52 protein-coding genes, 1 tRNA gene and 2 pseudogenes (2 of these 55 only partly in view) are annotated in these 55,366 nt (G+C 66.1%); 19 read left to right on the top strand and 36 right to left on the bottom strand.

Translation table 11 applies throughout. The annotated features are described in order from the left end of the window. The 6 genes from AC5RUO_RS17100 to AC5RUO_RS17125 all read right to left on the bottom strand — a co-directional run. Positions 1-1,368, bottom strand: partial view of a glycosyltransferase gene (locus AC5RUO_RS17100; RefSeq protein ID WP_494011645.1) — the 5' portion only. The gene continues 414 nt to the left of window position 1, outside the view; 1,368 of the gene's 1,782 nt are visible here — the first part of the coding sequence; its start codon is at positions 1,366-1,368; the stop codon falls past the left edge of the window. Next, positions 1,365-2,648 (bottom strand): lipopolysaccharide biosynthesis protein, encoded by a 1,284-nt coding sequence (locus AC5RUO_RS17105; RefSeq protein ID WP_494011646.1) that lies wholly within the window; start codon positions 2,646-2,648, stop codon positions 1,365-1,367. Before AC5RUO_RS17105 ends, AC5RUO_RS17100 begins: the two co-directional genes overlap by 4 nt. Then, positions 2,645-3,457 carry a glycosyltransferase family 2 protein gene (locus AC5RUO_RS17110; RefSeq protein ID WP_494011647.1) on the bottom strand — a complete coding sequence of 271 codons (813 nt, stop codon included), beginning with the start codon at positions 3,455-3,457 and terminating at the stop codon, positions 2,645-2,647. Before AC5RUO_RS17110 ends, AC5RUO_RS17105 begins: the two co-directional genes overlap by 4 nt. A gap of 12 nt (positions 3,458-3,469) precedes the next feature. Further along, a complete protein-coding gene (locus tag AC5RUO_RS17115) occupies positions 3,470-4,561 on the bottom strand; it encodes a hypothetical protein (RefSeq protein WP_494011648.1) in 1,092 nt (363 codons plus the stop codon). 84 nt (positions 4,562-4,645) lie between these two features. Further along, positions 4,646-5,641, bottom strand: coding sequence for a glycosyltransferase family 2 protein (locus tag AC5RUO_RS17120; protein WP_494011649.1), 996 nt, complete (start codon positions 5,639-5,641; stop codon positions 4,646-4,648). Between the two features lies 1 nt (position 5,642). Continuing rightward, positions 5,643-6,494 carry a glycosyltransferase family 2 protein gene (locus AC5RUO_RS17125; RefSeq protein ID WP_494011650.1) on the bottom strand — a complete coding sequence of 284 codons (852 nt, stop codon included), beginning with the start codon at positions 6,492-6,494 and terminating at the stop codon, positions 5,643-5,645. Between the two features lie 460 nt (positions 6,495-6,954). Here AC5RUO_RS17125 and AC5RUO_RS17130 point away from each other — a divergent pair, with 460 nt between their 5' ends. Beyond that, positions 6,955-7,278, top strand: a complete 324-nt coding sequence (locus tag AC5RUO_RS17130; protein WP_494104176.1) for a DUF2071 domain-containing protein — start codon at positions 6,955-6,957, stop codon at positions 7,276-7,278. Between the two features lie 36 nt (positions 7,279-7,314). Here AC5RUO_RS17130 and AC5RUO_RS17135 read toward each other — a convergent pair whose 3' ends face one another. Next, positions 7,315-7,638 carry a hypothetical protein gene (locus AC5RUO_RS17135; RefSeq protein WP_494104129.1) on the bottom strand — a complete coding sequence of 108 codons (324 nt, stop codon included), beginning with the start codon at positions 7,636-7,638 and terminating at the stop codon, positions 7,315-7,317. A gap of 99 nt (positions 7,639-7,737) precedes the next feature. Between AC5RUO_RS17135 and AC5RUO_RS17140 the strand changes: the two genes are divergently transcribed. Further along, positions 7,738-8,535: a ZIP family metal transporter gene (locus AC5RUO_RS17140; protein ID WP_494104130.1), complete on the top strand. Its 798-nt coding sequence runs from the start codon at positions 7,738-7,740 to the stop codon at positions 8,533-8,535. 12 nt (positions 8,536-8,547) lie between these two features. Here the strand turns inward: AC5RUO_RS17140 and AC5RUO_RS17145 are convergent, their stop codons facing one another. Next, positions 8,548-11,010, bottom strand: coding sequence for a Tex family protein (locus AC5RUO_RS17145; RefSeq protein WP_494104131.1), 2,463 nt, complete (start codon positions 11,008-11,010; stop codon positions 8,548-8,550). Positions 11,011-11,165: 155 nt separating this feature from the next. Between AC5RUO_RS17145 and AC5RUO_RS17150 the strand changes: the two genes are divergently transcribed. Continuing rightward, entirely contained in the window at positions 11,166-11,462 is a 297-nt protein-coding gene (locus AC5RUO_RS17150) for a hypothetical protein (protein ID WP_494011654.1), read from the top strand. 232 nt (positions 11,463-11,694) lie between these two features. Here the strand turns inward: AC5RUO_RS17150 and AC5RUO_RS17155 are convergent, their stop codons facing one another. The 4 genes and pseudogenes from AC5RUO_RS17155 to AC5RUO_RS17170 form a co-directional block, all read right to left on the bottom strand. Next, entirely contained in the window at positions 11,695-12,765 is a 1,071-nt protein-coding gene (locus tag AC5RUO_RS17155) for an alkene reductase (protein WP_494104132.1), read from the bottom strand. A 110-nt stretch (positions 12,766-12,875) separates the two neighbouring features. Then, positions 12,876-13,682 carry a hypothetical protein gene (locus AC5RUO_RS17160; protein WP_494104133.1) on the bottom strand — a complete coding sequence of 269 codons (807 nt, stop codon included), beginning with the start codon at positions 13,680-13,682 and terminating at the stop codon, positions 12,876-12,878. 143 nt (positions 13,683-13,825) lie between these two features. Next, on the bottom strand, positions 13,826-14,482 hold the full coding sequence (locus AC5RUO_RS17165) for a DUF6318 family protein (RefSeq protein WP_494104134.1): 657 nt from the start codon (positions 14,480-14,482) through the stop codon (positions 13,826-13,828). Between the two features lie 169 nt (positions 14,483-14,651). Continuing rightward, positions 14,652-14,885: pseudogene (locus tag AC5RUO_RS17170) on the bottom strand (hypothetical protein); the annotation flags it as partial. Between the two features lie 213 nt (positions 14,886-15,098). On the opposite strand from AC5RUO_RS17170, the gene bioB reads away from it, so the two are divergent. The 4 genes from bioB to AC5RUO_RS17190 are packed head-to-tail and all read left to right on the top strand — an operon-like array spanning position 15,099 to position 17,337. Beyond that, positions 15,099-16,118, top strand: a complete 1,020-nt coding sequence (gene bioB, locus AC5RUO_RS17175) for a biotin synthase BioB (RefSeq protein ID WP_494104135.1) — start codon at positions 15,099-15,101, stop codon at positions 16,116-16,118. Continuing rightward, positions 16,115-16,384, top strand: a complete 270-nt coding sequence (gene bsaP / locus AC5RUO_RS17180) for a biotin synthase auxiliary protein BsaP (RefSeq protein WP_494104136.1) — start codon at positions 16,115-16,117, stop codon at positions 16,382-16,384. Before bioB ends, bsaP begins: the two co-directional genes overlap by 4 nt. Before the next feature lie 55 nt (positions 16,385-16,439). Beyond that, positions 16,440-16,874, top strand: a complete 435-nt coding sequence (locus AC5RUO_RS17185) for a pyridoxamine 5'-phosphate oxidase family protein (protein WP_494052849.1) — start codon at positions 16,440-16,442, stop codon at positions 16,872-16,874. Between the two features lie 19 nt (positions 16,875-16,893). After that, positions 16,894-17,337 (top strand): very short patch repair endonuclease, encoded by a 444-nt coding sequence (locus tag AC5RUO_RS17190; protein ID WP_494011661.1) that lies wholly within the window; start codon positions 16,894-16,896, stop codon positions 17,335-17,337. Between the two features lie 6 nt (positions 17,338-17,343). Here AC5RUO_RS17190 and AC5RUO_RS17195 read toward each other — a convergent pair whose 3' ends face one another. Continuing rightward, entirely contained in the window at positions 17,344-18,567 is a 1,224-nt protein-coding gene (locus AC5RUO_RS17195) for a glycosyl hydrolase (RefSeq protein WP_494104137.1), read from the bottom strand. 232 nt (positions 18,568-18,799) lie between these two features. Between AC5RUO_RS17195 and AC5RUO_RS17200 the strand changes: the two genes are divergently transcribed. Continuing rightward, complete coding sequence (locus AC5RUO_RS17200) at positions 18,800-19,210, top strand: Hpt domain-containing protein (RefSeq protein ID WP_494104138.1); 411 nt, start codon at positions 18,800-18,802, stop codon at positions 19,208-19,210. Here the strand turns inward: AC5RUO_RS17200 and AC5RUO_RS17205 are convergent. Then, positions 19,183-19,944, bottom strand: coding sequence for a response regulator transcription factor (locus AC5RUO_RS17205; protein WP_494104139.1), 762 nt, complete (start codon positions 19,942-19,944; stop codon positions 19,183-19,185). The genes AC5RUO_RS17200 and AC5RUO_RS17205 overlap by 28 nt on opposite strands. Positions 19,945-20,038: 94 nt before the next feature. Between AC5RUO_RS17205 and AC5RUO_RS17210 the strand changes: the two genes are divergently transcribed. Next, complete coding sequence (locus AC5RUO_RS17210; RefSeq protein WP_494104140.1) at positions 20,039-21,694, top strand: sensor histidine kinase; 1,656 nt, start codon at positions 20,039-20,041, stop codon at positions 21,692-21,694. 19 nt (positions 21,695-21,713) lie between these two features. Here AC5RUO_RS17210 and AC5RUO_RS17215 read toward each other — a convergent pair whose 3' ends face one another. The 11 genes and pseudogenes from AC5RUO_RS17215 to AC5RUO_RS17265 all read right to left on the bottom strand — a co-directional run bounded on the left by AC5RUO_RS17215 (position 21,714) and on the right by AC5RUO_RS17265 (position 35,692). After that, a complete protein-coding gene (locus AC5RUO_RS17215; RefSeq protein WP_494104141.1) occupies positions 21,714-22,919 on the bottom strand; it encodes a 5-methylcytosine restriction system specificity protein McrC in 1,206 nt (401 codons plus the stop codon). A gap of 13 nt (positions 22,920-22,932) precedes the next feature. After that, on the bottom strand, positions 22,933-25,164 hold the full coding sequence (locus AC5RUO_RS17220; RefSeq protein WP_494104142.1) for an McrB family protein: 2,232 nt from the start codon (positions 25,162-25,164) through the stop codon (positions 22,933-22,935). 90 nt (positions 25,165-25,254) lie between these two features. Continuing rightward, positions 25,255-25,512 (bottom strand): hypothetical protein, encoded by a 258-nt coding sequence (locus AC5RUO_RS17225; protein WP_494011667.1) that lies wholly within the window; start codon positions 25,510-25,512, stop codon positions 25,255-25,257. A 75-nt stretch (positions 25,513-25,587) separates the two neighbouring features. Continuing rightward, positions 25,588-26,016, bottom strand: a complete 429-nt coding sequence (locus tag AC5RUO_RS17230; RefSeq protein ID WP_494011727.1) for an acyl-CoA thioesterase — start codon at positions 26,014-26,016, stop codon at positions 25,588-25,590. Positions 26,017-26,108: 92 nt separating this feature from the next. Then, complete coding sequence (locus AC5RUO_RS17235) at positions 26,109-28,178, bottom strand: ABC transporter ATP-binding protein (RefSeq protein ID WP_494104143.1); 2,070 nt, start codon at positions 28,176-28,178, stop codon at positions 26,109-26,111. Beyond that, positions 28,175-29,908 (bottom strand): ABC transporter ATP-binding protein, encoded by a 1,734-nt coding sequence (locus tag AC5RUO_RS17240; protein ID WP_494104144.1) that lies wholly within the window; start codon positions 29,906-29,908, stop codon positions 28,175-28,177. Before AC5RUO_RS17240 ends, AC5RUO_RS17235 begins: the two co-directional genes overlap by 4 nt. A gap of 157 nt (positions 29,909-30,065) precedes the next feature. After that, a pseudogene (locus AC5RUO_RS17245) lies at positions 30,066-31,604 on the bottom strand (MFS transporter); the annotation flags it as partial. A gap of 55 nt (positions 31,605-31,659) precedes the next feature. Further along, on the bottom strand, positions 31,660-32,148 hold the full coding sequence (locus AC5RUO_RS17250; protein WP_494052840.1) for a MarR family winged helix-turn-helix transcriptional regulator: 489 nt from the start codon (positions 32,146-32,148) through the stop codon (positions 31,660-31,662). Between the two features lie 136 nt (positions 32,149-32,284). Continuing rightward, complete coding sequence (locus AC5RUO_RS17255) at positions 32,285-33,979, bottom strand: thiamine pyrophosphate-binding protein (protein ID WP_494011671.1); 1,695 nt, start codon at positions 33,977-33,979, stop codon at positions 32,285-32,287. Between the two features lie 4 nt (positions 33,980-33,983). After that, a complete protein-coding gene (gene speB, locus AC5RUO_RS17260) occupies positions 33,984-35,048 on the bottom strand; it encodes an agmatinase (protein ID WP_494104145.1) in 1,065 nt (354 codons plus the stop codon). A 503-nt stretch (positions 35,049-35,551) separates the two neighbouring features. Further along, positions 35,552-35,692, bottom strand: a complete 141-nt coding sequence (locus AC5RUO_RS17265; protein ID WP_494104146.1) for a hypothetical protein — start codon at positions 35,690-35,692, stop codon at positions 35,552-35,554. 272 nt (positions 35,693-35,964) lie between these two features. Here AC5RUO_RS17265 and AC5RUO_RS17270 point away from each other — a divergent pair, with 272 nt between their 5' ends. Next, positions 35,965-36,159, top strand: coding sequence for a DUF559 domain-containing protein (locus AC5RUO_RS17270; RefSeq protein WP_494104147.1), 195 nt, complete (start codon positions 35,965-35,967; stop codon positions 36,157-36,159). Positions 36,160-36,256: 97 nt separating this feature from the next. Here the strand turns inward: AC5RUO_RS17270 and AC5RUO_RS17275 are convergent, their stop codons facing one another. Then, positions 36,257-36,832, bottom strand: a complete 576-nt coding sequence (locus AC5RUO_RS17275; RefSeq protein WP_494011675.1) for a helix-turn-helix domain-containing protein — start codon at positions 36,830-36,832, stop codon at positions 36,257-36,259. Positions 36,833-37,091: 259 nt separating this feature from the next. On the opposite strand from AC5RUO_RS17275, the gene AC5RUO_RS17280 reads away from it, so the two are divergent. Beyond that, a complete protein-coding gene (locus AC5RUO_RS17280; protein ID WP_494104148.1) occupies positions 37,092-38,612 on the top strand; it encodes a sodium:solute symporter family protein in 1,521 nt (506 codons plus the stop codon). Positions 38,613-38,681: 69 nt separating this feature from the next. Here AC5RUO_RS17280 and AC5RUO_RS17285 read toward each other — a convergent pair whose 3' ends face one another. Beyond that, a complete protein-coding gene (locus AC5RUO_RS17285) occupies positions 38,682-38,912 on the bottom strand; it encodes a hypothetical protein (protein ID WP_494011677.1) in 231 nt (76 codons plus the stop codon). 255 nt (positions 38,913-39,167) lie between these two features. Between AC5RUO_RS17285 and AC5RUO_RS17290 the strand changes: the two genes are divergently transcribed. Both AC5RUO_RS17290 and AC5RUO_RS17295 read left to right on the top strand, forming a co-directional pair. After that, the gene (locus AC5RUO_RS17290; protein WP_494052835.1) at positions 39,168-40,364 is read left to right on the top strand and encodes a VIT1/CCC1 transporter family protein; all 1,197 of its coding nucleotides are present in this window, start codon (positions 39,168-39,170) and stop codon (positions 40,362-40,364) included. A 31-nt stretch (positions 40,365-40,395) separates the two neighbouring features. Continuing rightward, positions 40,396-41,310 carry a matrixin family metalloprotease gene (locus tag AC5RUO_RS17295; RefSeq protein WP_494104149.1) on the top strand — a complete coding sequence of 305 codons (915 nt, stop codon included), beginning with the start codon at positions 40,396-40,398 and terminating at the stop codon, positions 41,308-41,310. 19 nt (positions 41,311-41,329) lie between these two features. On the opposite strand, the gene AC5RUO_RS17300 is transcribed toward AC5RUO_RS17295, so the two are convergent. Beyond that, positions 41,330-42,463 carry an LOG family protein gene (locus AC5RUO_RS17300; RefSeq protein WP_494104150.1) on the bottom strand — a complete coding sequence of 378 codons (1,134 nt, stop codon included), beginning with the start codon at positions 42,461-42,463 and terminating at the stop codon, positions 41,330-41,332. Positions 42,464-42,844: 381 nt separating this feature from the next. On the opposite strand from AC5RUO_RS17300, the gene AC5RUO_RS17305 reads away from it, so the two are divergent. Together AC5RUO_RS17305 and AC5RUO_RS17310 are read left to right on the top strand one after the other, a co-directional pair. Further along, positions 42,845-43,204 carry an ArsR/SmtB family transcription factor gene (locus AC5RUO_RS17305; RefSeq protein ID WP_494011681.1) on the top strand — a complete coding sequence of 120 codons (360 nt, stop codon included), beginning with the start codon at positions 42,845-42,847 and terminating at the stop codon, positions 43,202-43,204. After that, positions 43,201-43,683: an SRPBCC family protein gene (locus tag AC5RUO_RS17310; RefSeq protein ID WP_494011682.1), complete on the top strand. Its 483-nt coding sequence runs from the start codon at positions 43,201-43,203 to the stop codon at positions 43,681-43,683. Before AC5RUO_RS17305 ends, AC5RUO_RS17310 begins: the two co-directional genes overlap by 4 nt. A 147-nt stretch (positions 43,684-43,830) precedes the next feature. Here the strand turns inward: AC5RUO_RS17310 and sucD are convergent, their stop codons facing one another. From sucD to AC5RUO_RS17340, 6 genes are all read right to left on the bottom strand, one after another. Next, entirely contained in the window at positions 43,831-44,733 is a 903-nt protein-coding gene (sucD, locus tag AC5RUO_RS17315; protein ID WP_494011683.1) for a succinate--CoA ligase subunit alpha, read from the bottom strand. 11 nt (positions 44,734-44,744) lie between these two features. After that, a complete protein-coding gene (gene sucC / locus AC5RUO_RS17320; protein ID WP_494104151.1) occupies positions 44,745-45,914 on the bottom strand; it encodes an ADP-forming succinate--CoA ligase subunit beta in 1,170 nt (389 codons plus the stop codon). A 223-nt stretch (positions 45,915-46,137) separates the two neighbouring features. Continuing rightward, complete coding sequence (locus tag AC5RUO_RS17325; RefSeq protein ID WP_494104152.1) at positions 46,138-46,845, bottom strand: hypothetical protein; 708 nt, start codon at positions 46,843-46,845, stop codon at positions 46,138-46,140. Positions 46,846-46,930: 85 nt separating this feature from the next. Further along, entirely contained in the window at positions 46,931-47,911 is a 981-nt protein-coding gene (locus AC5RUO_RS17330) for a glycosyltransferase family protein (RefSeq protein ID WP_494104153.1), read from the bottom strand. 106 nt (positions 47,912-48,017) lie between these two features. Then, on the bottom strand, positions 48,018-50,540 hold the full coding sequence (pcrA, locus tag AC5RUO_RS17335; RefSeq protein ID WP_494104177.1) for a DNA helicase PcrA: 2,523 nt from the start codon (positions 50,538-50,540) through the stop codon (positions 48,018-48,020). Between the two features lie 96 nt (positions 50,541-50,636). Then, a complete protein-coding gene (locus tag AC5RUO_RS17340; RefSeq protein WP_494104154.1) occupies positions 50,637-51,467 on the bottom strand; it encodes an inositol monophosphatase family protein in 831 nt (276 codons plus the stop codon). Positions 51,468-51,499: 32 nt separating this feature from the next. On the opposite strand from AC5RUO_RS17340, the gene AC5RUO_RS17345 reads away from it, so the two are divergent. Beyond that, positions 51,500-52,129 (top strand): hypothetical protein, encoded by a 630-nt coding sequence (locus tag AC5RUO_RS17345; protein ID WP_494104155.1) that lies wholly within the window; start codon positions 51,500-51,502, stop codon positions 52,127-52,129. Here AC5RUO_RS17345 and AC5RUO_RS17350 read toward each other — a convergent pair. Next, positions 52,122-52,880: a DUF998 domain-containing protein gene (locus AC5RUO_RS17350; protein ID WP_494104156.1), complete on the bottom strand. Its 759-nt coding sequence runs from the start codon at positions 52,878-52,880 to the stop codon at positions 52,122-52,124. The two genes, AC5RUO_RS17345 and AC5RUO_RS17350, sit on opposite strands and share 8 nt — an antisense overlap. A gap of 77 nt (positions 52,881-52,957) precedes the next feature. Between AC5RUO_RS17350 and AC5RUO_RS17355 the strand changes: the two genes are divergently transcribed. The 3 genes from AC5RUO_RS17355 (at position 52,958) to AC5RUO_RS17365 (ending at position 53,948) form a co-directional block, all read left to right on the top strand. Then, positions 52,958-53,030 (top strand) — tRNA-Arg (locus AC5RUO_RS17355). Position 53,031: 1 nt separating this feature from the next. Next, positions 53,032-53,523, top strand: coding sequence for a DUF6314 family protein (locus AC5RUO_RS17360; RefSeq protein WP_494104157.1), 492 nt, complete (start codon positions 53,032-53,034; stop codon positions 53,521-53,523). Beyond that, on the top strand, positions 53,520-53,948 hold the full coding sequence (locus tag AC5RUO_RS17365; RefSeq protein WP_494104158.1) for an NUDIX hydrolase: 429 nt from the start codon (positions 53,520-53,522) through the stop codon (positions 53,946-53,948). Before AC5RUO_RS17360 ends, AC5RUO_RS17365 begins: the two co-directional genes overlap by 4 nt. A gap of 19 nt (positions 53,949-53,967) precedes the next feature. On the opposite strand, the gene AC5RUO_RS17370 is transcribed toward AC5RUO_RS17365, so the two are convergent. Further along, positions 53,968-55,366, bottom strand: the 3' portion of a protein-coding gene (locus AC5RUO_RS17370) for an ABC transporter ATP-binding protein (RefSeq protein ID WP_494104159.1). 515 nt of this gene lie beyond the right edge of the window; only the last 1,399 of its 1,914 coding nucleotides appear in the window; the start codon falls outside the window, past its right edge; the stop codon is at positions 53,968-53,970.

Consider the following 55,366-nt stretch of genomic DNA (forward strand, 5'->3'; position numbering starts at 1 on the left):
CATCGCGGCCAACAGGCAGAAGGTGACGACAAGGACCCCAACCATCCGGAAAGAGGGGCGCATGTTGCTGCTCTCTTGGGGAAGCAGGGCTGAACAGACCAGCAGGGCAACGAAGGGCAGCGCGAACAGGGAGACGCGGATGAGCATCTCCCCTCCGTACATCTGCGCCGGAAAGAGCAGCAGGGGGCCTGCGGCGAAGAGGACGACCCTGATATCTAGCCGCCGTCTACGCCAGTCGCGCAGGGCGCCCACCGCTGCGAGGACCCACAGCAGGACGGTGAGCACTACCCGAACCTGCACCACAAACACGTGGCCGGGAGTTCCGCTCACGCGCTCAGCGACGTTCGATTCCACCGCGGCGGACAGTCCTGCGTCCTCCATTGGGGGGTGCCCAATGAGGTAGGTGCTGGCGGGATAGACCAGCCAGAGCACCAGCACAATAGCGGCAATAAGGGGCAGCCGGCCGGGCCACACATGTCCGCTCAGGGTAAGAACGGCGATGACCAGGAGCAGCATAAAGGGCGTCAGCTGGTGACTGGCACAAATAACTGTGATGAGCAGGAGTGCTACCGCGAGAGCACCCACCCGGAACCCCCGGCGGGGGTCGACAGGCGAGCGCTCCCGCCACCACACCGCAAGGTTGGCCGGCCGAAAACCCCGGAACCGTGAAGGACGCGCGCCCAACGGGCCGATCAGCAGCACAGCCAAGACGAGGTACAGGAAGAAGCCGAAGGCCTGGGGCGACAGGTAGTCCTGGTCCTGCCAGTTTCCGAGGCAGAAGATCCAGAGCGCGAGCCACCGCCGTCGCGGGTCCTGGGTCAGATGGCGCAACAACACGGCCACGGCAAGGAGCCACAGCCCCACGTTGAACACGGGTGCCCAGAGGGCGACAGTCACCGGATCAAGACCGCTTGCCTCAAGTATCGTGGCCAGGAGGGCGAAGAACCCGGGCCAGTTGAAGTAGGCGTCGATGTTCGGATCCACCGCCTGCATGTCCGCGAGTGCATCGGTTATCCCGAGGTGACGGAACGCGACCTCACCACGCGGAACGTCGGTCACGAACGCTGCGGCCCCAAACAGCACGAGCACTTGCACCGCGAGGAGCCACATCATGACCAAGCGGCCCGCCGGGCCCGTGGCATCCCCGCGCAGCGCCACCACGAAGGTGACGTTCAGAAGCAGGACCCCAATCCAGTACGGGTACGGGAGTTCGGCGGCGAGCCCCAGGTCGCTCTCCACTGGCAGGACCACAGCGGAGGCCGCCCCTAAGGCAAGCGCCAGTGACGCGAGGCCGGCCAGTGCACACCAGACGTCACGTGGCTTCCAGCGTCCTTCAGTACGGCTGGTCGCTTCGATCGTGCTCGTCATGCCACTTCCTTCTTAACGCGCCGGAGGATGGCGAGGAGCCTGATACCCACTGCCGCGGCCCCGGTGGAGAGCACCACCAGCCAGGCAAGGGCCATCGCGCTGGAGCCCCTGTCGGCAGCCAAGAGCGCAGCGGTGCAGAGTGCGACTGCGAGCGTTACGCCGACTGCGATGGCCTCCACGTAGCGGCCGCGGGCCCGGCACACGGCGTTGTATGCCTGTAGCACTGCGTACGCGACCACGCCGGCCGCCAGCAGCCGAAGAGCACCGGCAGACGCGTCGGCGTATTGCTCCCCCAGCAGATGGAGCAGCGGGCGGGCGAAGACAACAAGGACTACGGCGGCCAGTCCGCCCACGGCGAGCGACCACCGGAGGGTGGCCCAGGTTGTCGCGACCAGGCGTTCAGGCTCCCGCACGCCCTCCGCAAACTGGACGATGCCCATCAGCATCGGGGCTGTGTAGGCGGCCCATGCCATCATCCAAGCCGGATACCAGTAGGCGGCGGCCTCCGGTGCCACCATATGCGCTAAAAGAAGCGGCAGCAGCAGTCCGGGGGCGCGCTCGCTGAGGGTCAGGAGCTGGTTCGGAATGCCCAGCATGAGCACGGCACGGCCATGTGCCGGACGCAGCGTGGGCCGCGGCCGATAACCGATAAGCCTTCGCAGCTGGACCGCACCGATGACGGCTGTCACGGCAGTCCCCAGGGTCCAGCAGGCCATCAGCAGGTCCACCGGGGCGGGATGCGCCTGCCAGGCCACAACGGCCACAGCCGCGAGCGAGACCACGCCGCCCACGGTGTACCTCAGGGTGGCGCTGGCACCTCGTCCCAATGCAACGAGCGCCTGGTCCAGCACCGTGCCCATTGTCCCTGTCACGGCGGCCAGGAGGAACATGAGCCAGAAGAGAGCAGATACCGACGCCGTTTCCGGTGCAACGGTCAGCTCCAGCACGAGGTAGCCGAGGGCCAGCACAGTACTGGCCAGCGCCACGATGCCGAATGCGGCGTCCAGTACCCGGGCCGGCGGCTCTCCCCGACCCACGGAGACAATCACGGCCGACCCGGCACCCAGCACGGCCAACTGCGCACAGATCAGCACCGCCGAAACTGCTGCCGTGGTGAGCCCCACCTCCCGCGCTGCTGCCGCGTGGGCGGCCACGATCCAGAAAGCGAAACCTGAGCCGGTCTGGGCGGCCTTGGCCAGGATGAGGCCGAGCGAGCTGCGCAGCGCGGAGTGCCGGACGACTGTTGAGACGTCCGTTGCAGCACCCCGCTGATCGCTCACGATGCGAAACCCTTCACCAATCCCGCGTAGTTGTACCAGCAGAAGGCGGCGTAGTACCGCAGCCACCGGGGCTGGCCGGAGGCGAGGCTCAGGGCGCTGCCGCGAACCGCGGCGGCGGCGGGCAGCAGAGCCAGCCTGACCCCGCGCCAGCCATGCTTGCGGATCATCTTTCCCAGCCCAGTTCCGTCCATGAGGAACTGGTCCAGCGCGAAGTCGAAGTCGTCGGCGGCAAAACGGTGCTCGACGAAGACTTTGCGCGATACACCCGTCCGCAGCCCCGACTGCCGCATCCGCCAGCGCAGTTCGATGTCCTCACCCGACTTGAACGAGTCGTCGAAGCCCACGCCCATCATCAGTTCCCGGTCGACGATCGTCGCGACGAGCCCGAACCAGTTGCGGCTGCGGCCAGTGCGGTGGTGGTGTGCCAGTGCCTGCCCCCAGTAGCCAGGTCCGGCGACGCTTTCCAGGCCTGCCTGGAGGGCGTCGTAGCCGTCCTCCACCAGTTCCTGGAGCAGGTCGGCCACCCCCGACGGGCCGAAGACGACGTCGGCGTCGACAAGCAGGACCCAAGGCGTGTTGCTGCTCCGGACCCCAAGCGTTCGGGCCCAGGGCAGGCCGCGCCCCTCGTCGCTCACCACCCGGGCTCCTGCTGCCCGGGCGATCTCGACGGTGCGGTCGGTGGAGAGTCCATCCACCACGATGATCTCGGCGACACCGGACTTGCGCAGGGCTTCCAGGCAGCGCGGGAGCAGGTGCTCCGCGTTGCGCGCCGGAACAACAGCGGTGACGTCGGCAGTGCTGTGACCCACGTCCGCCACCCCTTATGCCTGCTCGTCGAGGACCGCGGGCAGCAGCTCCTCGAGATGGCGGACAATGTCATCGGATGCCTGGTCCGCCGACCACGCGGCCGGCACCTGCAGCAGATGGCAGGGGCGGCCGTCGAGGGCCTTGTTAAGCACGAGGCCCTTGGCCGCAAAGTGCTCGCGCCAGGGGACGACGGACGTGGCCGCCAGGCCGGTCACGACCCGCTGGGAGAAGCCGGCCATCTCGATGTGGAAGTTGCCCATCATCCGGTCGACCATCCAGTCGGTGGTCTTCTCGAGGATCCGCGTATGGCTGCCTTCGTACCGCTCGATGTAGATGGAGGCCGCGAGTGGTGCCGATGTGGTCACTTCCCGTCCGGGAAATGCCGCTCCTGCGTCAACCATCCGGTGCTCGGGCGACCACTTGCGGGAGAAGTCCGCGAGCCTCGGATAACGGATGACGTACGGGTGTACCAGTGTTGTGAGGCGGCCTACGCTCTGCGAGAGCGACGACGGGACGAGGGGTTTCCGGACACCTTCAAACAGGTGCGGATAAATGTTCCGGTGGTGTGGCTTGATGAACATCGGCTTCGCGTAACCGAGCAGGGTGGAGTCCTCGGCGAGGAAGGCCCAGTCGTCGCCCATGAACGACCATCCTTCGCGCCGCATCAGCTTTGCAGCGGTGCTCGTCTTGCCGGTCCCACCGGCCGCGGGAAGTGCAATCGCGTGACCCCGGTAGGCCATCGTTGCCGCGTGGATCATCGCGGCTCCCCGGTCCACCATCGCAGCGTCGAGGACAGGCACTACCGACGTCAGCAGTTCACCCGCACCGTGAATGCGCCACTGCTCGGCGTCCCGGACCACCTGGACCCGGTCGGCATTGAAGCGCACGCTGTTGTCCGTGTACGCGAGCTCGTGCTCAAGGTGGCCTGCATCCGGCATCGGCTCCGGCCGGCCATCCACGACGATGTGGGCTGGCCGTTCGGCGTCGGTGGCGAAACACGCCAACATGGTCTTGAGCTGGTGGGCTGCCGGTGCCTGTGCATCAACGCTGATGTTGATGCGGCCATGGATGTCAAAGTTGAGTGCTTTGTTCTGTCTAGTACGCATGTTCGTCCCCTGTCTGGATGGTGTTTTGGTCGGATCGTGTTGCTGGACTGGACGGTGTCGGCCCCCGAGCCTTGCCGACGACGTTCACTGCACGTCCCGCCATGGACTCACTCCGGCCAGGACCGGCCGGTTCAGGGGGCGACCAGGCACATGGGCAAGCTGGCGTCCGCGGAGGTAGCCTGCCGATGTGTAGGCCACGACCGCCACGAAGGCAGCCGCGCGGCCAAGTCCGGAACGATCTCCGCGGGTCCAGTCATAGATCCCTGAGAAGAAGGCCTTGGGCAGGACGCTGCGGACGTACCGGCGTTCCGGGCCGAGGGCCCGCTTGTGCCCAACGACGTGGCTGACCTGGGCCTTCGAAATTCCCTCCGACCAGGACCTTGAAAGCATGTAGCGGACGGTTCCCCGGCTTGCAGGCACGTGGTGGCGCACCAGCGCTGCCGGCTCGTAGACGATACGGCTCCCGGGGGAGCCCATCGTGGACCGGATGCAGATCTCCGTCTCCTCGCACCCCAATGGAGTGGAGCCGCGCCGGCCCAGGGAGTGGTTGAAACCGCCCACCGTTCTGATGACATCAAGCCGGAAGGACATGTTGGCACCGATGACGTTCCTGACCTCGGATGCCACCCGTGGCAAGCCACGGTGGCTGCAGCCGACAATCCAGTCGAGTTCTTCTCCAAAGAAGCCGGGCCGTCCCGCTTCCCAGAGAGGCTCCACGCGGCCGCCCACGCCCAGCACCTCGGGATCGTCATAAAGGGCCATCAGGCGTTCTAGCCAGTCCGGTGCCGCCACAGCGTCATCATCGAGGAAGGCGACCACGTCCGAGTCTGCCAGGCCCACGCCGGTGTTACGGGCACCGGAGAGCCCTCGCGGGCCGGTGTTCCTTGCGACAGTGACGTCGTCAACAGTCTTGGCCAGCCGCTCGTAAAGTTCCTCGTTGTGGTCGATGACCACCAGGACTTCCTTCGGTGCGAAGGTCTGCGCCCGAAGGGACTCGATGACATCCAGCAGCCAGTCCCAGCGCTCAGCAGTGTAGGCGCAGATGATCACTGAGACAGTCGGGGAAGGTATGTACTCCATGTCAGGCCACGCTCACCACGGGAAGAACACTCAGCGGATCGGTGGGTGTCCGCGGGAAGCTCACGCTGGTGTAGGCGTACTTCACCCGGCGCAGCGCCTCGGGCCGTGCGCCGGCGGTGGGGGAATCCCACAGGAGGCACTCATGCGCCATTGTCCCCAGGACCCGCCAGCCGTCCCGGAAGGTCTGGAGGTTCGACACCCCGGAGATGCGGTCCAGCTCGAAGCTGGGAACCTCGGCGATTCGAAGGCCGGCCCTGGCGGCCCGGACGATCAGCTCGGTCTCGATTTCGAAGCCGTCGGATTCCAGCTGCAGGACATCCAGGCACTCCCGCCGGAAGGCGATGTAGCCGTAGCAAAGGTCGGAATAGTTGCTGTGCAGAACCGCGTTGGCCAGCCCGGTCAGCGCACGGTTTCCTGTGCGCCGCAGCCACGTCAGGTCCTCCGATCCCCCGCCCGTGACGTAGCGGGAACCTTTGACGAAGTCATAGTCATGCTGCAGTGGGGAAACGAACCAGCCGATTTCCTGTGGATCCATGCTTCCGTCGGCGTCCAGCATGACGATGATGTCACCGGTTGCGGCCGCAAATCCTGACCTTAGCGCCACGCCTTTGCCCTTGCGCTTCTCGTCCACCACAACGATGTCCTGGCGCACTGCCCGCGCCACTCCGACGGTGTTGTCCGTTGACCGGCCGTCGACGATTACCACCTCATCGACGTACAGCGGCATACGCCGAAGGACCCAGGGAATGTTCTGGGCCTCGTTCAAGGTCGGGATGACCACGCTGATCGATGCCCGCACCGGCGCTGCTGCGAGCTTGGAGAGCGAAATGGGTGGCTGGGTGGAGATAGACATATGCCTCACCTCTTCATGGCGTGTGGAGAACTCTGGCCAACGGGGAAGCACTGCTGAGTCAGCGCTTGTTGGGCCTTGGTCAGTTCCTTGGCCCGGGGTAGGTTGAGCTTATGGTTGCCCCGGCGGCTAATCACCAGTAATGAGTACTCGCCTTTTTAGTCGCGTTCTACTGGAGGGAATTGCCTGCTCCGGGAGCTAGGAGGGCAGGGGCCGGGCCCAGCAATCCGTGCTGTACATTGGGGGACTTGTCCCATGCGCAAGTTAGGTAGGGTGGGTACCCCGCCATGAAGAGGTAGGTTGCGGCCGCCCAAACCGCCGCGGAACGGCCGTTGCGTCCACCAACGCCCAAACGGGGCGGTGTGGCCCGAAAATGGGGCGGGGTGAAGGGATCTTGCTGGATCAGCACTTGGATGCCGGGTCGCTCTGGCCCAATCCGCCTGAGCTGCCACTGCCCGCCATTATGGGCCAGCGCTGGAGTAACGCAATCTTTCTCGACTGGCGAATCCCGGAACAAGAGGCTGCCCGCTTCATGCCGGCGGGAATCCAACCGGACGTGTTCGACGGTAGGTCATGGGTGGGCCTCATCGGATTCTGGTCGCGGATACAACACCACCATTGGAGCGCTCCGGGGACCACGGGCAACGGCGCCCGCGGCTACACGCTGCGCGATGGCCTCGTGGAAGCCGCCGGGATCAGAGTGAGCGGCCCGCCGGGGTCGGTCCTCTATTCTCCGGGGGTGCGCAGCCGGTTCGGGCGGCCGCGCGTAGTCACGGACCGGCGGTAGTCACCGGCAGGCGTTGTCCTCCAGCCCGCGGGAGGTTCAGGCGACGTCGCGCCAGCCCTGCCCCTCGCTGAAGGTGGCCACCAGCGTGCCAACGCCCGGCTGCAGTGAATTGGAGGGATCGAAGTACAGGCTCGCCTCTGAGGCCCGGCTGTGCGTGATCAGCTGTTCAGCTTCAAGCTTGGCCTCCGGCACAGTGGCGCCCATGATGCCGGTACGGGCGGGAAGCTCGGTGGTGTGTACCACCTCGGCGCCGGTCTGGGTCAGAGGAACGGTGGTGCCGGTATTGATCTCATCGTAGGGGAACGCAAACTCGGCATCGTCGGAGGCGGCAGGGATGGTGTACTCCAGGAAATAGGTCATGGATCCACCTTTGCAGATAGGCCCACGCTGCCGAAAGTCCGCGCACGCCCTCTCGCACAACGTCTTCCCACGTCAACACGGCCCTCCTATACTTACCGCATGTTGATGTCGCTGTGGTTCGGCGTCATAGCATCCAGTGCACTGATTCTGGGTGCCTTTATTGGTGTCCGGTTTGAGCTGCCCAAGCGCCTCCTGGCTATGCTGCTGGCCTTCGCCGCCGGTGCACTGATGACCGCCCTGGCTTTCGAACTGTTCGAGGATGCCTATGAACATGGCGGGATCGTCCGCGCAGCCATCGGGCTGATAGGTGGCGCAGTGGTGTTCACGGTCCTCAGCGCTCTGTTGGACCGGTGGGCGCAGCCCGGAAAGCAGGAGCAGGCGACACCTGCGGACGAGTTCGAAGGGAGCGCCAAGCTCGATACGGATGCCGCCGCGTCAGATAAACATGCCACTTCTGCCTCAACACGGGGAGCGGCAGGGCTGGCTTTGTTGGCCGCGGTCACCTTGGATGGCGTCCCGGAGAACGTTGCCCTGGGAATCGCGCTGGGAGAAGGCACCGGTGGGCTGGCCCTGCTCGCGGCAATTTTTGTCTCCAACTTCCCCGAGGCCCTGGTTGGCTCAGCATCCATGCGAAGCCAAGGACGCTCAACGGGCACCATCCTGGGTCTTTGGCTGGGGTGCGCGGCCCTGCTGGTCATCGCAGTTGTTGTCGGTGCGGGGCCGCTGTCCGGGACGGACCCCGAGGCCATCTCCATACCGTTGGCCTTCGCCGCCGGCGCCGTCATCGCATCCCTCGCGGACACCCTGATGCCGGAAGCCTATGAACACGGCGGCCCGGCGGTGGCCCTCAGCACGGCGGGCGGATTCGTCCTGGCCTTCGTCCTGTCCCTGGCCTAAGCCGATACCGGCCTATTTCCCCAGCCCTGCCCTGCGGAGCGCTTCTGCCATGGCTGTGTTCACGGGTTCCGGCTTCGACGACGATCCACGGCCGCCCGCGCCGCCGGAGGTGTTCCGGCCGGCGTTCTTTTCCGGGTCCTGGCGCCTGCGCCCGGGGTCCTGCTGTGCCCCGCGCCCGGCAGGCTGGCGCCGTCCGTCCGACTTCTCCGCAGCAGGCTTGCCCGCACCGGCACCCCGGGCGACCCTCCCACCTCCGGTGGGTTCGTCGTCGAGCCTTAAGGTCAGGGAGATCCGCTTACGCTCCGGATCAGCCTCCAGAACCTTCACCCGGACCACCTGGCCGGACTTGACTACCTCCCGGGGATCTGACACGAACCGGTTGGCCAGGGCGGACACGTGGACCAGCCCGTCCTGGTGGACGCCAACGTCCACGAACGCTCCGAACGCCGCGACGTTGGTCACGGTGCCCTCGAGCACCATCCCAGGCTTCAGGTCTGAAATTTTTTCAATGCCCTCGGAGAAGGTGGCGGCAGCAAAGGCAGGGCGCGGATCCCGGCCGGGCTTGTCCAGTTCGGCCAGGATGTCGGTGACGGTGGGCAGGCCGAAGGTATCGTCCACAAAGTCCCTGGCATCCAGCGAGGAAGCGGGCGCGGACCCGGCCGCAACCAGGATCTTCCGCGCCACTGCGTAGGACTCCGGATGGACGCTGGACGCGTCCAGCGGCTCCGCTCCCCCGGTGATCCGCAGGAAGCCCGCGCACTGCTCAAAAGCCTTGGCTCCCAGCCTTGGCACCTTCTTCAGGTCGGTGCGCCGGGCGAACGGGCCGTGCTCGTTCCGGTAGGCCACGATGTTTTCGCTCAGCAGGGGCCCGACGCCGGCAACCCGGCTGAGGAGCGCGGGTGAAGCGGTGTTGACGTCCACCCCGACGGCGTTGACGCAGTCCTCCACCACGGCATCGAGGCTGCGGTCCAGCTTCGACGCCGTCACGTCATGCTGGTACTGCCCCACGCCGATGGATTTGGGGTCGATCTTTACCAGTTCCGCGAGCGGATCCTGGAGCCGCCGCGCGATGGACACCGCGCCACGCAGCGAAACATCCATGCCCGGCAGTTCGGCGGCTGCGAGCGCTGATGCCGAGTACACGGACGCGCCAGCTTCGGACACCACCAGCTTCTGCGGCTTACGGTCCACGTCCGGCAGGAGCTTGATCAGCTCGGCGGCGAGCTTGTCCGTCTCCCGGGACGCGGTGCCGTTGCCGATGGCCACGAGTTCGACGGCGTGCTGGCGCGCCAGCTTCACCAGGGTGGCCAGGGCTTCGTCCCACTTCCTGGCGGGGGCGTGCGGGTACACGGTGTCGGTGGCCACCACTTTTCCGGTGCCATCCACCACAGCCACTTTGACCCCCGTGCGCAGGCCCGGGTCTAGGCCGAGCGTGGCACGGTTGCCGGCGGGAGCTGCGAGGAGAACGTCGCGCAGGTTGGCGGCGAATACGCGGACGGCTTCGTCCTCGGCTTCGGCGAACATCCTGCCGCGGAGGTCTGCCGTGAGGCGGGCCAGCACGCGGGACCGCCACGCCACCTGTGCGGTCTGCATCAGCCACGCGTCGGCGGGCCGGCCGCGGTCGGCGACCCCGAGGCACCTGGCAACCGCGGACTCGTACCGGGAGCGGGCGGCGGTGAGGGCGTCGTCGTCTGCGGGATCTGCCTCGGCAAGGTCGAGCTCGAGGATGCCGTCTTTCTCACCGCGCAGCAGCGCGAGGACCCGGTGCGACGGCATGCCGGAGGGAGCCTGCGCGAACTCGAAATAGTCCGCGAACTTCTGGCCGTCCGCTTCCTTGCCCTTCTTCACGCGGGAAACCATACGGCCCTGGGTCCAGAGCCGCTCGCGCAGGGTGGCGGCCAGGTCGGGATCCTGCGCCACGCGTTCCACCAGGATGGCGCGGGCACCGGCGAGCGCAGCGGCGGCGTCGCCGATCGCATGCTCGGTGTTGAGATACTTTGCAGCCTCCCGCTCAGGGTGCAGGTCGGGCCGCTTGAGGAGGGCCTCGGCCAGCGGTTCCAAACCTGCTTCCCGGGCGATCTGCGCCTTGGTGCGCCGCTTGGACTTGAACGGCAGGTAGATGTCCTCCAGCCGGGACTTGGTGTCCGCGGCGAGGATCGCCTTCTTCAGCTCGGGGGTCAGCTGGCCCTGTGCCTCCACCGCTTCCAGGACGGTGCGACGGCGGTCCGCGAGCTCGCGGAGGTAGCGCAGGCGCTCCTCAAGGTCGCGGAGCTGGGTATCGTCCAGGGTCCCGGTGGCTTCCTTGCGGTACCGGGCGATGAACGGGACGGTGGACCCGCCGTCGAGCAGTTCCACCGCGGCCTTAACCTGCCATGCCTTGACGCCCAGCTCAGTGGCGATTTGGGCGTAAATGGCGTCGCCGGCAGTTGGCGCTGCAGAACGAACGGACGTGGGTGCTTGGGGCAGTTGAGTCACCAGAACATCTTGCCTTACCCGCCTGCGCCGCTCCACCGCTGCCGGCGCAGGAACGGAGCATGGGGGGGCCCGGCGCGGGTATTCCGCTCACGCCCGCAAAGTGCTGTAGTGGAGGTGCCGTCACTGGGACAACAAAGCTCAAGGAAGAGGCCGCCATGCGGGAACTGCTGATTGTGTTTCAGGAGGGGTTCGAGGAAGCCAATATCACCGTGACGGTGAACGGGAAACAGGCGCGGCGGGACCTTGGGGTGTCCACCAATCCGATCCTTGGCATAGCGTCGGAGGTGTCCGTGGAACTGCCGGCGAAGGGCGCCCAGGTGGGCGTGGAGGTGACGAACCGCGGGCTCAAGGCGATCACGAAGGTTTCCGGCAAGCCGAAGAGCGTGCTCGTATCCATCGAGGACGGCAAGCTGGTGATGAGGGAAGGGACCGGCCGGGAAGCCGTTTTGTAGGCCCCTTCGGCCGCTGCAGCAGCTACGGTGGCAGAGGTCTAGCAAAAGTAAATTCGATGGAGTAGCATCTGATCACCGCCGGCTTCCAGAGGAGTCCGGCGGGCCACACTGAATCGTAAGTCGGTCGGAAGTCGTCGGATGGCTTCCGGCCCCGCTGCCGGGACAGCACACCGAGCAGCAACGACGGCGGCACCCACTTGCAGGTGCCGCCGTCGCCATGTGTCCGGGCCGGCTAGCCCTGGTAGGCGGGGTAGTCGATGTACCCCTTGGCGCCTTCTGCGTAGAAGGTGGAGGCATCCGGCTCGTTGAGCGGAAGTGCTTCCTTCCAGCGCCGCGCCAGGTCCGGGTTGGCGATGGCAGGCCGGCCCACCACCACGGCGTCGGCGTGGCCGTCGGCAATCAGGTTTACCGCCTCTTCCCGGGTGGTGACCACACCGAAGCCCGTGTTGACCAGGAAGGTGCCGCCGAAGCGTGCGCGGAGGTCCTGGACGAGTTCACCGGCGGGTTCGTGGTGCAGGATGCTCAGGTAGGCGAGGTTGAGCGGGGCGATGCTGTCCACCAGGACTTCGTAGGTGGCGCGCACGTCCGCCGGATCGGTTTCGGCGATGCCCTGCACGTTGTGTTCCGGGGAAATGCGGATGCCCACGCGGTTGGCGCCCAGCGCTGCCACCACGGCGTTGACCGTCTCGATGACGAAGCGGGCCCGGTTTTCCGGCGAGCCGCCGTAGCTGTCGTTACGGACGTTCGAGTTGGGTGCCAGGAATTCATGGAGCAGGTAGCCGTTGGCGGAGTGCAGCTCCACGCCGTCGAAGCCGGCGTCGACAGCGTTTAGCGAGGCATCGACGATTTCCTGGATCAGCAGGGGCAGTTCGTCGGTGGTGAGGGCGTGCGGAACCGGGTACGGCTGCTTTCCGGAGGGGGCCCGGACGTCACCCTCGATGGCGACGGCGCTGGGCGCCACAAGCTGGTGGCCTCCGGTGATGTCCGGGTGCGAAACCCGGCCGCCATGCATGATCTGCGCGAACATGCGGCCGCCTTCGGCGTGCACGGCGTCCGTGACCTTCTGCCAGCCTGCGATCTGTTCCTTCGTGAAGATGCCGGGCTGGCCAGGGTAGGAGCGGCCCGCGGGGCTGGGGTAGGTGCCTTCGCTGACGATGAGGCCCAGGGAGGCGCGCTGGCGGTAGTGTTCTGCGACGAGCGGGCCGGGGACGCCTTCCTCACCGGAGCGGAGCCGGGTCAACGGCGCCATGACCAAGCGGTTGGGAAGTTCAAGCTCGCCGAGGGTGAGAGGGGAAAACAGCATGCGCAGTTCCTTTCGAAGGCTAAAGACGTACTGCCCATGCCAACTGGGAGGTGCGTGCACCTATTCCGGATGCGATCGGCATCACAACCCGTTTGGTCCTGGGCCAGGGGCTAACGGGATGCAGGCGCGCCGGGGCAGCCCTGGCCGTTCGGGTTGGTGTTGCAGTCGTCGGCGTAGTTGCGGGTCAGCGAGCGCCAAACGCTGATGGTCTGGGGCGGGGAACTGAACTGGCCCTGGCCGGGGATGGGCAGCGGCGGACCGGCGTTGACGGAGTAGGTGCCCTGGAAGGAAGTGGTCAGGACAACCTGGAAGTCGCCGGTCTGGCCGTAAGCGTGGCTGGTGCGGGTCTTTTCACCCCAGCGGTCCTGCGGCAGCGGGCCTCCCATCGACGGCTGGGGACCGAAGACAGTGCCGTCGCCGTAGTACCAGGTGTACTGGACAGGAGTGGCGACCACATGGACGGCCTGGCCGAACATGGTGATGTCGAACTGCTGCTCAACTGCCTCGACGTAGAAGTTGGTTTCAGCGCCGCGGAGCGTGTGCGGGCTTGGCTGTGCTGTTACGGTTCCCGCGTTGATGGGCAGGTTCTGGAATTCCCGCTGGATGTCCGCGGCAATGCGCGGCAACAGGTCCTCCGGCGCTGCGTCATAGAGGCAGGTGGGCCCGGAGTGGGGCGCCCAGACGGCACCAGGCACTCCCCTAGGCCGGGACAACCACATAACCGGGATCCCGTCTTGGCCATCGGGGCCGTCCTTGCACTCCAGCTGCCTGCCCAGGCAAGGAGTGTCGAAGTCTCCCCCGCCAAGATGGCACTGGAGCTCGTATTTATACTCGTTAGGGTCAGTGGAGACCGCACCCGGCTCCGCCCGAACGAATTCGCCGGTACCGGGGTTAGCCACCCACGTGTCAGCTCCCATCTGAACCCCGGAGTCTACAAACCCCCCACCAATGTGTGGCTTCGGTTTCGCCCCGTCTTCCGCATAGGCAGTCAAGGAGGAAGTCGTCAAGACCAGCAAACAGCAGGCGAGGATTGCGGGAACCTTGCCGATGTAACTCATGACTAACGGATCAACCCTAGGTCGCTGACTATCCATTCTGCATCGGCGAATCTAACCATTGCGACGCTTCCCGCATTCGTTGCAGGCGTCTTTTCTTGGTACGGACTTCCGTCCTGGTTATGAATGACCAATTCTTTCTGCAGCACTTGAAGAACTACTTGCGTAGCGCCCTCAGTGGAAGGGTTTGCGGTCGCAACCGGAATTTCTATCTGACCTCCAGAAATCCACTTGCCTTCAGCCCAAGCAGCTTCAATATCGTTGACGAGCCCCTGACAAAAAACACATTCAGCTTTGGAAAAGTTCGATAGTTCAGCAGTATCACCCGTCTCGTAGGCATAACTCAACATGGCGAACCAATACTTTGCAAAGGCCTCAGCCCCTTCCTTCGTCTCGGTCTTGGCTACCTCGGGCATGACGGGGACCGGGACGTTTTGGGCCGGGCCGGAGGCATCGGCGGGCTTGTAAACAGCGGTGGGTGACGGGGTAGGCGTTGGCGAAGCGCTGGTAGTGGCCAGGTCAGTCGACGCAGGAGTGGTGGTCCCGCCCTGCCCGGGCGACTCCCCCGAATTGCATCCGGCCAATCCAAGGGAGAGAGCAATTGCCAAACCGAGGGCTCCAGCCCGGAAACCACGTGACGTAACAACGTTCTGTAAAGCCATGGGCCGCTATTCCCCCAGTAGTTATCAGACGGCGTGCTCAGGACAGTGCCTTAAGGGTAGCCCACGTCACAATGTGGCAATCAAACTTATCCACAGGCAAAGTCCGTAAGGGAAGCCGGTGCCACCAAGCACCGGCTTTCCTTACAGTGATGTCACCAACTGCGGAACGTCACCGCCGGGCGGACAGGACCAGCTTTCCGGTCTTGTCCGTGGACAGGGCGAGTGCCGAGACGTACTGCGGGCCGCCGTCGGGCGCGTCCTGGCCGGAGCGGAACATGTCCGGACGCTCGGACTCGATCCCGGTCACGTGGCAGAGGAGCTTCGCATCGCTGGGGTTCCCGTCGGCGTCGAACATCGGCAGGTCGGTGCCGTCGTCGGTGCGCCGGAGGTAGTCGCGGCCCTGTCAGGGTCGCTTTCGTCCGGGGAATTGGTCCGGTGCGACGCTATCCAGCCGGGAAGACAGCCCAGTCACGGACCTGTTTCCACTGTGTTAAGTCTTGACTAAAGCTGTCAACAAAACCGGCAGTCGGCCCTTGTGGCCATCCGACAAAAACAGAGAGGCAGTCCGGAACTAGCGTCGGCAGGGAAGCCATCCCAGTCAGCCGGAGGACCACCCATGACGACTCAACCGCAACTCCTGAAATATCCAATCCTCGAGACCGCCCGCAGGCAGGTCCTGGAACAGGGCCTCGGCCTGTCCGAAGCCCAGCTGGTGGAAGTCCTGCGCCTGCCGGACGAAGCCATTTCCGCCGCCCTGGACCTGGCCCACCAGGTGCGCCTCCGGCACTGCGGCGAGGACGTGGAAGTGGAGGGCATCATCTCCATCAAGACCGGCGGCTGCCCCGAGGACTGCCACTTCTGCAGCCAGTCCGGCCTGTTCGACTCCCCCGTCCGCGGCGTGTGGCTGGACATTCCGGAACTCGTCAAGGCCGCCAAGGAAACGGCCGCCACGGGCGCCACCGAGTTCTGCATCGTCGCCGCCGTGCGCGGGCCGGACATCAAGCTCATGAACCAGATCAAGTTCGCCATCGACCGGATCAACGAGGAAGTGGATATCAACATCGCCTGTTCACTGGGCATGCTGACCCGGCGGCAGGTGGACCAGCTGGCCAGCTGGGGCGTGCACCGCTACAACCACAACCTTGAAACCGCCCGGAGCTACTTCCGCCAGGTGGTCACCACCCACACCTACGAGGAGCGGCTGGAAACCTGCGCCATGGTCAAGGACGCCGGCATGGAACTGTGCTGCGGGGCCCTGATCGGCATGGGCGAGAGCCTGGAACAGCGTGCTGAACTCGCGGCCCAGCTGGCCGCCCTGGACCCGCACGAGGTCCCGCTGAACTTCCTCAACCCGCGCCCCGGCACCCCGCTGGAGAACCAGCAGGTCATGGACGGCAAGGACGCCCTCCGCGCCATCGCCGCCTTCCGCCTCGCCATGCCCCGCACAGTCCTGCGCTACGCCGGCGGCCGCGAGCTCACCCTTGGCGACCTCGGCACCCGCGACGGGCTGCTGGGCGGCATCAACGCCGTCATCGTCGGCAACTACCTCACCACCCTCGGCCGGCCCGCCACCGCCGACCTCAACCTCCTGGTGGACCTCAACATGCCCATCAAGGAACTGCAGAAGACGCTATGACCCCCACCCGCTCCCCCGGTTCGACGGCCCCGACGCCCTTCATCTTCTGCGGGCACTGCGGCCTCCCCTCGGAGAAGGAAGCGTACGACGGCGGCAGCACCCCGCCGTCGTCCCCGCACCAAAACTGCGTGGTGCGGCTGGAACTGGACCCTCCGCGCTTTTGCGTCCAGTGCGGGCGCCGGCTCAAGGTCCAGGTTTCTCCCGTTGGCTGGTGGGCCCGCTGCTCGCGCCACGGCAAGACTTCGGCCGCCGCTGACAGTGACTGAGTCAAAAACAGCCAACCCTCTGGCGTGTTTCTACGATGCGTAGAAGAATGGCTTCATGATGTTTGAACACGCAGACGGTCAACCCGTACTCGAACTCACCGATGGGCAGTCCTGGCACCTCCTGGAGAACACCAAACACGGCAGGCTGGTGGTCTCGGTTGCGGGCGAACCGGATATCTTCCCGGTCAACTACGTCACCGCGGAGCGGAAGATCTACCTCCGGACGGCGCCGGGCAACAAGCTGGCACAGCTGACCATCAATTCCACGGTGCTCTTCGAAGCGGACGGCATCGACTCCGACGAGGCCTGGTCCGTGGTGCTGCGCGGAACCGCCCGCGTGCTGAACAAATCGGCAGAGCTGGAGGCTGTGGAGGCGCTGGGCCTGAAGACCTGGGTGCCCACGCTCAAGGACTTTTACGTGGAGATCGAGCCAACGTCGGTCAGCGGCCGCCACTTCGTGTTCGGCGAACAGCCCGAGCGGGAGATCTGAGCGCTCCTAGACTTGGAGTATGGCGGACAAGCTGACTCCGGAGCGGCGCAGCTGGAACATGTCCCGGATCCGGGGCAAGAACACCAAGCCCGAACTGCTGGTCCGCAGGCTGCTCCATGCCAAGGGCTACCGCTACCGCCTGCACGGCAGGTCCGGCACGTCGCGGCTGCCCGGCAACCCGGACCTGGTGTTCGCCGGCCGCCGCAAAGTCATCTTCGTGAACGGCTGTTTCTGGCATTTCCACGATTGCCGGGTTGGACAGCACGCCCCAAAGGCAAACGCGGAATTCTGGGCGGCGAAGCGCTCCAGGACAAGGGAGCGCGACGCCGGCCAGCGACGCCTCCTTGAGGACGCGGGGTGGGAGGTCCTCACCGTCTGGGAGTGCGAGCTCAGGGACGGTTCTGCGCTGGAGGACCATCTGGTGCGCTTCCTCGAAAGCGGCAAGGACCAGCCTGCTTCCTGACGGGATTCAGCTGCGCCGTGCCAGCAAAGCGTTCCTGAGGGCGGACGCGGACGAGTCGCTGCTGTTCATGCGCCAGTCGGCTTCCTTCTGCAGGTGGAACCAAACGAAGCCCACCACGTCAGGCTGGGCAGCCAGGAAGGACACGAGGTCGGTGTTCCAGGCGGCTTTGGACCCACCCAGTTCGGTGGAAGCCGTCTCCGCGATGAGAATGGGCTTGCCCGGAGCCAGCGTGCGGAGCTGGGCGATGCCGGGTCCGAACAGCTCCTGGGGCATGATCCAACTGCTCCATGTCTGGGACGTGCCCCAGTTGTAGCCGTCCAGGGCAACCACATCTACATAGGCAGCGCCCGGGTAAAGGCCGGCCAGGTCCGTGGATCCCCAGTAGGGGACGTTCGGCGACCACACCCATTGCACGTTGCCTGCTCCGGCAGCCGCCACAAGATCATGGACGTGCTGCCAGGCCGGAACGTAGTCGCCGGAGTGGTTTCCGTTGACCCCTTCGGACCAGGGGTACCAATTGCCGTTCATTTCGTGGGCAAAGCGCAGCATCACGGGCTTGCCCCAGGCGGCGAGGGCCTGACCCCACTCGGTGATCCGGGCATCGAAATCACCGGCCGTAATCCGGTCCAGCGAGTAGGCCGGCTGGTTGACCCCGCCGCCCCAGGCCCACGGCTCCCAGGTCATAAGCGGCACCGCCCCGCGGGCGTGTACTGCATCCATCTCTGCCAGGGGTGGGGGCTGCCGGAAGTCCTTGTACATCAGGACCATCGAGGGGCTTTCCCCTGCGAGGTTGGCCACCTCATCCAGTTCGGCCGCAGCCAGCGCTCCCCCGGCCGTGCCGACGCCGAAACGCAGCGGAGCAGTGCTGACGGCGGGTGGCTGGGGCGCAGGTACCGGGGCTGCCTGCACCACGAAAACGGTGGAGGCCTTGATGGAAGAGGTCTTGGCCGTGATGGTGGTGTTCCCTGCCGCGCCAGCGGGAATGGTGATCCCGGCACTGAAGGAACCGTTTGCCGTGGTCCGGAACTGGAACGTGGCCGAGCCGACGATCACCGTCCCCGTGGTGGAGGCCTTGAACCCTGCACCGGAAACCGTGACCACAGACCCCGCCGGTCCGGTCCCCGGGTTGACTGCCACCTGCGCGGCGGAAGCGCCGCCGGCAGCGGGCTGCACGCCGGACAGGACCAGCCCGGCACCAAGGAACACAGCGGCGGCCAGCGTTCTCAGCATTCGAAACAGCACAACCCATCCCCAGCTGACGGGCGGCCGGAGCCGCAGTTTTTCCGTGCAGGAAGCACTGGCTCAAGTATTTGGCGCAGATCCCGGACTCCCATCAAGAAACCCACAATTATCCCCTGAAAGACTGCCGCCGAGTGCCCACAGACCTAACCTGAAAGAGCACAGCCCCCCCAATAACCCGCGACGTTTCCGTCAATGGTTTCTCCCAGCTGAAAGGAGCGTCGTGAGCGCCTCAGATGATGCCCCCCGGCCGCTGGTGGACCAGTCCGTACTCGACCGCCTACGCGAGGAACTGCACGAGGACGAGGGGTACTGCAGGGTGTTCGTGGACAACTTCATCGAGTGCCTGCCAGAGCGCATCGACCGCCTCCGGCTGGCCTTGACCACCGGGGACCTGGAGGGCTCAATGGACGCTGTCCTCAGCCTGAAGACGTCAAGCCAAATGGTGGGAGCCGAGCGGCTTGCCTCCCTGGCCCTGGACCTCGAAGGCGAAATCCGCACCGACGCACGCACGTCCGACGCCGCCGTCGTCCTTCCCCGGCTGGCCGCCACGTTCCTCCGGCCCATCAACCTGTGCGGCGGACTGACGATGCACCGGCTGCAGGCTCACTGCTCGCTTGGTGCCAGCCGGTAACCGACTCCGCGGACGGTTTGCAGCCAGCGCGGCTGCTGGGGGGAATCGCCAAGCTTCTTGCGGAGGTTGCCCATGTGGACTTCCACTGACCGTTCGTCGGCCTCGCTGATGTAGCTGCCGACGTCGTAATCCTCGTCCCGCAGCCGGCGCACCAGGTCAGCCTTGGTACGGACCGTGCGGCCGGCCTCAAGCAAGGCGTGGAGCAGTTCGAACTCGGTGCGGGTGAGGTTCATTTCCTTCCCGTCGACCACCACGGTCCGGGAAGCGTAGCTGAGTTCCAGGCCGTTGTGGCTGTAGTTCCCGCGTTCGGAGTGTCCGGTGCCCTCGGCAGCTTCCACAGCGGACGCCTCGGTTTCCGCACCTGACCGGGGCCGGCGCATCATTGCAGCGATCCGGGCGCGCAGCTCGCGCGGACGGAACGGCTTGGTGAGGTAGTCATCGGCGCCGGACTCCAGCCCGATCAGGGTGTCCAGTTCTTCCGTGCGGGCCGTGAGCATCACGATATAGGCGTCGGAGAACTCGCGGATCTGCCGCGACACCTCAAAGCCGTCGATGTCCGGCAAGCCGAGGTCCAGGGTGATGACGTCCGGGTTCAGGGTCTTCGCGATGAGCACGCCCTCGGCGCCGCTGCTGGCCACTGTCACTTCGAAACCGGCCTGGGTCAGGACCGTGCGGACCAGTTCCCGGATGTCGTGGTCATCCTCGATGACCAGCCCTACACGTGCATCACTCATAGTGCCCCCTCAGCAGCCAACGTCAGAAGTATAGCTGCCTGCGGATATCCTGCTGGTATGGCCCTTTACACCCTCGCGCGAAAGTCGCCACGCAATGACTGATCCCGTCGCCTGGTCCTCGGGACGGCTGCGATTCTTCCGGCGTCCCTTCCACGAGTACCGGCTGCGGGACCGCGTAGCACTGAGCCAGATGCCGCTCTTTGTGACTACGTGCCTGACGGCTTTCCTGGTGTGGGTGTTCTTTCCCCAGGGTATGGGAAACCCCTTCTTCGCCACGTTCCTGGTCTCCCAGCTCGTCCTGATGGCGTCCTGCTACCTCGTCCCTTGGGAGCGGCTGCCGTACACGAGCTTCCTCATCATCCCGGTGCTCGACTTCGTCTCCATCGGGTTCGGGCGGGAAGGCGCCCTCGAGAGCCTGACCAGCATCGGCCTGCTCGCGGTGCTGCCAGTTATCTGGCTGTGCGCCTCGGGCTACTACCCCAGGCTGGCCCTCTGGCTGGCGTTCCTCGCCCCGCTGGCCATTCTGTGGGTGCCGCTGCTCCTCAAGGGGAGCTTCACGGCGCAGGACTTTGCCCGGACCCTGCTCCTCCCCGTCATCACGCTCGGGATCGGCGTGTCCGTGAGCGTCCTGACGCTGAGCATGATGCGGCAGCAGCGGGAGCTGGAGGAAAAGGACGCCCAACTCCAGGCCAACCTGCGCACCAGCCAGCGGCAGGAGTCGCTCCTCAATGCCGTCCTGGACACCGTCCACCTTGGCGTCCTTGCCGTTGACGCCGACGGGCATGACGTCCTGATGAACCGGAAGCAGCGGGCCAACCACGTCCTGGCCAGCCCCAAGGACAACGCGGACCCCAATGAGTCCCAGCTGCTGGTCTTCGGCGCCGACCGGAAAACCCCGGTTCCCGTGGCGGACCGCCCGGTCCGCCGCGCCGTGCTGGGCGAAACCTTCACCGACTACCTCGTTTGGCTGGGTGAGGGCCAGGAGCAGCGCGCCTTCGTGACGACAGCGCGTGCCATGAAGGATCCGGACGGCAAGTTTGCAGGCTCGGTGATCGCCTTCAGCGACGTGACGGACCTGGTGAACGCCCTGTCCGCAAAGGACGACTTTGTTTCCAGCGTCTCGCATGAGTTCCGGACCCCGCTGACGTCCATCCTGGGCTATGTGGAGATCCTGCTGGCCGAGGAGCAGGAGGAGTCAGACCGGGAGATGCTGGAGATCATCCGCCGGAACTCCGAGCGCCTCCTGACCCTGGTGTCCGACCTGCTCGCGAGCCGCAACGGCCAGCTGTTCGTCACGCCGCACACGGTGGATGTGGCCGAACTGGTCCGTTCCAGCGTCTCCTCCGCGCTGCCCAAGGCGGCAGTGGCCGGAGTGGTCCTGGCGGCCGAGACGCCGGACAAGCTGGAAGCCCATGTGGATGGCGCCCGCATCTCCCAGGTCCTGGACAACCTGGTGTCCAACGCCATCAAGTACTCCCCCGACGGCGGAAGGGTCCTGGTCAGGCTGGCGCAGGAGGACGGGCAGCTGGCCTGCCGCGTCTCCGACACCGGCATGGGGATGACTGCGGAGGACACATCCGAAGTGTTCGCCAAGTTCTTCCGCACCAGCAACGTCCGCCGCACAGCCATACCCGGCGTCGGCCTGGGCCTGCCCATCAGCAAGGCCATCGTCGAAGCGCACGGCGGGACGATCCAGGTGGACAGCCAGCTGGGCAAGGGCACCACCTTCACGTTCCGGGTCCCGGTCTAATCCCCACCCGCGCCCGGCATTACGGTGTGGACTGCCGGACCACCTCACCCCAGGACTGCCGGGCCAGCTCCCGGACCGAGGCCAGGATGTCCGACGGCGGCCGGGAAAGGTCCAGCGGAAACTCCACAATGTCGATGTCAGTGTTGAGGATCCGGCGGAGCTTCATCTCCCCCGCACCCGCGTAGACCAGCCAGGCGGTGGGCACGGCCAGGGCGGTGCAGTGCGCCAGCATCTGGTAGTGGTCGGCCGTCAGGGAGGCCCCGGCATCCGAAGCCGCCGCGTACTTGGCGTTGTACACCACCACGGGCCGTCCCCCCAGCAGATGAACGGCGTCCGGCCGGACCTGCAGCCTGTCCGTGTCCCGCACCGCCTCGCTCAGCAGCGCGCTGTACCGCAGCCGCAGCTCCCCCGGGTATCCGGCCATGGCCTCCCGCAGCGCTGCGCCCACGAAGTCCTCGAACACCCGGGCCATGTCCACCACGAACGAGGCCGTCTGCTGCCCGCCCTCGCCTGCTTCGGCTGACGCGTTGCGGAGGATCACTTCCGCCAGGCGGAGCACCGCGTGGTAGCGCAGGTTCATCCGCGTGGGCCGCCACGGCGGCAGCGGTGCCCCCGCGGCAAGCCGCGTGACGGCGTCGAGCTTTCCCTTCAGCTGGCGGAGCCGGCTGAGCACCTCCGGGCGCACCCCCGGGACCTGGCCCATCCGCTCAAGCGCGGCGCGCAGGATCCGGTTCTCCGCGATGTCCTCGGTGAACTCGTCATAAGAGACCTCAAGGGGCACCAGCATGCCCGGCCGCCGGGAGATCTGGTCCGAGATCCTGATGCGCCCCTTGACGGTCCGCAGCGACTCGTCCACTGTCAGGTAGCCCTGCAGCACGCCGCGGCCAAGGGCGCGCTCCGCCAGCTGTGCGAGCGACTCGGCCAGCGCGCTCCACAACCCGCTCTCCTCGGCGGCGGCAACGGTCTCCGGCCGGAAACCCTGGTCCCCCGCATAGCTGAGCAGGAACAGGAGCCGGCCGAGCCCCAGCCGGTCCTTGGGCCGCACATCCAGCTGGACCGTGGAGGTGCGGACGGAACCCACCTTGCCCACCGGCTCGATCCGGTACAGGCCCATCCCCATGGGAGAGGCCTTGGCCAGGCCGCTGGAGTTCACGAATGAGGCGCTGGCAGGGTCCAGCCGTTCCACGATGCCCCGGGACAGTTCGTCCAGCACCAGGTGCCGCATTGAGGAAGCGCGGCTACCCGGCTGCAAGGCGTCCCAGCAGCTGGTCCAGTCCGAAGCGCTCCTCAAGCTGCGCCCGGGTGAGCTGGCCGTGGTAGTGCTCCTCCAGCAGCGGCATCAGCTCGTACTTCCAGATCCGGCGCAACCCGGCGGGAGTCTGGGCGGCCGGCTTCATGAAGTAGGACGGGCCGATCATCAGGTCCCGGTCCCACTCGTCGATGGCGCTGTTCAGGGCATCCAGCAGCAGCGCCGGGGTGGTGTCCAGCTGCCGGGCCTGCAGGAACCTCAGGAGTGAGCCCTTCACCGGTTCGGTCTGCGGGTGCAGTTCGATGAAGGAGAACCGGCGGCGGATGGCGGCGTCCATCATCGCGATGGAACGGTCCGCGGTGTTCATGGTGCCGATGATGTAAAGGTTGTCCGGCAGCGTGAACGGTTCGTTGGGACTGTACTGCAGGTAGATGCGGTCGTCCCGGTACTCGAGCAGGAAGTACAGCTCGCCGAACACCTTGGCCAGGTTGGCCCGGTTCATCTCATCGATGATCAGGAAGTACGGCTTCTTCTCGTTTCCCGGCTTGGCGGCCTCCTCCGCGAGGCGCCGCAGCGGCCCGGCCACCAGTTTGAAGGACACCTGGCCGTCGTCGGTCTTGTCCGGCCGGTAGCCCTCGAAGAAGTCCTCGTAGGCGTAGGACGGGTGGAACTGCACCAGCTTGACGCGCTCGTCGGTGGTGTCGTCGGCCAGCTCCGCGGCGATGTGCTTGGCCAGGTACGTTTTTCCGGTGCCCGGCGGTCCGTAGAGGACCAGCTGCCGGTTCTCCTCCAGCAGGTCCGCGATCTCCTGCAGGGGCTCCAGCTCCATGTGCAGCGAGTCGGCGAATTCGGGGGTCAGTCGGCGGAAGCCTTCCTGGACAGGAAGTACGACGGCGGCGCCTTCCGTTTCGCTGTCCGGTTCCGTTTCGGCTTCCGGCGGCAGGAGGGCCTGGAGGGCCGGCATCACGCGGGTCACGTCGACCACGATGCCGGCGGTGGCAAGCTGGCGCTGGACGTGCCGGGGCAGGCTCGCCGTGGCATGCCCCTCGTCAAACCAGCGCACTTTGCGGCGCAGCCGCCGGTTGTCGTCGTTGTAGTCGGGTTCGCCCAGCACGCCGCCCAGCCGCACGGTGCCGGCATGCTGGTACAGGACCAGGTCCCCTGGTTTCATGACGGTCAGGAAGGCGAAGACGGCCGTCTTGGTGTCCTCGCGTTCCACATAGCCAAGGTGCTTGTAGTCCTCGTCCACCGCATGCTGCACCACGCCGGCGGTGACGCCCGGGTCCAGCAGCCGGAGGTGCTCGACGTCGAGGGTCACCTTCTCCTCGTCCTGCCAGGCGGTTAGCAGTTCGGTGTTGTCGCCGTGGGTCCGCAACAGCCACGCCCGGTGCCCGGGATCGCCCACCTTGCGCCACTGGCTGACCAGCTGCCGGGCGTACCAGTCGATGCGCTGGCCCGCCTGCTCGTCGAGGTGCAGGCGGATGCGGTGGATATCGGCGGTGATGTCCTCTTCGCTGTCGCTCTTTGCCCCGCCCACCAGTGAGGCGAAGGCGTCCCGGATTTCCTGCCGCTCGACGTCCGCCACCACGGGTTCGAAGTAGCTGGGCCAGGCCAAAAATTCGATGCTGCGGCGGATAGCCGGCTGGTCGTGTGGCGTTCCGGCCGCCAGCCGGTGGAACTTGAGCGGGTCCTGCAGCGCACCGGTGATGGCGGCGGGCGGCTGCTGGTCCACGTGCTGCACGAACCGGCACAGCCATTTCAGGTGGTCCCAGATGGTCCAGTTGAATTCCGCCGTCCGGTCCCGGATCACGCCGTGGTCCGTCATGCCCTGGTAGAGCTCTTCGGGCAGCTCAAGCGGCGGCTCCAGCCAGGAAGCGGCCTCTGCGACGCGGGCGCGCTTGACCTTGAGCGACTTCACCTCGTGGGCCAGCGGCAGGGACTGCAGGAAGAGCAGTTCGACGGCCAGCTGTTTGGCTTCCCGGGACGCGCCGTCGAGGTTCTGCCGGAGGTTGGTCATCATGGGCGCCTTGGGGTCCGGCGCGCCCCGTTCCAGCCTGTCCGCCAGCTCTGCCGCCGCTTCCGACGTCCAGGTCAGGGTCCGTCCGTCCAGCGCCGACGGCTTGCCCTGCAGCCCGGGGCCGAGGACGAACCAGGCCGCGTCCTCTATTTCCCGTGAGATGCCGAGGGCGCGGGTCATGGCAGCAGTGGAGGCGGGGGTCATGGGTTCAAATTTACAGGGTGAAGCTGGATGGCTGCTCAAAGCCTTCGTGGTGCACCCTGTTTAACCCCCGCCAGCTCTTCCCGCGGAACGCTACGGCGCTCCCGTCCCCCGCTTCCGGCCGAAGATGAAGTACCCCATGGGGCCGATGAAATTTATGAAGGACGCTGCCCTCCAGGCCCCCTTTGGTCCGTTGATCAGCGCAGCGGGCCGCTTGGAGATGTCCCGTTGCGCTGCCACCAGTAGCGACATCTGGACGATGCCCACCAGGATGGTGCCGACCTTGGCCGATGGTGACATCTCCTTCCAGGTCTTCTTCTTCCTGGCCGTGCGGGTCTTGTTCTTGGCCATCTGATCGTCCTTTCACTGTCGGGAGTTCCAGTCCAATAGGTCCGATGGCCCCTTGTCCAGAGCCTTTATGCCTATTTAGTGCTTTACATGGTGCGTGTAGGGTGCCATCCGGTCTTTCTGCTCCGGGGTCAGCCGCTGGACGCGTCCGGTGGCTTCGTCCACGAAGGCCAGGTGTGTGCTGGCCTTCACGCAGTCCTCCCCGGTGACGGGGTCCTGGATGAGGTAGTGGATGTCAAAGCTGGCTCCCTTGACGGCACCGATCCAGACCTGCACGACGGCGGGGACGTTGCGGTACTCGAGGGTGCGGACATAGCGGATTTTGTGATCTACAACCAAGGCCATGGTCCCGTCCGGGACAGCGTTGAACAGGCTTACCCGCGGCTCGATCCCGGGCAGCCCGGCGCCCTTCGGCGGCCCGAAAGCCCCGATCCGGGCCTCCTCCAGCATCCGGACGATCTGCACATTGTTGATGTGGCCGTAGGCATCCATGTCGCCCCAACGCATCGGCACCAGGACCTCGATCCGCTCGTGGCCGTCCGAGTCCTGCTGCTTCGTGTCCTGCTTGATGTTCTGCTCCAATATCCCGCCCTGCGCGCTCAGCTGTGTACCGCCGTCGAATCGTCTTCCGGCACCTCGCCGGCGTCCGCCCCAGCAAACTGGGACATATACAGCCGGTGGTAGGCGCCTTCGGCGGCAAGGAGGACCTTGTGGTTCCCCTGCTCCACGATCTTGCCGTCTTCCATCACCAGGATGGTATCGGCATCCCGGATGGTGGAAAGCCGGTGGGCGATGACGAAGCTGGTCCGGTCCGAACGGAGCGCGGCCATGGCCTTCTGCACCAGGAGCTCGGTGCGGGTGTCCACGGAACTGGTCGCTTCGTCGAGGATGAGCAGGGAAGGGTTGGCCACGAAAGCCCTGGCGATGGTGATCAGCTGCTTCTCACCGGCGCTGACGTTGTTGCCTTCCTCGTCAATGACGGTGTCGTAGCCCTCGGGCAGGGCACGCACAAAGCGGTCCACGAACGTGGCCCTGGCGGCGGCCATGATCTCTTCCTCCGTGGCGTCCAGGTTGCCGTAGCGGATGTTGTCGTAGATGGACCCGCCGAACAGCCACGCATCCTGCAGCACCATCCCCACCTTTGACCGCAGCTCGGAGCGGCTGAGATGGGTGATATCCACCCCGTCCAGGGTGATGGAGCCGGAGTTGAGCTCGTAGAAACGCATCACCAGATTGACCAAAGTGGTCTTTCCGGCACCGGTTGGCCCCACAATGGCCACCGTGTTGCCGGGCTCCGCGGTGAAGGACAGGTTCTCGATGAGCTTCCGGTCCTCGGTGTAGCTGAAGGTGACGTTCCGGAAGTCCACGCGCCCGTCGGTCTTGGCCGGCAGGTGGTCGGTGGGGGTCTCCGGGTCCTGCTCGTCGGCGTCCAGGAATTCGAACGCCCGTTCCGCGGAGGCAACGCCGGACTGGAGCATGTTGGCCATGCCCGCCATTTGGCCCAGCGGCTGGGTGAACTCGCGGGAGTACTGAATGAACGCGGTGGCGTCGCCCAGTGACATGGAACCGGAGGCAACCCGCAAGCCGCCCACCACCGCGATGCCCACATAGCTGAGGTAGGAGACGAACTGCATCACCGGGAAGATGATGCCGGACACGAACTGGGCGCCGAAGCTGGCCTTGTACAGGGCCTCGTTGCGTTCCTCAAACCGCTCCAGCATGTCCGCGTCCCGGCCAAAGACCCGCACCAGGTCATGCCCGGAGAAGGACTCTTCGATCTGGCCGTTGAGCGTGCCGGTGTTCTTCCACTGCGCGGCGAAGAGCTTCTGGCTGCGCACGCCGATCATGCCGGCGGCAACACCGGAGAGGGGCAGCGCGATGAGCGCGATCAGTGCCAGCTGCCAGGACACGATGAACATCATGATCACGATGCCCAGCACGGTAAGGAGGGAGTTGATCAGCTGCGCGAAAGCCTGCTGGAGCGCCTGCTGGATGTTGTCGACGTCGTTGGTCACGCGGGACAGGACGTCGCCGCGCTGGCGGGTGTCGAAGTAGTTCAGCGGCAGGCGGTTGAGCTTCTTTTCCGTATCGTCGCGGAGCCGGCGGATCACCTTCATGACGATGCGGTTCAGCACGTAGCCCTGCAGCCAGAGGAAGATGTTGGCCACGAAGTACATCAGCAGCACCACGGCGATGAGCATGGTCAGCTTGTCGAAGTCGATGCCGGCACCGGGCACCAGCTCCATCCGGGAGACCATGTCCGCGAAATTGTCCTGGCCCTGCTGGCGCAGCCCGTCCACGAACTGTTCCTTGCTGACGCCGGCGGGAAGCTGCTTGCCCACCACGCCGGCGAAGATGACATCCATCGCCTGGCCCAGGATCTTGGGGGCAATGACGTTGAGCACGACGGCGACGATCACCATGGCCACCACCACGCAGATGCCCAACGCCTCGGGTTTCAACAGCCCCATCAGCCGCTTCGCTGACGGCCAGAAGTGTTCTGCCTTCTTCGCGGGCATCCCGCCGAACATGTCGCCGTCGGCCTCGGAGGGCTTGTACTCCTCCTCGACGAAGTCATCGTCCTGCAGGACCTCCGCGGCGGGAGGACCGGCCGCGGCCGGTCCTGGCGTTTCTTCGAGAGACGTTGAGTCCTTCTTGCGGGGGCTCATGCCATTTCCTCCACGCTCAGCTGCGATTCAACGATTTCCTGGTAGGTGGGTGACGTTTCCAGCAACTCCTCATGGGTTCCACGGTCCACGATCCGGCCGTTGTCCAGCACCAGGATCTGGTCGGCCTCGGTGATGGTGGACACCCGCTGGGCCACGATGATGACCGTGGCGTCCGCGGTGGTCTGCTTCAGGGCGGCGCGCAGCCGGGCGTCGGTGGCTACATCAAGGGCGGAGAAAGAGTCGTCAAACAGGTACACCCGCGGCTTGGTGACCAGCGCCCGGGCTATGCATAGCCGCTGCCGCTGGCCGCCGGAGACGTTGGTTCCGCCCTGGGCGATCCTGGCGTTCAGGCCGTTCTTCTTGTCCCGGACGAACGCTTCGCCCTGGGCTACCCGCAGCGCGTCCCAGAGTTCCTGGTCCGTGGCCTCGGATTTGCCGAACCGCAGGTTGTGCTCGATGGTGCCGGAGAAGAGGTAGGGCCGCTGCGGCACCAGGGCCACCCGCTTGGTGATTTCCGCCCGGTCGAGCCTGCTGACGGGGACACCATCCAGGAGGACCTCCCCCTCGACGGGGTCATAGAGGCGGGGCAGGAGCGAGAGGAGGGAGGTCTTGCCCGCACCCGTGGATCCGATGATCGCCACAGTCTGGCCTGGCCGTGCGGTGAAGCTGATGTTGCTCAGGACCGGTGACTCCGCGCCCGGGTAGGCGAAGGTGACGTTGCGGTATTCCACCACACCCGCCAGGGATGCCGGTGCCTGGGGCTGCTCGGGGTCGTGGATGGAGGGTTCGACGGCGAGCACCTCGCCGATGCGGTCGGCGCAGACCGAGGCGCGCGGGATCATCATGGCCATGAAGGTGCCCATCATGACGGCCACCAGGATCTGCAGCAGATACTGCAGGAAGGCGGTCAGCGCGCCCACCTGCATCTCGCCGGAGTCCACCCGCTGGCCCCCGAACCACAGCACCGCCGCCGTTGACAGGTGCAGGATCATGCTGATGGCAGGAAACATCAGGACGAACAGGGCGCCGATCTTCAGCGAGACGTCGGTGAACTCCCGGTTGGCCTCGCCGAACCTGTCCGTCTCGTACGGTTCCCGGACGAAGGCCCGCACCACCCGGATGCCGATGATCTGCTCGCGGAGGACCGCATTGATGCGGTCGATCTTCTTCTGCATGGAGCGGAACAGCGGCATCAGCCGGACCACCAGGTACCCCACCACCACGGTGAGCAGCGGCACCGAGACCCACACCAGCCAGGACAGGTTGAGGTCCTCGCGCAGGGCCATGATGATGCCGCCGATGCACATGATAGGCGTGGCCACCATGAAGTTCAGGGCCATCAGCATCAGCATCTGCACCTGCTGGACATCGTTGGTGCCGCGGGTAATCAGCGTGGGGGCGCCAAAAGCGTTAACGTCCTTCGCCGAGAAGCTGGTGACCTTGCGGAACACGGCCCGGCGCAGGTCCCGGCCCAGCGCCATCGCAGCCTTGGAGCCGAAGTAGACGCCGGCGATGGCGGTCCCCACCTGGACGAACGCCACCAGCAGCATGACCATGCCCGTGCGCCAGATGAAGTCGGTGTCCCCGCGGGACACCCCTTCGTCAATGATCTGGGCATTGAGGCTGGGAAGGTACAGCGCGGCGATGGTGGAGGCCAACTGGAAGGCGATGACCGCCACCAGGTAGGGCGTGTACGGCCTGGAAAACCTCCGTATGAGGGTGAGGAGCATGCCCGCGGATCCTTAGGGATAAAGTTCGGTAGGAAGAGAGTTAAGTAGTAGCAGCCGGGGCTGACATCCTTAGCTTTCCCACTCTACGAAACTCCTCCCAGGTGGGGAACAAACCCTGCCGAAGATCATCCGAGGGGAGTACCGCGGCGGGTCACTTGCCCGCTGTGGCAGGCTCCGGCGTCGTACCTTCCGGTGCGGGCTGGATGTCCACGGTGCGGCGCAGCGGCTTTTCCTTGATAAAAAGGACGGATATCAGTGCCACCACGGCAACAGCGGCGGAAATCAGGAACACTTCTGCAGTGGCATCGCCGTACGCTGCGCGCATGATCTCGCGGACCGGTTCGGGCATGTGCGCCAGGTCCAGGCTGCTGCCGGCGCTGCCGCCTTGGACGGGGATGCCGGCGGCGGCGAGCCCCCGGGTGGCCAGTTCGCTGACCCTGTTGGCGAGGACGGCCCCCAGGACCGAGACGCCGATGGCGCCGCCCACGGAGCGGAAAAATGCCACCGAGGCGCTGGCGCTTCCGATGTCCGAAGCGCGGACGGTGTTCTGGACGGCCAGGACGAGGTTCTGCATCAGCATCCCCAGGCCGAGGCCCAGGACCGCGGTGAAGACGCCTGCGTGCCACAGTTCAGTGGTGTGGTCCATGGTGCCGGCCAGTCCCAGCCCGCCGATCAGCAGGATGGAACCGGCAACCAGGTAGCCCTTCCACTTGCCCGTCCGGGTAATCAGGAGCCCGGAGGCCACGGAGCCAGCCAGGTTGCCGGCGATCATGGGCAGGGTGAGCAGGCCGGCCTCGGTGGGCGTGGCGCCGCGGGCCACCTGAAAGTACTGGCCCAGGAAGGTGGAGGATCCGAACATGGCCACGCCCACTGCCACAGAGGCCAGGATGGCCAGCGCGGTGGTGCGTTCGGAGATGATCTTCAGCGGAATGATGGGCTGTTCCACCTTGGACTCCACCAGCACCAGCAGCGCCAGGAGGAGGACGCCGCCTCCCACCATCAGGGCGGACTGCCAGGAGATCCAGTCGTAGTAGTCGGGGTTGCCCGCGAAAGAGACCCAGATCAGGAGCAGGCTCACGCCCGTGGTCAGCAGGATGGAGCCCAGCCAGTCGATCTTGGCCGGGCGCCGGACGTGCTGGATCTTGAGGGTGACCTGGAGCAGGATGAGGGCGACGACGGCAAGCGGCACGCACACGAAGAAGGTCCAGCGCCAGCCCAGCGGACTGTCGACGATGAATCCGCCCAGGAGAGGACCGCCCGCGGTTCCCACGGCCATGACGGCGCCCATGTAGCCGGAGTACTTGCCCCTGTTCCGGGGCGGAATCATGGTGCCGATGATGGCCTGGGCCAACGCAGTGAGGCCGCCCATGGCCACGCCCTGGATAACCCGGGCACCCAGCAGCAGCGGGATGGTTTCGGAGAGCCCGGCCATCACCGACCCGGCGACGAAGATGACGATGCTGAGCTGGACCAGGAGCTTTTTGTTGAAGAGGTCGGCAAGCTTGCCCCAAATGGGGGTGGTGGCGGCGTTGGCCAGCAGCGCGGCCGTGATCACCCAGGCGAAGTCGGTCTGGGTGCCGTGCAGGTCGGACATGATGGTGGGCAGCGCGTTGGCCACGATGGTGCTGCTGAGGATGGCGGTGAAGAAGGCCGCCAGCAGCCCGGTGAGGGCCTCCATGATCTGGCGGTGTGACATCTCCGGCGCTGCCATCACTGGCGTGGAGGCTGCGTGGGCGGGGGCTGCGGCTTGGCTAACCATGGTTCTGCTCCTCGGTGGTTGGTGGCATGCCGGCCGCCGTTGCCCGGGCTGATTTCTTGAGTGATTCGGTGAGCTTGTGCAGGGTTTTCGCCGTGTTGCCGGCGTCCGCCTCGTTCCAGTCACGCAGGTAGTCCTGCAGGATTGCAGTCCGCTGCTCCTCGATCTGCCGGAGCTTGTCCTTTCCGGCCGGCGTGAGGGCCACCAGCTGGGCGCGGCCGTCGTCCGGATCTGGCCGCCGGACCACCAGGCCCTGCTCCTCGAGGTCAGCGATGTGGCGGCTGAGGACGGGGGCGCTGACGCCTAACCGTTCCGCGAGCTTCGTGGCCCGGGACTCCCCCTCCCCCACGAACCGCAGTACGCCCTGGAGGGCCACTCCCGTGTCCTGGCCACGGACACCGGCCGCGGCAATGCAGCGGACGGCGCGCTGCAGGTCGAAGATCTGGTACACGAGGTCGGCTGCCGTATCCGGTGCTACTGCCATGGCTCAGGCACTCCTTACTTGTTTGCCTGAAGCAACTATAGACGAAATTGATTGCTTTGGGAAACCATCTGCTCGGAGGCACGAAAAAACCCCGGCTCTGATGGAGCCGGGGTCTTCTGCTGGGTTCTGTTTCTGGTCAGGCGTCCAGGTGGGTGGGCCCAAACATCTTGAGGAGGGTTTCAACCACGACGACGTTCGGCCCGTCCGCGGCGAAGCCCGCCTTGAGCGCGTCCCCCACATCTTCAGGGGCCACTCGGGTTGCAGGCACACCGAAGGCTTCGGCGAGTTTGACGAAGTCGGGGCGGGCCAGCTCGGTGGCGGTGGCTTTGCCGAAGGCACCCACCATGTACTCGCGCAGGATGCCGTAGCCGCCGTCGTCCACGATCAGCCAGGTGACCGGCACATTGTGCTGCTTCGCCGTTGCCAGTTCCGAAATGGAGTACATCGACGATCCGTCGCCGGACACGGCCAACACCCGGCCCGGCTTGCCCAGCGTCTCCAGCCCTACGGCCGCGCCGATAGCCGCGGGAAAGCCGTAGCCCAGGCCGCCGGCGCCCTGCGCGGAGTGGAACTGCCCCTCGCGGGCGTCCCAGCAGGACCAGCCCCAGTACGCGGCGATGGTCATGTCCCAGAACGTCTGCATGTCCGCGGGCACCGCCTCGCGGATGTCGGCCATGAACTTGAGCTCCTTGGCCAGGTCCTGGGACTCCAGCCGGGCCTTGACTTTGGCCAGCGATTCCCTGACCAGTTCCTCCGGCGGCACCCCGTGCCAGCTAGGAGCTACGGCTCGTTCCGGGCTGAGCGCTTCGTCCAGGGCGGCGAGCGCCTGGCCGGCGTCGGCGCGGATGCCCAGGCCGGGGCGGTTTGACTCCAGCACGCGGGGTTCGGCGTCGATCTGGATGATCCTGCCGCGCGGTTCGAAGGTGAAGTAGTTCGAGGTGACCTCACCCAGCGACGAGCCGATGACCACCAGCACGTCCGCGTCCTCGAGCAGGTCCGTCATATAGCGGTCCTCGATCCAGGACTGCAGGGACAACTCGTGGTTCCACGGGAATGCGCCGTTCCCGCCGGGGGTGCAGATCACCGGTGCGCGCAATTTTTCGGCGATGGACAGCAGCGATTTCTCTGCGCGTCCACGGCGGGTTCCGCCGCCTGCGATGATCGCCGGGCGTTCGGCCGCCTCCAGCCACTTCACGGCCTCGCGCACCAGCTCCACCCGGGGAGGGTTGTCAGCGGCTTCGGCCAGGGCGTCTTCCACCGGCGGCACCATGATCGGGTCCAGCAGCACGTTCTGCGGGATCTCGATCCACACCGGGCCCTGCGGTGAGGAGATCGCCTCGGTCCAGGCGTCCTGGATGGCGGACGGGATGCCGGAGGCGTGCTGGATCAGCCGCTGGCTCTTGGTGACGTTCGCCGCCGACGCTTTCTGGTCATCGAGCTGGTGCAGCATGCCTTTGCGGCGGGCACCCAGGCCTTCGAGCGGGATCTGGCTGGCCACCACCACCATTGGAACGCCCGTTGCATAGGCTTCCTGGAGGCCAGCCAGCGACGTGAGCGCTCCGGGCCCGGTGGAGAGGAACAGGACCCCCACTTCACCGGTGGCGCGGGAATACCCGTCCGCCGCAAAAGCGCTGTTGTTCTCCACCCGGGAGGAGACGAACTGCAGGTTGCCCCGGCCCATGGCGTCGAAGAGGCCCAGCGCGTGCTGGCCGGGTATGCCGAAGACAGTCTTGGCGCCCAGCGCCTCCAGCGTCTCGACGACGAGGTCCCCGCCGTTGCGGGCACCGGCGCCCTTGGTGGGAGCTGCTGTTCCCGAGTCGAAGTCAATCATGGCCCTACTCCTTGCCGGCCGCCGCGAAGCCCGCCGGCCGACGGATGTCCTGTCCCAGGGCCTGCGCGGCGTAGCCGGTGGCCGCGCCGAAGCGGTCTCCGGGCACCGCAATGTCTGCCATCAGGGTCACCAGCTCGTAGGCGACGTGGCTGGCGGCGACGCCGGTGATCTCCGCGTGGTCGTATGCCGGAGCCACCTCCACCACGTCCGCGCCCACCAGGTTCATGCCGCGGAAGCCACGGATGATTTCCAGGAGTTCGCGGCTGGTGATGCCGCCGGCTTCGGGGGTGCCGGTGCCGGGTGCGTGGGCGGGGTCCAGGACGTCGATGTCCACGGAGATGTACAGCGGGCGGTTGCCGATCCTGTCCCGGACCTTGGCCACGGTCTCCAGGACGCCATGGTAGTAGACGTCCGCGGAGGTGACGATGCCGAACCCGAAGCGGTGGTCGTCGTCGAGGTCCTTCTTGCCGTACAACGGGCCGCGGGTGCCGATGTGGCTGATGGCCTCGGTGTCCAGGATGCCCTCCTCGACGGCGCGGCGGAACGGTGTGCCGTGGGTGTACTCGGCGCCGAAGTAGGTGTCCCAGGTGTCCAGGTGGGCATCGAAGTGCAGCATCGCAATGGGTTCGCCGGCCCGTTCGGCGGCGGCGCGAAGCAGGGGCAGCGCGATGGTGTGGTCGCCGCCGAGGGTTACCAGCTTGCTGCCGTTGGCCGTGAGGTCCAAGGCATTCTGCTGGACGGTTTCAATGGCCTCGTTGATGTTGAAGGGGTTGACCGCCATGTCGCCGGCGTCCGCCACCTGGACATTTTCGAAGGGGCTGACATCCCAGGCCGGGTTGTAGGGGCGGAGCAGGCGGCTTGCTTCGCGGATATGGTTGGCGCCGAAGCGTGCGCCCGGCCGGTAGGAGACGCCTGAATCGAAGGGTACGCCCACTACCGTCACGTCCGCTTTAGCTACCTGGTCCAGCCGGGGAAGGCGGGCATAGGTGGCGGCGCCTGCGTAGCGGGGAATGCGGGATGAGTCGATGGGGCCAAGGTTGCCGTTGGCTTCGATGCGCAGCTCTTCCATGGGGCCTCTCCTTCAAGGAGTCGTATGACTGATGTGACTGCCATCATACACTGCGGTTTTCCTATGCGCACCAAGTGTTTACCTTTGGACTCCTTCAGGTATCGTCCTCCCCGATTACTTCTCAACGCCCCATCCGGCGCCGCACTGGGGCAGCAATCCGGGCCCGGTCCGCCACGATACGCAGGAGTAACCGGGTAGGACAGAACTTCCCGTCCCCAAGACTGTCCACATAGAACCAACTTCTGGTTACAGCCCGAGACTGAGCGGCATCAACTGACGTCATGGAGATTCTCGACTTCCTAAGACAAAGCGGCGGAGTAGCCCGCTCAGGCCAACTCCTCGACGCGGGGTACTCCCGGCGGGATATCAGGCGGCTTGCAGGGCTCGGCGCCATGCAACCCCGCCGCGGAGTCTTCGTTCTCCCTTGTTGCAACGAAGGCCTCCGGGCGGCCATCGAGCACAACGGGCGGCTTACGTGCGCCAGCGCCGCTAACCACTACGGGCTATGGCAACGGCAGCCGCCGGCTCGCCTGCACCTTGCCGGCAACCAGGGCCATGGCTCCGGCTTCATCCGCCACCGCACAGTGCGGTTCCCAGGCCATCCCCAGCTGCCGGTTGCCGCCGTGGAAGACGTGGCACTTCACGCCCTGGGGTGCCTGCCGCCACCAGCATCGACGGCCATCGCCACGTCGGCGATCCGGCTTCACGGCGTACCGTGCGCGCTCCTCAGGGCCCAATTGCTTGCCGACCGATCGGGAACAGTGCGCCGCGCGCTGTGGGAGCTGGATCTGCGGGCGGAATGCATTGTTGAGGTCGACGCCCAGCACCTGCTCCGGAAAAGCGGCTCAGCTTTGAGTCGCAGGTATTCCTGCCGGGGATCGGGCGGGTTGACCTGCTGCTGGCCGGTTTCCTGATCGTGGAAATCGACGGCTACGCCTTCCAATCCAAACGGGCCGACATGTTGCGCGACCGGGGCCGCAACAACAGCTCGGCGGTCAGAGGGTACGCGGTCCTCCGCTATATGCCAGAGCACATCTGGTTCAATCCGTCACGGGTCATAGCCGAAATCAAGGCGGTGCTGTCAACCGGTGACAGCCGCCCCGTGCTGTGATGTGCAGTCCGGCCCAGTTACTACGGCCGGACATCCCCACGCCATCGCTCAGGATGGGCGGGCCTGGCAGTAACCGGGAGGGAACGCGCGGAAGGAGCTAGCGGCTGGCAGCCGGGACAAGCACCCAGAGCACCTCAACCGGCTTGTCCGTGGGGTTGATCCAGGTGTGCGGTTCCCGGCCCGGGAAGGTGACCGTATCTCCGGTCTCAAGGTCGTACTGCTCGTTAGTGAGGATCAGACGGATGCTGCCTTTGATCACGTGGAGTACGTCCACGTCGCAGTCCACGGCGTAAAGCTCCGACTCGCCGCGGCCGTGCGGCTCAATGCAGGCCTGGATGATCTGGATGCGCCGCTCCGAGCGGGCGGTCAGCAGACGCTCCACGATGCCCTGTCCGCCCAGGGAAATGCGCGGACCGTCGTTGCGCTTGGTCAAATGCGTTTCCGGCGCGGCGAAAAGGTCCCCGATGGAGATGGACAGCACCTGGCACAGGGTGACCAGGGAAGCAACGGAGGGGGAGGTCAGATCGCGCTCAACCCGGCTGAGGAAGCCCTTGGTCAGCCCCGTCGCGTCGGCAACCTGCTCGATGGTGAGCCGCTGGGACTGCCGGGCGGCACGGATCCTGGATCCGATGGCAACGGGAACGTTGCTCGGCTCAACTGGCAGTGCCTTCATGTACGAACCTTTCACGGCCGGCAGCCCGGCCCACTCTGGAGCAATACTAATGGCCACTCCGGTGTATGACGCGTCCATGGCGCGCCCGGACCGCCCGCCAACCCGCCCTTGACTGTTACTACCGTCACAGCCTAACCTTTGAAAAACACTTGTTGCCTATAGGGCAATTATTGAGAGTTTCCTCTCGCCAACTTTCACCTAAGCTTCGGCCGCCCTCCCGATACCGCCCCGGCGGCGGAACAGCTCCAAGGAACCCAACATGGACGTAAGCGTCATCAACATCGCCATTGTGGTGGTGTACCTGCTCGCAATGCTGGCTTTTGGCTGGTGGGGCAAATCCCGTACGAAGAACAACAGCGACTTCCTGGTGGCGGGCCGCCGCCTGGGGCCATTCCTCTACACCGGAACCATGGCCGCCGTCGTCCTGGGCGGCGCCTCCACAGTGGGCGGCGTGGGGCTGGGCTACAAGTTCGGCATTTCCGGCATGTGGCTGGTGGTTGCCATTGGCGCGGGCGTGCTGCTCCTGAGCCTCCTCTTTGCCGGAACCATCCAGAAGCTGAAGATCTACACGGTTTCGCAGATGCTGACGCTGCGCTATGGCAGCCGGGCAACTGAGGCCTCCGGCATTGTCATGCTCGCCTATACCCTGATGCTTTGTGCCACCTCCACGGGCGCCTACGCCACCATCTTCGTGGTGCTGTTCGGCCTGGACCGGGCAGTCGCCATTGCCATTGGCGGCGCCATCGTCCTGGTCTACTCGACCGTGGGCGGCATGTGGTCCATCACGCTGGCCGACCAGGTGCAGTTCGTCATCAAGACGGTGGGCATCTTCTTCCTGATGCTGCCCTTCACGATGAACGCCGCCGGAGGCATTGACGGGATCCGCAGCCGCGTGGACGAGAGCTTCTTCCAGATCGACGGCATCGGCCTCCAGACGATCATCACCTACTTCGTGGTCTACACCCTGGGCCTACTCATCGGCCAGGACATCTGGCAGCGGGTCTTCACCGCCAAAACGCCCGGCGTTGCACGCTGGGGCGGAGCAACCGCCGGTATCTATTGCATCCTCTACGGTGTTGCCGGCGCACTCATCGGCATGGCCGCCAGCGTCGCCCTGACCAACATCGAGATCGCGGCCAAGGACGACGTCTATGCGGAGGTGGCCCAGAACCTGCTGCCCATCGGCATCGGCGGCCTGGTCCTTGCGGCCGCGGTTGCTGCCATGATGTCCACCGCTTCCGGCGCACTCATCGCAGCCGCCACCGTTGCGCGGGCCGACGTCCTGCCGTTCGTGGCCAGCTGGTTCGGCAAGGACATCAGCACCGAGGACACGGACAACCCGGAGCACGACGTCAAGGCCAACCGCATCTGGGTCCTCACGCTGGGCATCATCGCCATCGTCATTGCCATCATCACCAAGGACGTTGTGGCAGCGCTGACCATCGCCTACGACATCCTTGTGGGCGGCCTCCTGGTGGCCATCCTTGGCGGCCTGGTCTGGAAGCGCGGCACCGGCATCGCCGCAGCAGCCTCCATGGCGGCCGGCTCGGTGGTGACCCTGGGCACCATGATCATCCTGGAAATCAACGCCAAGGCACCGCTGGACGGCATCTACGCCAACGAGCCCATCTACTACGGCCTGATTGCCTCCGCGGTGGTCTACATCGCCGTCTCGCTCGCCACCCCGCACACCGACCCGCAGGTAATGCGCAACTGGCAGCGCCGGGTCGCCGGCCAGGAGGCGGAGGAAACCCCGGCCGAAGCTGTCACTGCCCCCTGACCCAGGCACCACGCACGACGGCGGCGCCTCCTTTCGCAATCCAGCGAAGGGAAGCGCCGCCGTCGTCAGTTATTGTTCGGTTTCGCGAACCTCGTCCGGGTCCGCCAGGGGGACAGGCCGGTCCTCGGCATCGATGATGACCGGAGGCGCCTGGACCACCGGCTCCTCCTCGTCCAGGAATTCGTCCTCTGCGTCCCAGTCGTCCTCATCTACCGGTGCATCCTCGGCGTAGTCGTAGGCGGGGTCCGCTTCGACGGCGTCCAGGTGCGGCATGTCCGGGTGCTGTCCGGTGGTGCTCATAATCCAACCTCCGTTTGTTCGCCTGACGTGCTCTTTTCGTGAGGGCGCTGGCTGCGCCACACCTTCATCACAACACTGCGGGGGAGGCGGGTCAATAGTCCCGCCGAGCCCTGCCGGGGCCTGCGGGATGGGTTCCGGATTAAGGCAGACCGAAACCTTCCAGCGAGGTTTACCGGCCAAAAAACGCCGGATATTCGCAGTAAGCTGGGCTCTGCAATGGGGCCGCACCATGCCCTGTCCAGCCCAGGAGTTTCCGTGTCACAGCACGCCCAGCCGAATCCCGCCCGCCCCTCCCCCGTACAGTCCAGTGACGCCACGCCGGTCCCCGGATCCGGCCCGGCCCGGCAGCAAGGGCCCGAAGGCGAACGTCCGGCCCCCACGGCTGCAGACATCAAGCGGTGGCGCCAATACCTTGCCGACGAGCGTGCCGAAGCAGCCGTCTACCGCGACCTGGCACAAAACCGGCAGGGTGAGGAACGCGAGATCCTTTTGGCGCTGGCCGAGGCGGAGGGCCGGCATGAGGCCCACTGGCTGGCACTGCTGGGCGACCAGGCGGGCAAGGCCAGGCAGGCCTCGTTCCGCAGCCGGTTCGTCGGCTTCCTGGCCCGGCATTTCGGCTCTGTGTTCGTGCTGGCACTGGCCCAGCGGGCCGAGGGCCGCTCCCCTTACGCGAAGGATCCGAACGCCACCGATGCCATGGCCGCCGACGAGCAGATCCATGAGGAAGTTGTCCGCGGGCTGGCGACGCGCGGGCGCAACCGCCTCGCCGGAAGCTTCCGAGCCGCCGTCTTCGGCGCCAATGACGGCCTGGTCAGCAACCTCTCCCTGGTAATGGGCATGGCCGCCTCCGGGGTCGCCAGCAGCGTTGTGCTGCTCAGCGGCATCGCGGGCTTGCTCGCGGGCGCCATGTCCATGGGCGCCGGCGAGTTCATCTCGGTCCGGTCCCAGCGGGAGCTGTTGGCTGCAACCCGGCCCACCCAGGTCACCCTGGCCGCCGCCCCCAAACTGGATATCGAGCACAACGAACTCCTCCTGGTCTACCTGGCCCGGGGCATGTCCCATGAAGCGGCCGAGCACCGCGTCCAGGAACGCATGGGACTGCTGTCCTGCGACTGCGATCCAAGCCTGTCGCTGCAGCCGGAACTGCCCGAGGACGAGGACCAGCACGAGGCCGTCGGCACCGCGTGGGGCGCGGCACTGTCCAGCTTCTGCTTCTTCGCCTCAGGCGCTGTCGTCCCCATCCTGCCGTTCATCTTCGGCCTGACCGGAGTGGCGGCCCTGGTGGTGGCCGGCGTCCTGGTGGGCATCGCCCTGCTGGCCACCGGCGGCATCGTGGGCCTGCTCTCCGGCACGTCCCCCATGACGCGGGGACTGCGCCAGCTTGGCATCGGGCTGGGAGCAGCCGCGGTCACCTACCTGCTGGGGCTGGTCTTCGGCACCGTGGTGGGTTGATGGCTGGCATTGCCGCCGTGGCGCGGACCACATGATTGAGACCCGTCCGCCGCGCCATGCGGGCGACAAACCCCGCGCGGGGCTGGGATACCGGTCCGTGCTGGCAGGCGCTCTCCTGTTGGCGGCAGTATCAGGCGGCGCGCTGGTGCTGGACGATCCCCGGGTCAAACACCTCCTGGACGTCCGGATCGGCCCCGGGAATCCGCAGGCCAAGCCAAGGGAAGGCAGCAACCCTTCGGGTGGCGCCGGCGCGCCACAACCTGTCGAAGCCCATGTTGACACTCCTCCCCCGGGCTATGAGGAAGCAGACGCCCCGCTGGGTACCCCCAGCCCGCCCGCCGTCGGCAGCGACTCCTACCGTTTCCTGGCCGTCAATGGCGACGGCAGCCCGGTAGGGTATTCGCCCTGCCGCCCGCTCCACTACGTGGTCAACGCGGATCTTGCCCCAGCGGGCTCGGAGCGGCTGGTTCCGGACGCCATTGCCACGATCTCGGCGGCAACGGGCATTTCGTTCATCTACGACGGCACCACCGATGAGCAGCCGTCACCGCAGCGGCCGCCGTTCCAGCCTGATGCCTACGGCGAGCGCTGGGCGCCGCTGCTCATTGCCTGGACGACGCCCGAGGTCGCCCCGCAGCTCGAGGGGAAAGTGATCGGCACCGGCGGCAGCACCCATTTCAGCTACGACGGCGGACCCAAGACGTTCGTCACCGGCGGGCTGGACCTGGACGCGCCGCAGATCGCCAACGAACTGCTGAATCCGGACGGCCACCTGTACGCAACCGCGGTGATCCTGCATGAGCTGAGCCACGTGATGGGCCTGGACCATGTGGAGGACCCCCGGCAGCTCATGTACCCGGAGATCGGCACACCGGAGGGGCTGTCCGCCGGTGACCTGAACGGCCTCTACGAACTGGGCAAGGCGCAGTGCCGGAAGGACCTCTGAGCAGCCGGACTCGACGCCGCTAACCCCGGAGGACTGCCACGGCCTCGTCCACGCTGTCCACCAGGAATATCCGCTCTTCCATGGCCCGGCCCGACGCCATCTTGCGCAGCAGGGGCCACGCCGGATATTCCTGTTCCCAGTGGCGCCTGCCCACCAGGATCATCGGCGTGACCTTCTCCCTGGCCCCGTAGTAGTTCTCGCAGGCGTCCTGGAAGATCTCCTGGATGGTGCCTGCTGCTCCGGGCAGGAAGACGATGCCGCCTTGGCACAGTTCCAGCAGGATGGCTTCGCGGATGGCATTGGCAAAGTACTTGGCGATGGCGGTGGCGAAGTAGTTGGGCGGCTCGTGGCCGTAGAACCAGGTGGGGATTCCCAGTGACGGCGTTCCGCCCGGAAAGCGTTCGACGACGGCGGCCGCCGCGCGTGCCCACGCCGAGACCGAGGGACGGAAGCCGGGAACGGCGGCGAGCATGTCCAGCGCAGCCGGGAGCGCGCCGTCGTCCGCTTGGCTGAGGTAGGCGCCAAGGTTGGCCGCCTCCATGGCGCCCGGTCCCCCGCCGGTGGCAACAGAGAATCCGTTTTGTGCCAGGAGGCTGCCGAGCCTTGCCGCCGCCGCATAGTCCACGCTGCCCCGCTGGGCCGCGTGTCCGCCCATGACGCCCACCGTCGGGCGCCCGGACCAGGGAGGGGATGCTGCCAGTTCTTCCAGAGCGTCACCAATGGCATGGTCGTGCAGGGCAGACGCCAGCGTCGCGTCCACCCGGTGGCGCAGCCCCGGTTGGACGCTCCACTGGTAGATCCGGGCGTCGGGCAGGTCCTCGTAGCGCGCTTCCGCCAGGCCTGCGTAGAGCTCCCCGGGCGAGTACAGCGTGGAGCGGTATGGGTTGAAAGGCACCCCCGCAAGCCGGGGAAAGATCAGCGCGCCGCGCCGCCGCAGGCCGTCTTCCACCCCGTCGTCGAACATGCAGCCCATGAACAGCGCGCCCGCCACGTCAAGGCCGTCAAGAACCGTGGACCTGCCGCGCAGGTCCAGGGACTGGGCATGCCAGCCCTGCAGGTGAACCGCGCCGGCGGATACCAGCCGGTCAAAACTTTCGAGGTCCTCCACCTCCAGGCTGTGGGGATTGGGGCCCAGGTTTCCGGAGAGATTCATGCGCGCCGCCACCTTCCGCTGTTCATCTCCACAGCGTAACCAGAAGTCATTCCTGTACAGCAAGACGCCGGAGACCACGCCGGTGTCGTAGCCGAAAAGCAGGCCCGCAAGGATGAGCCTGCGCTGTTGCTTTGCAAGGCGCTGTTTTCGTCGCCAGGACGCGCCCTTGCCCCCGCCCCTGGAGCTGTTCAGCCTGTATGACGACCTCGCCAACAGCGGCAGGAAACCCACCACACAGCGGATCAGCGCCACAACAGCCAACGAATACCAGGCGTCCATGCTCGAAACCGGGGAAGCTTGGGTCTTGAATCCCTCGGAAGCTGGTTGTACTGTTAAACAACCAAAAGGTTGATAAAGCGGTTAGTTGATTAAGAGGCTGGTATGGACTCCGACAGCATGGCATTGGACTCGGCCTTCATGGCCCTGGCCGATCCTGTTCGGCGGAGCATCATTGCCCGGCTCAGCCGGGGCCCGGCCACCGTGAATGAATTGGCGGAACCATTCGAAATTTCCAAGCAGGCAGTTTCGAAGCACATCCAGGTCCTCGAGCAGGCGCAGCTGGTCACCCGCACCAGGGAAGCCCAGCGCCGGCCCGTCCACCTGAATCCCGCACGGCTGGAGGCGCTCACCGCCTGGATCGACCAGTACAGGCTGGTCCGGGAGGGGCAGTTCCGCAGCCTGGATGCCGTGCTTCAATCCAGCGCCGGGCATGACGGCGCCAAGGCAAAGGACAAGAAATGACCAACGCACTGAAGCTCTCCGTTCCCGAAGGTGTGCCCTTCATCGACTACGAGCGCGAGTTCGATTTCCCTGTCGCGGACGTGTTCCGGGCCCACAAGGAGCCGGATTTGATTGTGCAGTGGCTCGGCCCGCGGGGCTACAAGATGGAGATCGACCACTACGACTTCCGGACCGGAGGCAGCTACAGCTACCTGCACACGGGACCGGAAGGTGTCCCCTATGAGTTCAAGGGCATCTTCCACACTGTGCGCGAGAACGAATTCGCCATCCAGACCTTCGAGTTCGGCGGATACCCGGACGTGGTCAGCCTGGAATTCATGACGTTCGAGGACCTCGGAAACGGCCGGACCCGGCTCCGTGGACACTCGGTCTACCCCAGCCAGGAAGCCCGGGACGGGATGGCCCAGTCCGGCATGGAGGGCGGCATGAGCGAGGGCTACGAGCGGCTCGATGAGTTGCTGAGCAGCGCCAAGGTCTAAGGGGCGCCAGAAGGGCGACGACGGGCGGCGCCTCACCGGGAAAGACGCCGCCCATCGTCGTGCCTAAAACAAACGCGGGGCCCCTCCACGGCCGCCCCGAAAAGTGGAACGGCCGGGGAGTGACCCCGCAGCGTCTGCAAGGAAAGCCTAGAGGGCTGCGTATACCTCGCGCAGCAGCTTGGCGGTCTCGGACGGCGTCTTGCCGACCTTCACGCCGGCAGCCTCGAGGGCTTCCTTCTTGGCCTGGGCGGTACCGGCGGAACCGGAGACGATGGCACCGGCGTGGCCCATGGTCTTGCCTTCCGGAGCGGTGAAGCCTGCCACGTAGCCGACAACCGGCTTGGTGACATTGGCCTTGATGAAGTCGGCGGCACGCTCCTCGGCGTCGCCACCGATCTCACCGATCATGACGATTGCCTTGGTCTCGGGGTCAGCCTCGAATGCGGCCAGGGCATCGATGTGCGTGGTGCCGATGACGGGGTCACCGCCGATGCCGATGGCGGTGGAGAAGCCAAGGTCGCGCAGTTCGTACATCATCTGGTAGGTCAGGGTCCCGGACTTGGAAACCAGGCCGATGGGGCCCTTGCCCGTGATGTTGGCGGGGGTGATGCCCACCAGAGCCTCGCCGGGAGTGATGATGCCGGGGCAGTTCGGTCCGATGATACGGGTGACCTGGTTGCCGTCGGCGTCCACCTTGGACTGGGCAAGTGCCCAGAATTCGGCGGAGTCCTGGACCGGAACACCCTCGGTGATGACAACCACGAGGCCGATGCCGGCTTCGATGGCTTCCACAACGGCGTTCTTGGTGAAGGCCGGCGGAACGAACACGATGGAGACGTCGGCGCCGGTTTCCGCCATGGCTTCCTTAACGGTGCCGTAGACGTTGATTTCCTGGTCGCCGTGCAGCACCGTGGTGCCGGCCTTGCGGGCGTTGACGCCGCCAACAATGTTGGTTCCGGCCTTCAGCATCAGGGCGGTGTGCTTGGTGCCTTCGCCGCCGGTAATGCCCTGGACGATGACCTTGGAGTCCTTGTTCAGATAGATAGACATGGTGCGTCCCTTTACTTAGCTGCGTTGGCGAGCTCGGCGGCCTTGTCGGCGCCCTCGTCCATGGTGGCGGCCAGGGTAACCAGCGGGTGGTTGGCCTCGTTCAGGATGCGGCGGCCTTCCTCGACGTTGTTGCCGTCAAGGCGGACTACCAGCGGCTTATTCGCGGTCTGGCCGAGCTCGGCCAGCGCGCCGACGATGCCCTTGGCCACGGCGTCGCAGGCGGTGATGCCGCCGAAGACGTTGACGAACACGGACTTGACCTGCTCATCGCCGAGGATGACGTCCAGGCCGGCAGCCATGACCTCGGCGGAGGCTCCGCCGCCGATGTCCAGGAAGTTTGCGGGCTTGACGTTGCCGTGGTTTTCACCGGCGTAGGCAACGACGTCGAGGGTGGACATCACGAGGCCGGCGCCGTTGCCGATGATGCCGACTTCGCCGTCGAGCTTGACGTAGTTGAGGTCCTGCGCCTTTGCCTTGGCCTCAAGGGGATCGGCAGCGTCCTTGTCCTCCAGCAGCGCGTGCTTGGCGTGGCGGAACTCGGCGTTCTCATCGAGGGAGACCTTGCCGTCAAGGGCGATGATCTCGCCGGCCCCGGTCCTGACGAGCGGGTTGACCTCCACCAGGGTTGCGTCTTCCTTCTTGAAGACGTCCCAGAGCTTGAGGATGACGTCGGCCACCTTGCCGCGCAGTTCCTCAGCGAAGCCGGCCGTGGCGACGATTTCGTCCGCCTTAGCCTGGTCGATGCCAACGGCGGGGTCGATGGCAACCTTGGCCAGCGCCTCCGGGCGTTCGACGGCGAGCTGCTCGATGTCCATGCCGCCTTCAACCGAGCACATGGCCAGGTAGTTGCGGTTGGCCCGGTCCAGCAGGACGGAGAAGTAGAATTCCTCGGCGATGTCCGCACCCTGGGCAATCATCACCTTTTTGACGGTGTGGCCCTTGATGTCCATGCCCAGGATGTTGGTGGCGTGCTCGAGTGCCTCGTCAGCGGACTTTGCGACCTTCACGCCGCCGGCCTTGCCGCGGCCGCCGATCTTGACCTGTGCCTTGACGACGGTGACGCCGCCAATCTTTTCGGCAGCTGCCTTTGCTTCTTCTGGGGTGTACGCCACGATGCCGGCCAGCACGGGTACACCGTGCGCCTCGAACATATCGCGCGCCTGGTATTCAAACAGGTCCACGGTTTAGTGTCCTTCTACGTCGAAGTAGTTTCTATACAGTCGGACACCATCGATAGACGATGACCGGGCTGCGGATTGCACGCACCGGCGGCCTGTCTGGAAACGAGCCACGCGGCGTAATGCTCCTCTGGGAACTCTAGTCCTTCATGGGGACCGGCCCGTCCAAGACTACCGCTTATGTGAGTAAGGACACTATTCTATGAGGCGTAGAAAAACCGCGGATTTACGGGGTTTTTGGGGCCTCCGCCGGTGCCGGGGAGGCCATTCCTTCGGGCCCGGGAATCAGTTCGTAGCGCCCGGGTGACACGAAGAATCCGACGCCGGCAGAGACGTTTCCGCATGCCACGCCGCCGTTGTAGGCCGAGCACCGCAGCCCGTTGCGTTCCAGGTTCTGCCCCTCGGCCAGGACCGGCAGCTGGGCCAGCGCACCTGCGCCGCTGCCCTTGGGCCCGTAGGTCGCCTCCATTTGTGTGACGCCGGACCGGCACTCCCCGTACCAGGCCTTGTCCGGCGTGAGCAGGGCAACGCCGCCGAGATAGCCGAGCCCGGTTCCGGCGCAGTCGTCCCTGACGTCGTCCGCGCCGGGCTTGGGGTAGGTGGCCAGTTCGCAGTGCGCAACCGGGACGATGGCAAGCCTGTTGTTTGCCGAATCGCTGTAGCCGTTTGTTTCATACGGGAGGTTGATGTGCTCCCCCCGGGCGGACGTGAGGGAGCATGCCACAGTGCGGTCTTCGGTGATGAACGAGAGGGTGTCCTCACCGTTCGAAAAATCCTGGGGGTTGGCCAGGGCAGCCTGTTCCAGCTGGTCCATGGGCGCGGGCGGAGGCGGCGGCACGTAGCCGGGATCCTCAGTGGTGACAGTGCACCCGGTGGCAGCTGCCAGGAAAAGGGCGGCGAGCATCCCCCAAACAGTCCGTCGCATGGCCCCCATTATGCTTCATGCCTCGACGCTCCTGGATCCGCCCACGCTTTCTATAACTTCTGCTGCGGCCTGGGCAGGATCGTGCCGGGCAAAATCATGCTGCATCTGTTGCGCCCGGTTTTTCCATTTCGGATCGGACAGGATGGAACGCACGGCTGCTCGGGTCTTCTCCGGCGATGGGGAGTCGGTCCGCAGGTCGATGCCGGCACCGGCAAAGTCCACGCTCCTTGAGTGCCTCCAGCGCGGGCTTGATGAGCTTGTTCTGGTCGGCGTTATCCACGGTCCCCTGGGTGACCACAATTGTTGTGCCGTATCCCAGCGGCAACGGTTCCTGCGGCGTTGCATCGGGGCGCCGGTAGGGCAGGAGTGCCCCCACGTAGTGGACCCGGGGATTGATATTGCGCCGGGGGAAGTCCAGGGACAGGGTGCCGGCCTGGATGATGGCCGCCGAGCAGCGGTAGGGCTCGTCCGTCAGCCTGCCCCCTTTGGGAACTTCCTGCCCGTAGAGGTTGTGCTGATGCCGGTAGCTCCGGCTCGCCGGGCGGAGGATGACCTTGTCCGACAGCAGCCCGGCGGCTGCCTGAAGGACCTTCTGTGCGGGGTTCCGTGGCGGCCGGAAACCGAAGAACAGCGGGGGCACCAGGGGATCGCTTTCCATGTTGGGGATCACCACGAAGCTGACCACCGGCTTCGCCATGAGGTGGGCCACGAGCCGCTGGACGAACATGGAGCTGTCCACCACCAGGGCATCAAGCGGAAAGTCCTGGTTGATGTCCCGAAGGTCCTCAAAGAAGTTGCTGATGTTGCTGGCGAATATTTTCTCGCCGTCAAAGCCGATGGCGCGGGGACCTTTGAGCTTGGCCCGTTCCGGATACAGCTCGAAGAGGTTGTCGGCCCGATGCTCAATCGCCCGCTTAAAGGGAAAGTGCGGAATTCCAAGTTCCCGCAGCTTTCCCGCAAACACCGGGCCTGTGTACCAGCGGACGTCGTGGCCGCGCTCCTTCAGCTTCATGGCCACCCCCGTCATCGGGTTGAAGTGGCCGTCAATTGCCTGGCTCGTGAACAGGATGTTCATGGTCCCACTCCGGCTTCGAGGTCGGGTGCTGGGGGAAGGGTTCCTGAACTGTAATACCGGCGAGCGGAAGCGGGCAAGGGCCCGCTCCCGCCGTTCCTGGGCGTTCCTAGGCGTCCAGCTTGGTCAGCGGCGCGTAGCGGAGCAGGAGCCGCTTCTCGCCGACGTCGAACTTCACCTTGGCCACGGTCTTGTCCCCGGCACCTTCCAGGGCAAGGACGGTCCCGTTGCCGAAGCTTGTGTGGTTCACCTTGTCCCCCACTGTGACGGCGATGATTTCCTTTTGCGGCTGCACCCGGTTCCGGGCGATGACCGCGGGAACGTCGGCGTCGAAGCCGGCAGCGGCACCGCGGGAGGTACCCGCGCCCCAGAAGGATCCGCTGTACTTGCCGGAGCCGATGGACCCGCCGCCGCTCCAGGCTGCCTGCCTGCTGGTGCCTTCCCGCTTCCACTCCAGGAGTTCGGCGGGGATTTCCTCGAGGAACTGGCTGGCGGGGTTGTACTGGCTCTGGCCCCACATGCTGCGGACCTCAGATCGGGTGACGTAGAGCCGCTTCCTCGCACGGGTGAGCCCCACGTATGCAAGCCTGCGTTCTTCGGCCAGTTCCTTGGGGTCCGTGGCCGAGCGCTGGTGCGGGAACAGTCCGTGCTCCATGCCGGTCAGGAACACCACGGGGAATTCAAGCCCCTTCGCGGTGTGGAGCGTCATCAGGGTGACGACGCCCAGGCGTTTGGCCTCGGCCACCGCGGAATCGATGTCGGCGCCCGGGGCATCCGGGATCTGGTCGGCGTCGGCCACCAGGGACACCTGCTCCAGGAACGCCTCCAGGGTCCCTTCCGGGTTGTCGCGCTCATATTCACGGACGACGGCCACGAGTTCCGCCAGGTTCTCCACCCGGGACTCATCCTGGGGATCGCTACTTGCCCGCAATGCCGCCAGGTAGCCGGTTTGCTCCAGGACCGCTTCGAGGGCGGAGGCGGCGCCGGAACCGGCTGCCACCTCGGCGAGGTCGTCCAGCAGCTTCACGAAGCCAAGGACGGCGTTGACGGAGCGGGTGGCCATGCCCGGAGCCTGTTCGGCGCGGCGGGCGGCGGCCATGAACGAAATCCGCTCACGCTGGGCAAGGGCGGCGACCGCGCCTTCGGCGCGGTCACCGATCCCCCGTTTGGGTTCGTTGAGGACACGTCGGAGGTTGACGTCGTCGTCGGGGTTGACCAGGACCCGGAGGTACGCGAGGGCGTCCTTGATTTCCTTGCGCTCGTAGAACCGGGTGCCGCCCACTACCTTGTACGGCAGGCCCACCCGGACCAGGACGTCCTCAATGGACCGGGACTGGGCATTGGTCCGGTAGAAGATGGCGACGTCACCCGGGCGCAGGTTGTCCTCGTCCTGGAGCCGGTCGATCTCCTTGGCGATGAACTGGGCTTCGTCGTGCTCGTTCTCGCCCACGTAGCCGATGATCTTGTGGCCTTCCCCCTCTGCGGTCCACAGCCGCTTTTCGGGGCGGTTGGGGTTGCGTGAGATGACCGAGTTGGCCGCACTGAGGATGTTCTGCGTGGAGCGGTAGTTCTGCTCCAGCTTGATGGTGCGGGCCTCGGGGTAGTCCTTCTCGAATTCGACGATGTTGCGGATGTCTGCACCACGGAAGGCGTAGATGGACTGGTCCGAGTCGCCCACCACGGTGAGCTCCGACGCCCCGGGTCCCTCCCCCACGATCTCGCGCACCAGGGCGTACTGCGCATGGTTGGTGTCCTGGTATTCGTCCACCAGGACGTGCCGGAACCGGCGGCGGTAGGACTCGGCGAGCGCCGGGAACGCGCGGAACATGAAGACGGTCTCGGCGATGAGGTCGTCAAAGTCCATGGCGTTGGCCTGGCGGAGCCGCTGCGTGTAGCCCTTGTAGACCCCGGCAACGGCCTGTTCGAAGGGATCGTTGTAGTTCGCGGCCGAGGCGTAGGAATCTGCGTCGATGAGCTCGTTCTTGAGCGCCGAGATCTTGTGCTGGATGGCCTTGGGGGCGAACTTCTTGGGGTCCAGGTCCAGCGCCTTGGACACCTGGGTGACCAGCCGCAGGGAATCCGCGGAATCGTAGATGGAGAAGTTGGACTTCAGGCCCACATTCGCAGCTTCCTGGCGCAGGATCCGCACACAGGACGAGTGGAACGTTGAAATCCACATGATCTTGGCGCGTCCGCCCACCAGCGCCTCGATGCGCTCCCGCATTTCCGCCGCGGCCTTGTTGGTGAACGTGATGGCCAGGATTTCACCGTGATGGGCACGGCCGGTGGCGATCAGGTAGGCAATACGGTTACTGAGGACGCGGGTCTTGCCGGACCCTGCACCGGCCACGATCAGCAACGCGGAACCGGCGTGCTTGACCGCTTCCTCCTGCTGCGGGTTGAGCCCCTCCAGGAGCTTGGCGGCGTCGAGCCAGGACTTGCCAGGGTGCTGCCGGTCGGGCCCGCCACCGGGGTGCGGGCCGCCTGCCTCCCGGCCGCCGGCAGGAATCCCGGCGGGGACACTGCCGCCCGGACCGGCCGCCGTGGCGACGCCGTCCGGGCGCGCCTTGGTGCGGGCAGCAGCTGCGGGAGCGGCCTTGAACGGTCCGTCAGAGTACGGGTCAAACAACATATCCATGGTGCCTACAAGTCTAGGCGGTGGGACCGACACGCACTTCCGGCCTGTGGATTACGCCACGGAATCTGCCGGCATTGCCCCGTCCCCGGCTTAGGCCACCGACCCTGACTTGAGGGCCGCACGCAACTCCCGCACCGCCGTCGTGCCTCCTGCCATGAACCATTCCAGGCCGTTGACCCGGACCGTGTCCACGGCGCCCCCGGCGGCACGCACGATGGCCTTGCCCGGCAGCCAGTCCCATTCGGGGCAGCTGTGCTGGAACCAGCAGCCGAGCTGCCCGTCCGCCACCCTGCCCAGATCACAGGACCCGGAGCCCAGCATGCGCAGGGTTGCGGCGGAAGTGGCGGCGGCGTGCCAGGGCATGGCGCACATCGGATCCCTCAGCCAGCGGGGATGGATGTACGTGGCGGCGCCGAGTTCGGCGACGGCCGTTCCGTTGCGTTCGCCGCGGTTGTCGCGGAATACCGTGAGCGGTTCGCCGTTGAGGGTGGCAGGGTGCGACCGTCCGCCCAGCCAGAGCTTGTCCTCCTCCGGCTGGTAGATGGCCCCGAGCAGCACGTCGGTTCCGTCCTTCAGCGCAATCGCCGAGCACCAGTACGTGGAGCCGTGCAGGAAGTTGTAGGTGCCGTCAACGGGGTCGATGACCCAGGTCCGGCCGCTGCTGCCCTGTACGGAAGCGCCCTCTTCACCCAGGATGCCGTCCTCGGGCCGGCAGCGCTGCAGCTGCTCCAGCACGTAGGCCTCGGCGGCGTGGTCCGCGGCCGTCACCACGTCCGAAATGGATGTCTTCTGCTGGGACTGCAGCCCTGCCATCCGCATCAGGAGCGCCAGCTGCCCGGCCTCCCGCACCAGGGCTGCTGCCAGCTGGTGGTCATCCAACGAAGGGTCAAGTTCAACAGCGCTGTGCCGGCCAATGGTCATGGCTTCAGTGTATGGGGCGGAATAATGGTGCCATGGCCAAGACCCCTGCCCAGCGGATCAAGAAGCACGGCGCCAAGGCGGCCGTGCCGCAGCACCATTTGCCGCCGGTGATCAACCCGACCACCAGCCGGACACCTGAAAAAGCCCAGAGCAACAGCAACCTGATCCTGGTCGCCGGCGTCGTGGCCAGCCTGTTCCTGTTCTGGTACCTGCACCTGCTGACCCTGGACCAGCTCCGGCAGCTGACCGGCGGGCTGGCGATGCCGGACTCGCTCATCGGCGGGTTTGACCCGCCCTACATCAGCCAGCTCAAGGCGGCGATGGACGCTGACGCGCGCGGCCAGCTCAACTACGTCCATGAGACCGCCGGCACGCTGTTTCCGCTGATCTTCGGCTTCACGTGGCTGCTGCTGATCGGTACCAAAGTCGCCCGCAAGGCACTCCGCTGGGCGCTGTGGGCGTTGCCGCTGCTGTTCGTGGTGGTCCGGCTCTGGGGCAACGTTGCCATTGACGGCGTGCTCGCTGCGGAAGCGCCCGACGCCGGGCAGGTGGCCCTGGCGTCCGGCCTCACCGTTGCCGGGTGGGTCCTTTTGGTGCTGAGCCTGCTCGCAGCCGCCGCAGCTGTGCTGCTGAAGGCGCGGGGCAGGAAGGCCGCTAGCTGACGGCCGCTGCCGCCCGGACCTGCTTCCGGTGCCGGTGCACCCGCTGCGCAATCACAAGGCCCGCCGTCGCCATGCCCACGGTAACGGGGTAGCCCATGAGGCGCTCCAGCGTGCCGGGCTCGGGAATGCCCATCCGGGTCAGGCCGCCGGTCACCAGCGCGGCCAGGGAAACCCCGCCGCAGACCAGGATGAACCAGGCCATGCCCGATTTCCGCAGCCAGAGGATGCCGAGCACCAGCAACGCCGCGGCGCCGGCAAGGAAGTACATGACGGCACCGGTGAAGTGCCAGCCGGAGCCGGCGTCCTCGGGAACCAGCCCCACAATGACGGTGCCCGCCCCGGCTGTTCCGGTTAGGATCCGCACCCAGAGAGCCGCGAGCCAGGGCCTGCTGGGGCCCGGCTGGACGCGCGCACCCGCCCGCGCCGCCACGCACAACAGGCCCGAGCTCAGCAGGATTGCGCCCAGCAGCATCCCCAAACCCTGGACCACAAAGGAGGCGTTCATCAGCCAGTTCAGCGGGGAACACACCTCCCGCCCGTCGAAGATGCCACAGTTCAGGGCACCCAGGTCGCTGATGTAGCCGGTCCGCAGGTCATAGGGCCGGGGGCCTGCCCACGCCGCGATCACCGCAGCTTCGGCGGCAAAATACTGCAGCACGCTCAAAACCGACCACGCACCGATGTACTGCCGGGTGGACGCGGTATCCGGAATGAACGCCGCCGCTGGCGCCGTGGACGGTGCTGGACTCATGCCTTGAGCGTAGTACGGCCCGGCACCTTGTATGCTTGTAACCGTGTTCGAGCCGGTCCGCCGGTCATCGGATGCCAGCCCTCGTAGCTCAGTGGATAGAGCACGGCTCTCCTAAAGCCGGTGTCGTTGGTTCGAATCCAATCGAGGGCACTTGAACCCTGATCCCCGGGAGTTGAACCTCCGCGCCTACCTGCTCGGCACCGGCGGGCGCAGCCCCGCCGGCAGCACGGTGGCGGGCGGCCTGTGGACGGTTGAACGTGAATTGCTGGACCGGGCCAGCGGCACCCGCGGAACCTTCACCGGCGTCGTACGTTTCGTCCCGGATGACGACGGCGGCCTGGCCTTCCGCGAAGAAGGCACCGTGCGCTGGCCCTCCTTCACCGGGCCAGCCTTCCGGGAGTACCTGCTGCGGCCCGCCGGGCAGCCCGACGCCCTGGACGTGTTCTTTCCCGACGGACGGCCCTTCCACCGGATGAGCTTCACCCCGCAAGCCAACCTGGACAACCACTGGTGCGATCCCGATACCTACCGCGTGGCCTACACCTTTGAAGGCCCTGGCCGCTTCAGCTACAGCTGGGACGTGTCCGGCCCCCGCAAGGACCTGCTGCTGACATCGCACCTGGTCCGGGGCGTTGCCGCATGAAGGCCCGGATTGTGGTGTCCGCCGTCTGCGTGTTCGATCCCTCCGGCCGGCTCCTGACCGTCCGCAAGCGGGGCACGGGCATGTTCATGCATCCCGGGGGCAAACCGGAGCCCGGCGAATCAGCTGTCCAGGCGGCAGCCCGTGAGCTTGCGGAAGAGGTGGGCATCGTGATCGATCCGCAGGACCTGGAGCTGATGGGCGTCTGGATCGCGGACGCCGCGAACGAGGCCGCCACGGATATCGAAGCCACCGTGTTCCGCGCGCCCGGCACCTGGCATGCCCACCCGTCCGCAGAAATCGCCGAGATCCGCTGGCTGGACCTGGCTGCCCTCCACAGCGGGGAGGCCCTGCCTCCAGACCTGGCACCGCTGCTGACGGACCATATCCTTCCGGAACTGGCCGCGGCGCGGGACGCAGGCGCGTAGCCGGCGCCACGGCGGAAGGCTACAGCTCGGGAACCGCCTCCTGCGCCACGGCGGTGGCCTCCGCGAACTGGGTGCGGTACAGCTCCGCGTAGCGGCCGTCCGCGGCGAGCAGCTCGGTATGGGTGCCCCGCTCCACGATCCGACCGTCCTCCACCACCAGGATGGCGTCGGCGGCGCGGATGGTGGACAGCCTGTGGGCAATCACGACGGCGGTGCGCCCCTCGAGTGCGGCGCCCAGGGCTGCCTGCACGGCCGCCTCGTTGGTGGAGTCCAGCGCCGCGGTGGCTTCGTCCAGGATGACCACCCGGGGCTGGGCGATCAGCAGCCGGGCAATGGTGAGGCGTTGGCGCTCGCCGCCCGAGAGCCGGTAGCCGCGCTCCCCCACCACGGTCTCCAGCCCGTCCGGCAGGGACCGGATCATCGTTTCCAGCCGCGCCTGCCGGATGACGTCCCACATGTCCTTCTCGGTGGCGTCGGGCCGGGCCAGGCGCAGGTTGGAGGCGATGGTCTCGTGGAAGAGGTGGCCGTCCTGGGTGACCATGCCCAGCGTGTCCCGGAGGGAGTCGAAGGTGGCATCCCGCAGGTCCAAGCCGGAGCCCGGCACGCTGCCGCCCAGCCGGATGGCGCCGGAATCGACGTCGTACAGCCGGGCCAGCAGCTGGGCAATGGTGGACTTGCCGGCGCCGGAGGACCCGACCAGCGCCACCGTCTGGCCGGGTTCCACCCGGAAGCTGATGCCGTGCAGCACTTCCTCGCCGCCCCGGGTGTCCAGGGTGGACACTTCCTCCAACGAGGCCAGTGAGACCTTGTCCGCGGACGGGTAGGCGAAGCGGACGTCGTCGAACTCTACGGACACCGGGCCCGGCGGAACCGGAACGGCGCCGGGCTTCTGCTGGATCAGCGGCTTGAGGTCCAGGATCTCAAAAACGCGTTCAAAGCTGACCAGGGCGCTCATGATCTCCACCCTTGCGTTGGACAGCGCCGTCAGCGGAGCGTACAGCCGGGTGAGCAGCAGAGCCAGGACCACCACGTCGCCCGCGGCCAGCTGGCCGGTAATGGCAAACCAGCCGCCCAGTCCGTAGACCAGCGCCAGGGCAAGGGCGGATACCAGGGTCAGTGCCGTCACGAAAGTGAACTGCAGCATGGCTGTCCGGATGCCGATGTCGCGGACCCTGCCGGCGCGGACGGCGAACTCCCGGGATTCGTCCGCGGGCCGGCCGAACAGCTTGACCAGCGTGGCGCCCGGGGCGGAGAAGCGTTCGGTCATCTGGGTGCCCATGGCCGCATTGTGTTCGGCCGCCTCACGGCGCAGGTCTGCCAGCTTGGAGCCCATCCGCCGGGCGGGGACCAGGAACACGGGCAGCAGGACCAGGGCCAGGACCGTCACCTGCCACGAGGTGCCCAGCATGACCGCCAGG

The sequence above is a fragment of the Arthrobacter sp. Y3221087 genome (assembly GCF_059089905.1).

Excerpts from the sequence above, each read along its gene's own strand:
- AC5RUO_RS17135 (WP_494104129.1), bottom strand. The coding sequence starts at position 7,638 with ATGACCTATTTCCTGGAGTACACCATCCCTGCCGCCTCCGACGATGCC.
- AC5RUO_RS17295 (WP_494104149.1), top strand. The coding sequence starts at position 40,396 with ATGATTGAGACCCGTCCGCCGCGCCATGCGGGCGACAAACCCCGCGCG.
- AC5RUO_RS17275 (WP_494011675.1), bottom strand. The coding sequence starts at position 36,832 with ATGAAGGCACTGCCAGTTGAGCCGAGCAACGTTCCCGTTGCCATCGGA.
- AC5RUO_RS17350 (WP_494104156.1), bottom strand. The coding sequence starts at position 52,880 with ATGAGTCCAGCACCGTCCACGGCGCCAGCGGCGGCGTTCATTCCGGAT.
- AC5RUO_RS17185 (WP_494052849.1), top strand. The coding sequence starts at position 16,440 with ATGATGTTTGAACACGCAGACGGTCAACCCGTACTCGAACTCACCGAT.
- AC5RUO_RS17165 (WP_494104134.1), bottom strand. The coding sequence starts at position 14,482 with ATGGCTTTACAGAACGTTGTTACGTCACGTGGTTTCCGGGCTGGAGCC.
- AC5RUO_RS17140 (WP_494104130.1), top strand. The coding sequence starts at position 7,738 with ATGTTGATGTCGCTGTGGTTCGGCGTCATAGCATCCAGTGCACTGATT.
- AC5RUO_RS17235 (WP_494104143.1), bottom strand. The coding sequence starts at position 28,178 with ATGAGCCCCCGCAAGAAGGACTCAACGTCTCTCGAAGAAACGCCAGGA.
- AC5RUO_RS17210 (WP_494104140.1), top strand. The coding sequence starts at position 20,039 with ATGACTGATCCCGTCGCCTGGTCCTCGGGACGGCTGCGATTCTTCCGG.
- AC5RUO_RS17365 (WP_494104158.1), top strand. The coding sequence starts at position 53,520 with ATGAAGGCCCGGATTGTGGTGTCCGCCGTCTGCGTGTTCGATCCCTCC.
- AC5RUO_RS17205 (WP_494104139.1), bottom strand. The coding sequence starts at position 19,944 with ATGAGTGATGCACGTGTAGGGCTGGTCATCGAGGATGACCACGACATC.
- AC5RUO_RS17190 (WP_494011661.1), top strand. The coding sequence starts at position 16,894 with ATGGCGGACAAGCTGACTCCGGAGCGGCGCAGCTGGAACATGTCCCGG.
- AC5RUO_RS17220 (WP_494104142.1), bottom strand. The coding sequence starts at position 25,164 with ATGACCCCCGCCTCCACTGCTGCCATGACCCGCGCCCTCGGCATCTCA.
- AC5RUO_RS17325 (WP_494104152.1), bottom strand. The coding sequence starts at position 46,845 with ATGGGGGCCATGCGACGGACTGTTTGGGGGATGCTCGCCGCCCTTTTC.
- AC5RUO_RS17125 (WP_494011650.1), bottom strand. The coding sequence starts at position 6,494 with ATGTCTATCTCCACCCAGCCACCCATTTCGCTCTCCAAGCTCGCAGCA.
- AC5RUO_RS17160 (WP_494104133.1), bottom strand. The coding sequence starts at position 13,682 with ATGGGAGCTGACACGTGGGTGGCTAACCCCGGTACCGGCGAATTCGTT.
- AC5RUO_RS17300 (WP_494104150.1), bottom strand. The coding sequence starts at position 42,463 with ATGAATCTCTCCGGAAACCTGGGCCCCAATCCCCACAGCCTGGAGGTG.
- AC5RUO_RS17225 (WP_494011667.1), bottom strand. The coding sequence starts at position 25,512 with ATGGCCAAGAACAAGACCCGCACGGCCAGGAAGAAGAAGACCTGGAAG.
- AC5RUO_RS17250 (WP_494052840.1), bottom strand. The coding sequence starts at position 32,148 with ATGGCAGTAGCACCGGATACGGCAGCCGACCTCGTGTACCAGATCTTC.
- AC5RUO_RS17130 (WP_494104176.1), top strand. The coding sequence starts at position 6,955 with ATGGGCCAGCGCTGGAGTAACGCAATCTTTCTCGACTGGCGAATCCCG.
- AC5RUO_RS17345 (WP_494104155.1), top strand. The coding sequence starts at position 51,500 with ATGGCCAAGACCCCTGCCCAGCGGATCAAGAAGCACGGCGCCAAGGCG.
- AC5RUO_RS17280 (WP_494104148.1), top strand. The coding sequence starts at position 37,092 with ATGGACGTAAGCGTCATCAACATCGCCATTGTGGTGGTGTACCTGCTC.
- AC5RUO_RS17240 (WP_494104144.1), bottom strand. The coding sequence starts at position 29,908 with ATGCTCCTCACCCTCATACGGAGGTTTTCCAGGCCGTACACGCCCTAC.
- AC5RUO_RS17150 (WP_494011654.1), top strand. The coding sequence starts at position 11,166 with ATGCGGGAACTGCTGATTGTGTTTCAGGAGGGGTTCGAGGAAGCCAAT.
- AC5RUO_RS17285 (WP_494011677.1), bottom strand. The coding sequence starts at position 38,912 with ATGAGCACCACCGGACAGCACCCGGACATGCCGCACCTGGACGCCGTC.
- AC5RUO_RS17215 (WP_494104141.1), bottom strand. The coding sequence starts at position 22,919 with ATGCGGCACCTGGTGCTGGACGAACTGTCCCGGGGCATCGTGGAACGG.
- pcrA (WP_494104177.1), bottom strand. The coding sequence starts at position 50,540 with ATGTTGTTTGACCCGTACTCTGACGGACCGTTCAAGGCCGCTCCCGCA.
- AC5RUO_RS17305 (WP_494011681.1), top strand. The coding sequence starts at position 42,845 with ATGGACTCCGACAGCATGGCATTGGACTCGGCCTTCATGGCCCTGGCC.
- AC5RUO_RS17230 (WP_494011727.1), bottom strand. The coding sequence starts at position 26,016 with ATGCGTTGGGGCGACATGGATGCCTACGGCCACATCAACAATGTGCAG.
- sucD (WP_494011683.1), bottom strand. The coding sequence starts at position 44,733 with ATGTCTATCTATCTGAACAAGGACTCCAAGGTCATCGTCCAGGGCATT.
- AC5RUO_RS17155 (WP_494104132.1), bottom strand. The coding sequence starts at position 12,765 with ATGCTGTTTTCCCCTCTCACCCTCGGCGAGCTTGAACTTCCCAACCGC.
- AC5RUO_RS17330 (WP_494104153.1), bottom strand. The coding sequence starts at position 47,911 with ATGAACATCCTGTTCACGAGCCAGGCAATTGACGGCCACTTCAACCCG.
- AC5RUO_RS17120 (WP_494011649.1), bottom strand. The coding sequence starts at position 5,641 with ATGGAGTACATACCTTCCCCGACTGTCTCAGTGATCATCTGCGCCTAC.
- bsaP (WP_494104136.1), top strand. The coding sequence starts at position 16,115 with ATGACCCCCACCCGCTCCCCCGGTTCGACGGCCCCGACGCCCTTCATC.
- AC5RUO_RS17310 (WP_494011682.1), top strand. The coding sequence starts at position 43,201 with ATGACCAACGCACTGAAGCTCTCCGTTCCCGAAGGTGTGCCCTTCATC.
- AC5RUO_RS17255 (WP_494011671.1), bottom strand. The coding sequence starts at position 33,979 with ATGATTGACTTCGACTCGGGAACAGCAGCTCCCACCAAGGGCGCCGGT.
- AC5RUO_RS17115 (WP_494011648.1), bottom strand. The coding sequence starts at position 4,561 with ATGCGTACTAGACAGAACAAAGCACTCAACTTTGACATCCATGGCCGC.
- speB (WP_494104145.1), bottom strand. The coding sequence starts at position 35,048 with ATGGAAGAGCTGCGCATCGAAGCCAACGGCAACCTTGGCCCCATCGAC.
- bioB (WP_494104135.1), top strand. The coding sequence starts at position 15,099 with ATGACGACTCAACCGCAACTCCTGAAATATCCAATCCTCGAGACCGCC.
- AC5RUO_RS17340 (WP_494104154.1), bottom strand. The coding sequence starts at position 51,467 with ATGACCATTGGCCGGCACAGCGCTGTTGAACTTGACCCTTCGTTGGAT.
- AC5RUO_RS17195 (WP_494104137.1), bottom strand. The coding sequence starts at position 18,567 with ATGCTGAGAACGCTGGCCGCCGCTGTGTTCCTTGGTGCCGGGCTGGTC.